Source organism: Vreelandella sp. 2A-K22 (genome assembly GCF_054065485.1).
Genome location: NZ_JBSUGC010000009.1, coordinates 114,544 through 172,087, shown reverse-complemented (window position 1 = coordinate 172,087; position 57,544 = coordinate 114,544). Strand labels below are relative to the sequence as shown.

General features: G+C 55.0%; 51 protein-coding genes and 1 pseudogene (1 of these 52 cut by a window edge). 23 read left to right on the top strand and 29 right to left on the bottom strand.

Going from position 1 to position 57,544, the window contains the following annotated elements; translation table 11 throughout:
- On the bottom strand, positions 1–395 hold the 5' portion of the coding sequence (locus tag ACW17M_RS13940; RefSeq protein WP_041158680.1) for a GNAT family N-acetyltransferase. It extends 55 nt beyond the left edge of the window; the window shows 395 of its 450 coding nt (coding positions 1–395); it begins with the start codon at positions 393–395; its stop codon lies beyond the left edge, outside the window.
- Positions 396–487: 92 nt separating this feature from the next.
- On the opposite strand from ACW17M_RS13940, the gene pdxR reads away from it, so the two are divergent.
- From pdxR to ACW17M_RS13920, 4 genes and pseudogenes are all read left to right on the top strand, one after another.
- Positions 488–1,963 (top strand): MocR-like pyridoxine biosynthesis transcription factor PdxR, encoded by a 1,476-nt coding sequence (gene pdxR / locus ACW17M_RS13935; protein WP_457547655.1) that lies wholly within the window; start codon positions 488–490, stop codon positions 1,961–1,963.
- Positions 1,964–2,161: 198 nt separating this feature from the next.
- Entirely contained in the window at positions 2,162–2,845 is a 684-nt protein-coding gene (gene pcsA / locus ACW17M_RS13930) for a phosphatidylcholine synthase (protein ID WP_342211988.1), read from the top strand.
- A gap of 14 nt (positions 2,846–2,859) precedes the next feature.
- Positions 2,860–3,422 (top strand): annotated as a pseudogene (locus ACW17M_RS13925) (DNA-3-methyladenine glycosylase I).
- A 22-nt stretch (positions 3,423–3,444) separates the two neighbouring features.
- A complete protein-coding gene (locus ACW17M_RS13920) occupies positions 3,445–3,849 on the top strand; it encodes a VOC family protein (RefSeq protein ID WP_457547654.1) in 405 nt (134 codons plus the stop codon).
- An 8-nt stretch (positions 3,850–3,857) separates the two neighbouring features.
- On the opposite strand, the gene ACW17M_RS13915 is transcribed toward ACW17M_RS13920, so the two are convergent.
- Both ACW17M_RS13915 and ACW17M_RS13910 read right to left on the bottom strand, forming a co-directional pair.
- A complete protein-coding gene (locus ACW17M_RS13915) occupies positions 3,858–4,829 on the bottom strand; it encodes a zinc-dependent alcohol dehydrogenase family protein (protein ID WP_457547653.1) in 972 nt (323 codons plus the stop codon).
- A gap of 68 nt (positions 4,830–4,897) precedes the next feature.
- Positions 4,898–6,340 carry an aminotransferase-like domain-containing protein gene (locus ACW17M_RS13910; RefSeq protein ID WP_022521748.1) on the bottom strand — a complete coding sequence of 481 codons (1,443 nt, stop codon included), beginning with the start codon at positions 6,338–6,340 and terminating at the stop codon, positions 4,898–4,900.
- Positions 6,341–6,506: 166 nt separating this feature from the next.
- On the opposite strand from ACW17M_RS13910, the gene ACW17M_RS13905 reads away from it, so the two are divergent.
- The gene (locus tag ACW17M_RS13905) at positions 6,507–6,719 is read left to right on the top strand and encodes a DUF1127 domain-containing protein (protein WP_022521747.1); all 213 of its coding nucleotides are present in this window, start codon (positions 6,507–6,509) and stop codon (positions 6,717–6,719) included.
- Positions 6,706–7,578: a PhzF family phenazine biosynthesis protein gene (locus ACW17M_RS13900; RefSeq protein WP_457547652.1), complete on the top strand. Its 873-nt coding sequence runs from the start codon at positions 6,706–6,708 to the stop codon at positions 7,576–7,578. Before ACW17M_RS13905 ends, ACW17M_RS13900 begins: the two co-directional genes overlap by 14 nt.
- 80 nt (positions 7,579–7,658) lie before the next feature.
- Here ACW17M_RS13900 and ACW17M_RS13895 read toward each other — a convergent pair whose 3' ends face one another.
- The 4 genes from ACW17M_RS13895 to ACW17M_RS13880 form a co-directional block, all read right to left on the bottom strand.
- Entirely contained in the window at positions 7,659–8,057 is a 399-nt protein-coding gene (locus ACW17M_RS13895) for an Hsp20/alpha crystallin family protein (RefSeq protein ID WP_457547651.1), read from the bottom strand.
- Between the two features lie 37 nt (positions 8,058–8,094).
- Positions 8,095–8,556, bottom strand: a complete 462-nt coding sequence (locus ACW17M_RS13890; protein ID WP_022521744.1) for an Hsp20/alpha crystallin family protein — start codon at positions 8,554–8,556, stop codon at positions 8,095–8,097.
- Between the two features lie 188 nt (positions 8,557–8,744).
- A complete protein-coding gene (locus ACW17M_RS13885; protein ID WP_082116848.1) occupies positions 8,745–9,020 on the bottom strand; it encodes a PAAR domain-containing protein in 276 nt (91 codons plus the stop codon).
- 122 nt (positions 9,021–9,142) lie between these two features.
- A complete protein-coding gene (locus ACW17M_RS13880) occupies positions 9,143–10,195 on the bottom strand; it encodes a class I fructose-bisphosphate aldolase (RefSeq protein WP_022521743.1) in 1,053 nt (350 codons plus the stop codon).
- Positions 10,196–10,450: 255 nt separating this feature from the next.
- Between ACW17M_RS13880 and ACW17M_RS13875 the strand changes: the two genes are divergently transcribed.
- From ACW17M_RS13875 to ACW17M_RS13860, 4 genes are read left to right on the top strand one after another with little or no spacing between them, the layout of a single operon-like run.
- Positions 10,451–11,509 (top strand): FecCD family ABC transporter permease, encoded by a 1,059-nt coding sequence (locus tag ACW17M_RS13875; protein WP_457547650.1) that lies wholly within the window; start codon positions 10,451–10,453, stop codon positions 11,507–11,509.
- Positions 11,506–12,303, top strand: coding sequence for an ABC transporter ATP-binding protein (locus tag ACW17M_RS13870; RefSeq protein ID WP_039857312.1), 798 nt, complete (start codon positions 11,506–11,508; stop codon positions 12,301–12,303). The genes ACW17M_RS13875 and ACW17M_RS13870 overlap by 4 nt, the downstream gene beginning before the upstream one ends.
- A gap of 23 nt (positions 12,304–12,326) precedes the next feature.
- Positions 12,327–13,472 carry an ABC transporter substrate-binding protein gene (locus ACW17M_RS13865; RefSeq protein WP_457547649.1) on the top strand — a complete coding sequence of 382 codons (1,146 nt, stop codon included), beginning with the start codon at positions 12,327–12,329 and terminating at the stop codon, positions 13,470–13,472.
- A 47-nt stretch (positions 13,473–13,519) separates the two neighbouring features.
- The gene (locus ACW17M_RS13860) at positions 13,520–15,640 is read left to right on the top strand and encodes a TonB-dependent siderophore receptor (RefSeq protein ID WP_427769507.1); all 2,121 of its coding nucleotides are present in this window, start codon (positions 13,520–13,522) and stop codon (positions 15,638–15,640) included.
- Between the two features lie 177 nt (positions 15,641–15,817).
- On the opposite strand, the gene ACW17M_RS13855 is transcribed toward ACW17M_RS13860, so the two are convergent.
- Positions 15,818–16,483 carry a LysE family translocator gene (locus ACW17M_RS13855; protein WP_457547648.1) on the bottom strand — a complete coding sequence of 222 codons (666 nt, stop codon included), beginning with the start codon at positions 16,481–16,483 and terminating at the stop codon, positions 15,818–15,820.
- 102 nt (positions 16,484–16,585) lie between these two features.
- Between ACW17M_RS13855 and ACW17M_RS13850 the strand changes: the two genes are divergently transcribed.
- A complete protein-coding gene (locus ACW17M_RS13850; protein ID WP_400670410.1) occupies positions 16,586–17,566 on the top strand; it encodes a LysR family transcriptional regulator in 981 nt (326 codons plus the stop codon).
- Between the two features lie 149 nt (positions 17,567–17,715).
- Positions 17,716–18,270 carry a TFIIB-type zinc ribbon-containing protein gene (locus ACW17M_RS13845; RefSeq protein ID WP_457547647.1) on the top strand — a complete coding sequence of 185 codons (555 nt, stop codon included), beginning with the start codon at positions 17,716–17,718 and terminating at the stop codon, positions 18,268–18,270.
- 123 nt (positions 18,271–18,393) lie between these two features.
- On the opposite strand, the gene ACW17M_RS13840 is transcribed toward ACW17M_RS13845, so the two are convergent.
- The 3 genes from ACW17M_RS13840 to ACW17M_RS13830 all read right to left on the bottom strand — a co-directional run bounded on the left by ACW17M_RS13840 (position 18,394) and on the right by ACW17M_RS13830 (position 26,067).
- Positions 18,394–23,313: a DNA repair ATPase gene (locus ACW17M_RS13840; protein ID WP_457547646.1), complete on the bottom strand. Its 4,920-nt coding sequence runs from the start codon at positions 23,311–23,313 to the stop codon at positions 18,394–18,396.
- A gap of 166 nt (positions 23,314–23,479) precedes the next feature.
- Positions 23,480–25,411, bottom strand: a complete 1,932-nt coding sequence (locus ACW17M_RS13835; RefSeq protein WP_457547645.1) for a hypothetical protein — start codon at positions 25,409–25,411, stop codon at positions 23,480–23,482.
- A gap of 23 nt (positions 25,412–25,434) precedes the next feature.
- Positions 25,435–26,067 carry a hypothetical protein gene (locus ACW17M_RS13830; RefSeq protein ID WP_457547644.1) on the bottom strand — a complete coding sequence of 211 codons (633 nt, stop codon included), beginning with the start codon at positions 26,065–26,067 and terminating at the stop codon, positions 25,435–25,437.
- Between the two features lie 564 nt (positions 26,068–26,631).
- On the opposite strand from ACW17M_RS13830, the gene ACW17M_RS13825 reads away from it, so the two are divergent.
- Positions 26,632–27,258: a LysE family translocator gene (locus ACW17M_RS13825; RefSeq protein ID WP_138799308.1), complete on the top strand. Its 627-nt coding sequence runs from the start codon at positions 26,632–26,634 to the stop codon at positions 27,256–27,258.
- On the opposite strand, the gene ACW17M_RS13820 is transcribed toward ACW17M_RS13825, so the two are convergent.
- Positions 27,241–28,203 carry a nucleoside recognition domain-containing protein gene (locus ACW17M_RS13820; protein WP_457547643.1) on the bottom strand — a complete coding sequence of 321 codons (963 nt, stop codon included), beginning with the start codon at positions 28,201–28,203 and terminating at the stop codon, positions 27,241–27,243. The genes ACW17M_RS13825 and ACW17M_RS13820 overlap by 18 nt on opposite strands.
- Positions 28,204–28,328: 125 nt before the next feature.
- Between ACW17M_RS13820 and ACW17M_RS13815 the strand changes: the two genes are divergently transcribed.
- Entirely contained in the window at positions 28,329–28,787 is a 459-nt protein-coding gene (locus ACW17M_RS13815) for an Lrp/AsnC family transcriptional regulator (protein WP_027957057.1), read from the top strand.
- Between the two features lie 7 nt (positions 28,788–28,794).
- On the opposite strand, the gene ACW17M_RS13810 is transcribed toward ACW17M_RS13815, so the two are convergent.
- From ACW17M_RS13810 to ACW17M_RS13800, 3 genes are all read right to left on the bottom strand, one after another.
- On the bottom strand, positions 28,795–29,415 hold the full coding sequence (locus ACW17M_RS13810) for a TetR/AcrR family transcriptional regulator (protein ID WP_041158696.1): 621 nt from the start codon (positions 29,413–29,415) through the stop codon (positions 28,795–28,797).
- Between the two features lie 94 nt (positions 29,416–29,509).
- Complete coding sequence (locus tag ACW17M_RS13805) at positions 29,510–31,006, bottom strand: CoA-acylating methylmalonate-semialdehyde dehydrogenase (protein WP_457547642.1); 1,497 nt, start codon at positions 31,004–31,006, stop codon at positions 29,510–29,512.
- Positions 31,007–31,052: 46 nt separating this feature from the next.
- Positions 31,053–32,426: an aminotransferase class III-fold pyridoxal phosphate-dependent enzyme gene (locus ACW17M_RS13800; protein WP_457547641.1), complete on the bottom strand. Its 1,374-nt coding sequence runs from the start codon at positions 32,424–32,426 to the stop codon at positions 31,053–31,055.
- 325 nt (positions 32,427–32,751) lie between these two features.
- Here ACW17M_RS13800 and ACW17M_RS13795 point away from each other — a divergent pair, with 325 nt between their 5' ends.
- The 5 genes from ACW17M_RS13795 to ACW17M_RS13775 are packed head-to-tail and all read left to right on the top strand — an operon-like array spanning position 32,752 to position 38,110.
- The gene (locus ACW17M_RS13795) at positions 32,752–32,994 is read left to right on the top strand and encodes a hypothetical protein (protein WP_041158699.1); all 243 of its coding nucleotides are present in this window, start codon (positions 32,752–32,754) and stop codon (positions 32,992–32,994) included.
- 15 nt (positions 32,995–33,009) lie between these two features.
- The gene (locus ACW17M_RS13790; RefSeq protein WP_457547640.1) at positions 33,010–34,533 is read left to right on the top strand and encodes a sodium:solute symporter family protein; all 1,524 of its coding nucleotides are present in this window, start codon (positions 33,010–33,012) and stop codon (positions 34,531–34,533) included.
- 11 nt (positions 34,534–34,544) lie between these two features.
- Complete coding sequence (locus tag ACW17M_RS13785) at positions 34,545–35,399, top strand: FadR/GntR family transcriptional regulator (RefSeq protein ID WP_039857328.1); 855 nt, start codon at positions 34,545–34,547, stop codon at positions 35,397–35,399.
- 18 nt (positions 35,400–35,417) lie between these two features.
- A complete protein-coding gene (locus tag ACW17M_RS13780; protein ID WP_457547639.1) occupies positions 35,418–36,707 on the top strand; it encodes a Zn-dependent hydrolase in 1,290 nt (429 codons plus the stop codon).
- Positions 36,708–36,709: 2 nt separating this feature from the next.
- On the top strand, positions 36,710–38,110 hold the full coding sequence (locus ACW17M_RS13775; protein ID WP_457547638.1) for an amidase: 1,401 nt from the start codon (positions 36,710–36,712) through the stop codon (positions 38,108–38,110).
- Positions 38,111–38,123: 13 nt separating this feature from the next.
- Here ACW17M_RS13775 and menE read toward each other — a convergent pair whose 3' ends face one another.
- The 7 genes from menE to frdA are packed head-to-tail and all read right to left on the bottom strand — an operon-like array spanning position 38,124 to position 44,709.
- Positions 38,124–39,518 (bottom strand): o-succinylbenzoate--CoA ligase, encoded by a 1,395-nt coding sequence (gene menE / locus ACW17M_RS13770; protein ID WP_457547637.1) that lies wholly within the window; start codon positions 39,516–39,518, stop codon positions 38,124–38,126.
- Positions 39,515–40,459: an o-succinylbenzoate synthase gene (menC, locus tag ACW17M_RS13765; protein ID WP_457547636.1), complete on the bottom strand. Its 945-nt coding sequence runs from the start codon at positions 40,457–40,459 to the stop codon at positions 39,515–39,517. The genes menE and menC overlap by 4 nt, the downstream gene beginning before the upstream one ends.
- Positions 40,459–41,319, bottom strand: coding sequence for a 1,4-dihydroxy-2-naphthoyl-CoA synthase (gene menB, locus ACW17M_RS13760; RefSeq protein WP_230803392.1), 861 nt, complete (start codon positions 41,317–41,319; stop codon positions 40,459–40,461). Before menB ends, menC begins: the two co-directional genes overlap by 1 nt.
- 47 nt (positions 41,320–41,366) lie before the next feature.
- Complete coding sequence (frdD, locus tag ACW17M_RS13755) at positions 41,367–41,747, bottom strand: fumarate reductase subunit FrdD (protein WP_457547635.1); 381 nt, start codon at positions 41,745–41,747, stop codon at positions 41,367–41,369.
- Positions 41,748–41,764: 17 nt separating this feature from the next.
- Positions 41,765–42,160 carry a fumarate reductase gene (locus ACW17M_RS13750; RefSeq protein WP_041158705.1) on the bottom strand — a complete coding sequence of 132 codons (396 nt, stop codon included), beginning with the start codon at positions 42,158–42,160 and terminating at the stop codon, positions 41,765–41,767.
- Positions 42,161–42,172: 12 nt separating this feature from the next.
- Positions 42,173–42,925, bottom strand: coding sequence for a succinate dehydrogenase/fumarate reductase iron-sulfur subunit (locus tag ACW17M_RS13745; protein ID WP_009285922.1), 753 nt, complete (start codon positions 42,923–42,925; stop codon positions 42,173–42,175).
- Positions 42,922–44,709, bottom strand: a complete 1,788-nt coding sequence (frdA, locus tag ACW17M_RS13740) for a fumarate reductase (quinol) flavoprotein subunit (protein ID WP_457547634.1) — start codon at positions 44,707–44,709, stop codon at positions 42,922–42,924. The genes ACW17M_RS13745 and frdA overlap by 4 nt, the downstream gene beginning before the upstream one ends.
- A 265-nt stretch (positions 44,710–44,974) precedes the next feature.
- On the opposite strand from frdA, the gene ACW17M_RS13735 reads away from it, so the two are divergent.
- A complete protein-coding gene (locus ACW17M_RS13735; RefSeq protein ID WP_457547633.1) occupies positions 44,975–46,444 on the top strand; it encodes an anion permease in 1,470 nt (489 codons plus the stop codon).
- A gap of 6 nt (positions 46,445–46,450) precedes the next feature.
- Here ACW17M_RS13735 and menH read toward each other — a convergent pair whose 3' ends face one another.
- From menH to ACW17M_RS13715, 4 genes are read right to left on the bottom strand one after another with little or no spacing between them, the layout of a single operon-like run.
- Positions 46,451–47,203 (bottom strand): 2-succinyl-6-hydroxy-2,4-cyclohexadiene-1-carboxylate synthase, encoded by a 753-nt coding sequence (menH, locus tag ACW17M_RS13730; protein ID WP_457547632.1) that lies wholly within the window; start codon positions 47,201–47,203, stop codon positions 46,451–46,453.
- Entirely contained in the window at positions 47,193–48,944 is a 1,752-nt protein-coding gene (gene menD / locus ACW17M_RS13725; protein ID WP_457547631.1) for a 2-succinyl-5-enolpyruvyl-6-hydroxy-3-cyclohexene-1-carboxylic-acid synthase, read from the bottom strand. The genes menH and menD overlap by 11 nt, the downstream gene beginning before the upstream one ends.
- Before the next feature lie 5 nt (positions 48,945–48,949).
- A complete protein-coding gene (locus tag ACW17M_RS13720) occupies positions 48,950–50,275 on the bottom strand; it encodes an isochorismate synthase (RefSeq protein WP_457547630.1) in 1,326 nt (441 codons plus the stop codon).
- 28 nt (positions 50,276–50,303) lie between these two features.
- A complete protein-coding gene (locus ACW17M_RS13715) occupies positions 50,304–50,798 on the bottom strand; it encodes a DoxX family protein (protein WP_027957070.1) in 495 nt (164 codons plus the stop codon).
- A 142-nt stretch (positions 50,799–50,940) separates the two neighbouring features.
- Here ACW17M_RS13715 and ACW17M_RS13710 point away from each other — a divergent pair, with 142 nt between their 5' ends.
- Positions 50,941–51,867, top strand: a complete 927-nt coding sequence (locus ACW17M_RS13710) for a 1,4-dihydroxy-2-naphthoate polyprenyltransferase (protein ID WP_457547629.1) — start codon at positions 50,941–50,943, stop codon at positions 51,865–51,867.
- A gap of 59 nt (positions 51,868–51,926) precedes the next feature.
- Here the strand turns inward: ACW17M_RS13710 and ACW17M_RS13705 are convergent, their stop codons facing one another.
- Complete coding sequence (locus ACW17M_RS13705; RefSeq protein ID WP_022521683.1) at positions 51,927–52,229, bottom strand: antibiotic biosynthesis monooxygenase family protein; 303 nt, start codon at positions 52,227–52,229, stop codon at positions 51,927–51,929.
- Positions 52,230–52,727: 498 nt separating this feature from the next.
- On the opposite strand from ACW17M_RS13705, the gene ACW17M_RS13700 reads away from it, so the two are divergent.
- Both ACW17M_RS13700 and ACW17M_RS13695 read left to right on the top strand, forming a co-directional pair.
- A complete protein-coding gene (locus tag ACW17M_RS13700) occupies positions 52,728–53,450 on the top strand; it encodes an AzlC family ABC transporter permease (RefSeq protein WP_457547676.1) in 723 nt (240 codons plus the stop codon).
- A 438-nt stretch (positions 53,451–53,888) separates the two neighbouring features.
- On the top strand, positions 53,889–54,686 hold the full coding sequence (locus ACW17M_RS13695) for a helix-turn-helix domain-containing protein (RefSeq protein ID WP_457547628.1): 798 nt from the start codon (positions 53,889–53,891) through the stop codon (positions 54,684–54,686).
- Positions 54,687–54,797: 111 nt separating this feature from the next.
- On the opposite strand, the gene gabT is transcribed toward ACW17M_RS13695, so the two are convergent.
- Together gabT and ACW17M_RS13685 are read right to left on the bottom strand one after the other, a co-directional pair.
- Positions 54,798–56,069 carry a 4-aminobutyrate--2-oxoglutarate transaminase gene (gene gabT / locus ACW17M_RS13690; RefSeq protein WP_457547627.1) on the bottom strand — a complete coding sequence of 424 codons (1,272 nt, stop codon included), beginning with the start codon at positions 56,067–56,069 and terminating at the stop codon, positions 54,798–54,800.
- An 11-nt stretch (positions 56,070–56,080) separates the two neighbouring features.
- Complete coding sequence (locus ACW17M_RS13685) at positions 56,081–57,532, bottom strand: NAD-dependent succinate-semialdehyde dehydrogenase (RefSeq protein WP_027957076.1); 1,452 nt, start codon at positions 57,530–57,532, stop codon at positions 56,081–56,083.
- Positions 57,533–57,544: the final 12 nt, after the last annotated feature.

Genomic DNA, 57,544 nt, shown 5'->3' with positions numbered 1-57,544 from the left:
GATTCATAAAGGTGTTGGGCGCGTTCGTTCTCTACCTGCGTCATTAATATCAATCGTGCGACGCCGTGATCATGGGCAAGCTGGGTGGCGGCTTCCATTAACGCTCTGCCCGTGCCCTTATCGCGACACTCTGGCAGCACAAAGAGATCATTGAGCGTCCAGCGGGCATTTAAGCCCACCGTGGAAACCCCAGGGTAGAGCTGCACAAAACCCGTGAGCACGCCTTCGCTATTCTCGCTAACCAGAATGAATGAATCCCCTAACCCCATGCGCTGATCTAAAAAATCACGCGCCGCCTGAATATCACTCGGTTGCTTATAAAACTGACGATAGCCATCAAGTAATGCGCTAAGAGGCTCTAAGTCATTGAGTACCGCCGAACGAACATTAACCATAACGACTGCTCCCTTTGAGTGGTGATTCAACACAGCTTGCCGTCATAGTGGTCTATGATAAAGAGCCACTTATCGCTAAATTGAGGGAACCAGTGAAAAGACGTGACGCTGCCAGCGACTGGATTGCGGAGGCGCTAGCGCTAAGGCTAACTGCGAATGAAGCAGCCACACTTGTTCAGCAGCTTTACTGCTCGCTTAAGGAGTGGATTCAACACGGTGAGCTGACGGCTGGCGATACGCTTCCCTCTTCCCGCTACTTGGCTCGCGCTTTGGGTATTAGCCGTAATACGGTGCTGGCCACCATGGATCGGCTACTGGCGGAAGGGTTACTGATTGCCCGCCAGGGAGCGGGGCTCTATGTGGCGAACCTCCCCGCGCTGTTAACCCGAGCAGAGCTTCCACCACCTTTGCCTGTTCGCTACTCAAGCCGGGGTAACAAGCTATTAACACTCAGCGGAACGTTGAGCCACGACCATCGCGCCTTTGCCCCAGGCGTCCCGGCGCTCGACCTGTTTCCCCGCGAGCAGTGGCAGCGCCTTTTACGGCGTCACTATTATCACGCGGAAATGGCATGGATGGATTATCAAACCAGCGGTGGTCTACCTGTACTCAAAGCGGCTCTTTGTGACTATCTAAGACTCTCCCGCGCGGTGCGCTGCCAACCAGAACAGATTGTGATTACCCAAGGCGCCCAGCAGGCGTTTGAACTGATTACCCAACTACTCACCGATCATGGGGATTCGGTTTGGATGGAGGAGCCGGGTTACGGTGGCGCCCAAGCCTGTTTTCTGGCGTCGGGATTAACGGTAACTCCCATCCCCGTCGATAAAGAAGGGTTAAACCCGTCACTTGCCCCTAAGAATGCGCCAGCACCTCGGCTAATTTACGTGACACCCTCCCACCAATATCCCAGCGGCGTTACCATGCCAGTCCCCAGGCGACTGGCGTTACTTGAGTATGCTTCTCGCGCTGGTAGTTGGATCATTGAAGACGATTACGACAGCGAATTTCGTTACGGCACGCCGCCGACTCCCTCTCTACAGGGTCTTGCCGAACAGGCATCGGTTATTTATGTCGGTACCTTTAGCAAAGTGCTCTATCCCGGCTTACGCTTAGGCTATTTGGTGCTGCCTGATACACTTGCCCACGACTTCAGACGTGCCCATGCCCGACTGCACCGTGAAGGTAACTATCCAGTGCAATCGGCGCTTGCTGAATTTATTACCAGCGGGCATTTTACTCGCCACATCGCCCGGATGCGGGCGGCCTATCGTCAGCGACAAGCGTGTTTACGCACGGCATTAACGCCTGCAGTGGCCGCTGGGCTTCGGCTTTCTGACGGCCATGCGGGTATGCATCTATTAGCTGAACTCGATACTATCGAGGAAGAAGAGATGCTCGTTAAGCGTGCCAGTGAAGCAGGCATTACGCTTTCTCCACTTTCCCGCTATTACCTTTCCGAGAATAAGCGTCCTGGGTTAGTGCTTGGCTATGCGGGCTCGACTGAAAGCGAACTAATGAACGCAGGTGAGTGGTTAAGTGAGGCATGGCGGCGCTTACACCATTAGTGAATGCATAGCGTGTGAAGTCCAGTATCAATCACGTCATCACAGGATAGGCTTCCGACATATTCTCTGGAAGCATTCTTGTAGTAGTGTATCTTTCTTTACAGGCTTATTTATAAATTCAATTTAAAGGGGACCCACGTTCCCAATGGGGTTAATGTGGTTCAATTACTCTCTTCGCACACAGAATCCCGCACCTCGATATGGAAGGCATGGAGCGTGCACATATTTACCGCCAGCGGCGTGCTACTCGGCACCATGGCGCTGCTCGCTCTGGTCGACAATAATCCAGTCGCCTGCCTGCTCTGGTTAGGTGCCGCGATGATGATCGATGGAATCGATGGCACCCTGGCCCGCAAGTATGAAGTGAAGGCCATACTGCCCCATTTCGATGGTTCAACACTCGATATGGTGATTGATTACCTGACCTGGGCCTTTATCCCTGCCCTTTTCATCTACTACTTTATTGAGTTGCCGCCCAATTTTGCACTGCTCTCAGTATTCATTATTCTGCTTTCATCGATGTTCTGTTTCTGCAATGTTGATATGAAAAGCCAGGATAATTACTTCGTTGGCTTTCCTGCCGCCTGGAATATCGCCGCAGCCTATTTCTATATTCTCGATTTCCCGCCTTTTATCACCTTTGCCGCTATCACCTTTCTGGCCATCCTCACCGTGACTAATATGAAATTCCTCCACCCCTTTCGGGTGCGCCAGTTCATGCCGCTCAATATCACCGTCACACTCGTATGGTGCGCATGTATAACATCGTTAGTACTCTCCAGCCCCGAGCACGCCGCCTGGGCATTATGGGGGTGGGGGATTACATCGATTTATTTCATCGGCATATGCCTGTGGCGTACTGCCCAAGAGTGGTTCAATTGATAGGTGAGCAGTTGATGGACAACGATTTTATCGCCCCCGATGGGCATCCCCGCTGCAAGTGGTGTGGCGGCGCGGCAGAGTTTCTACCCTATCACGATAATGAGTGGGGCTTCCCGGTAGACGATGATCAGCGGCTATTCGAGAAGCTCTGCTTAGAGAGCTTTCAATCGGGCTTAAGCTGGCGCACGATTCTTAATAAACGCGACAACTTTCGCGCCGCTTTTCACCGCTTCGACTTCCATCAAGTCGCCAGCTTTAATGAAGATGATGTGCAGCGTTTACTCCAAGATGCAGGCATTATTCGCCACCGCGGAAAAATCGAAGCGACCATCAACAACGCCCAACGTGCAAAGGAAATGGTTGAGCAAGAAGGCTCTTTGGCCGCTTTTTTCTGGCGCTATGAGCCGACCGAATTAGCGACACCACAGACTCAGACCACCTCGCCCGAATCCGTAGCAATGGCGAAAGAACTGAAAAAGCGCGGTTGGAAATTCTTCGGCTCAACGACCACTCGCTAAACTGCATTACACGCGAACGCGTAGAGCAGTCGCGGCAGCAGTTTCAGCGACCCGGCTAAAGCTATCTATTAGGAGCACCTCATGAAGCCGAAAATCAGTCTGATCACCCTTGGTGTACATGACCTGCAACGCGCCATCCGTTTTTATCGTGAAGGTCTGGGCCTGCCGGAGCATGAAACGGACAGCGATGAAGTCGCCTTTTTCAAAATGGAAGGGGCCTGGCTATCACTTTTCCCACGCGAAGCGCTGTCCAGAGATATCGGCATTGCTGATGATGCACCGAGCGGTTTCAGCGGTATAACGTTGGCTCATAATGTCGCCAGCCAAGCGGCCGTTGACCAAGTGCTTGAACAAGCGGTTGCCGCCGGCGCAGAGCTTATCAAGCCTGGGGAAGAGGTGTTCTGGGGTGGTTATTCCGGTTACTTTCGCGACCCAGAAGGTCATTACTGGGAAGTCGCCTACAATCCGTTTATGGATCTGACATAAAGCAGCTTTCATTGCCCAAGAGTGGACAAGTCCAGAAGCACTTTCTGGCCACTCGGGCAAAGCGCCCTCTCGACAGCTTGCCGCCAATCCTGACCTGGAAACACTTGATAACCTGGCATCGCTGACTGATCTAAAAGCCCCCAGATGGCCAAGAATTTTTGCTGCCAAGCTTCCGCGGACATCCTGGACAAAGGGTCGCGCAAATGAAACTTCCTATAGAGAGCCCTGGGTTTCGAATCCACTTGAATCGCCTGTCCCGTCAATAACCCGTAGGCGATAAACGTCGCCCCCGGTGCCATGAGTTGCAATATATTTGCCGCAACTGGCCCCCCTAAAGCGTCGAACACCACGTCAGACTTACGGGCCACACGCGAGGTCAGGGACATATCCTGAATCGATACCGGTTTAATACCGAGCTTTTCCAGCCGGACAACTCTACTCTCGGAGCGGTATATGCCGATAACCTCCCTGGCGCCGTGCTGATATGCCCACGCCCCAAGATAGTCAGCGCAATTGGAACCCGCTCCACTGAGAAGAACACGTTTTCCCTCGACAGGCCAAGTCTCAAGCATGGTCAGGGCAGCCAAGGGATTAATGTAGGCCCGTGCTGCGACCACATCAGGAATGGCATCTGGGACGGGCACTGCGAGAGCAGGATCACAATCCAAAATGGTCTGCCAAGTGCCATCACCTCGTAATGGGAGCACTCGCTTTCCGATCAGAGAGGCATACTGTCTAGGTGCCTCAATAACGCGCCCCACTCCTTCGTAGCCGGCGACCGCGGGAAGCGTTATACGGTGCGAGTAAGCACCGCTGATGGGTATCAGATCAGACGGGTTCACTGGAGCACATAACATTCTCACCCTGAGCTTGCCCTCAACCAAACGTGGAACTTCCGCGGTTTCCACGTTCAATGTTTCAAGCGGCCTTCCGAACGCGCGATAGGTTAGAGCATGACGACGCATGGGTACCTCGAACATAGCGGATGAATTTCCATGGCCTAATATGGATAAAGATAAATGCTCAAGGTTGCGGTTTAGACGTGAACTTAGATAACGCTTGTCGCATGCGTCTGAGCTTCCTCCACCATCTCGGTGGCTAGCTCACCCACGGTACGCACGGCGTTTTCGATGCTGGGTGTTAACGTGAACGCATAGTTCAGGCGTAGGCATTGACGAAACTTGCCCGAAGCTGAAAACAGCGATCCCGGCGCTACATGGATAGCATGCTGCGCTAAGCGCTGATTGAGCTTCACACAGTCCACCGCGGCGGGTAGCTCTACCCATAGCAAAAAACTGCCTTGGGGGTAGCTAATACCCGCGCCCTTGGGGAAGTAGCGCTGAATCCAACTGATCATGATATCGCGCTGACGCTGATATTGGCGGGTGGCGTAACGGACGTGGCGCTCGTAGTGCCCTTTGGCGACGAATTCCGCCACTGCCAGCTGCGGCAGCGTGGCTGAAGCACCGGTGGAGACATACTTCATATGCAGTGCCTGATCACGGTAGCGCCCTGGCGCCAGCCAGCCCACCCGTAACCCAGGCCCCACGGTTTTAGAAAAGCCACTGCACAGCATTACGCGCCCGTCGTCATCGAAGGATTTCACGGTGCGCGGTCTTGGCAGACTAAATGACAAGTCGCCGTAGATATCGTCTTCGATAATGGCTACATCGAAGCGTTGAGCAAGCTGAAACAGCGCCCGCTTGCGTGCTTCAGGCATGGTGTAACCCAGCGGGTTGTTGTAAGTGGGCGTGACCTGTATCGCGCGGATTGGCCACTGCTCTAACGCTAGCTCCAGGGCTTCCAGACTGATGCCGGTTTGTGGGTCGGTGGGTATCTCCAGCGCTTTTAAGCCGTTGGCCTTGAGTATCTGCATGGTGCCGTAAAAGCTGGGTGAGTCCACGGCCACCACATCGCCGGGCTGGGTAAGGGTGCGCAGCGCGATGGCCAGCGCCTCCTGACAGCCGGTGGTCACCATGATGTCATCCGGGTGCAGCAGGCAGCCGGAGGCGATGGCCAGCCGTGCCACCTGTTGGCGAAGCTCAGGGCTACCGTTCAACTTGTCGTAGTTGAACCCATGCAGGTCGTTACTACGATGAAGTCCAGCGAGTATCTTCGACAGCGGTCGCAGCGTCTCATAATCAAAATTCGGTATGCCGCGCCCCAAAAGCAGCCGAACGTCATCACGCTGAGTGGCGACAAGCTCCAGCACCTGATCCCATTGGGAAATATCCAGCGGGCGCTGTGCGGGTCGTGAGACCGACGGCAGCACCGATGGCACGCGGCTAGGCAGCACGAAATAGCCCGATTTTGGTCGAGACTCGATCAATGCAACGTCCATTAGTTGGCGGTAGGCCTCCTGAGCCGTCGAAATGCTAACGTCCAGCTCCTGGCACACCGCGCGAATAGACGGCAACCGATCGCCTACACGGTAAATACCGTGCTCGATACGCTCCCGCAAAATGCCAGCGACCTCTTCATAGCGTGTCATGACACTCATCCCCCTATACAGCCTGATAACGATACAGATGCCCTGACCAGCGACCATACAGAGGTATAACACGCCTTTCTGTACCCTGAAAACAGTAGATTCTATATCTGTATTCAAATGATAGCACTGAGTAATCTGGTTGGGCATATAACACGGAGGATTAGCCATGCCACGCTTCAGCCTCACCCAGCTTCGTTACCAGTTGCGCTATCAACTACAGCAGTACCATCACTACCGTCGTAGCCGACGCCACCTGCTGACATTGGATGATCGGCTACTTGATGATATCGGCATCACCCGCGAACAGGCGAGAAAAGAGGGCCGTAAACCGTTTTGGCATCATTCACTACGTGAAGGAGGAAATTGTGACAACCGCTGAGTATTACCTACTCGATGTCTTTACCGACCAGCCGTTTACCGGCAACCCATTGGCCGTCTTTCTAGAGGCTGATGGGTTGGCAGCCAGTACCATGCAGGCGCTGGCAAATGAGCTTAACCTAGCCGAAACGGTGTTTTTAAGTTCTGCCACTGAACCGAATCACTACCCGATGCGGATCTTTACGCCTACTCGTGAACTACCTTTTGCAGGCCACCCCACGGTCGGCACTGCGCATCTGCTCAGGGAACTGGATTTAGTGAACCGCGAGCAAGGTGTTGTGCTCCACCCTTCCATCGGAAAGCTAGTGGTTAAGTATGAACAAGATAGGGCAACGTTTAAGACCGCCCAACCCGCCATGATCACAGACAGCACTATTGACCGCACCACTGCCGTTGAGCTGCTGGGATTGGACATCCATCAGGTGAAGGGTGATCCGGTGATTGCCTCCTTCGGGCTCCCCTTTCATTTGATCGAACTCACTGACGTGGCAGCGTTAGAGAGCGTGTGTATTTCTACGACGGCTTGGGCAAGTGCTGTTATGTCTAGCAGTGCCGTCCAGATTTACCTGTATGTGATTGAACAACAAGGCGGGGCAGAAACGGTAGTTCACAGCCGCATGTTTTGTATGCATTCCAGCATTTGCGAAGACCCCGCTACCGGCAGCGCTGCAGCGGCCTTAACCGGCTATTTGGCATCACTGCAACCAGGCACCTTGCACTGCAAAATTCATCAGGGTGTTAAAATGGGGCGGTCCAGCGTTATCCATACCGCTGCCAATGGCGAGGTCAAGCCCGGCCTTGTGACGGTGGGCGGTAACGCAAAAGTGGTGGGCAAAGGCGAGTTTTACCTGGAACGATAGCCAACCGCCTCACAAAAAAGAGTGCCCGCTATTTAGCGGACACTCGGCTTTTCGCTCAGTTTGTACTCGGAGACCAGGCCTCAAGCCGCCTGCACTTCGATACGGCGCGTACGGTGGCTGTCTTTCTTGGGCAGCGTTAGCGTCAATACGCCGTTGACGAGAGTGGCGCTAATGGCATCACTGTCCACTTCGTGACTGAGGTTAAAACGCCGCGCAAAACGCTGGCCGCGAACCTCGGCGTGCAGCGCGCTCAGCCCTTCGGGCATATTTAGCGCTATCTCACCTTCCAAGCTCAGTACGTTGTTGTCGAGCTCTATTTTCAGCGTTTCATTAGTAACGCCAGGCATATCTGCCACCAGTTTGAGCGCATTGGACTCTTCAATGATATCCACCGCTGGCAGCAGGGTTTCTTGAGAAGGTTGCTCCTCGCCACGCTGTAAAAGCGGGGAGTGGTTGGATGAACGAACAACGTTATTCATGATTTATCCCTCCTTATGCAAGGTTAACAAACATGATTTACGCCGCCTGAACATCAATACGCCGCGGCTTGAGTTCTTCGCGTTTAGGCAACACGATCTCGAACACACCATGGGCATGGCGTGCCTCTGCCCGCTCGGCATCTAAGCCATCGGGGAGTGCAATCGCCCTTACAAACTCACCGCTGGCGCGCTCTCGGCGAAATACCGGGCGCGAGCTGCCATCCTCATTGCCACTCGTCACAGAGTCTCGCTTGCCACGTAGCGTCAGCACATTGTCTTGAATATCAATGGTCAGATCAGAGTGTGCCAACCCCGCAGCAAACACATACACACGCACGGCATCATCGCTACGCGCCACATTGATCATCGGGAAACTACCCCGCGGCACCGCACGAATATCCATCGCATTGCCATCGGGGAAGAAGCCGTCCAACAGTTGACTAAACCAGTCAAACTGCCGAGGCGAGCCGGTTTCAAAACGCTTGAGATCATCGAACATATCGAACACCTCCTACGTTAAGCAGACTGTGAGAATTGTCATAAGAGGCAGCCTCTTACGCAACCCACAGAAGCAGCCTCTACGATGTAAAAAATAGGAGCGGTCAGTCGATTTTCAAGGGTCTGGATGGCAATTTTTGAGGCTTTTTTTACGGTCGTCAGCGCCCCGATCAATGGAGGTAGACACCACTACTTACCGATAATGACCGTCCCCGATCCGGTGATGACTTCATTACCGTGGGCCCCCACACTGCTCAGGACAGCGGCTGGCTTGCCGTTGACGAATACGGTGGACGAGACTTCGTGAGTAATAGGACTGCCACAAGCAGATTTATCGTCTAACCTTGCGGCAGACAAGCTATCGTAAAAAACATCAGGCGAGCCACTGACTAGTGGGTTTGTACCGTGCCCTGGGATAGGGCACGCGGTAAGGTCAGTAATACGTGCTGCTGGCTTTCCACTCATGATATAGCTCCTTTAAACGTATGCCGTTTTAAACATCATAGGACGATTATTTAATATTAATTAATATTCATCAAGTTTGTTAGTGCTCACTTAAGGGCCTACGCTTAGCCAACTGCCAGCCATCAGGCAACCGTAATATCGGTAGAGAGATAGACATCCTGAATCGCATGCAGCAGCTCAACGCCTTCCTGCATGGGTTTCTGGAAGGCCTTACGCCCTGAGATCAAGCCCATACCACCGGCACGTTTATTGATCACCGCCGTGCGCACCGCTTCGCCGAGATCAGAATGCCCCTTGGAGCCCCCGCCGGAATTAATCAAACCCGCGCGGCCCATAAAGCAGTTGGCAACCTGGTAGCGGGCCAAATCAATGGGGTGGTCAGTGGTTAGCTCGCTGTAGACATTGTCGTGCGTATGGCCAAAGCCTACCGCACGATAGCCGCCGTTGTTCTCAGGCAGCTTCTGCTTGACGATATCGGCTTTAAGCGTCGCGGCCATGTGATTGGCTTGGCTGGTGAGGTCGGCGGAGGCGTGATAATCAGTGCCGTCCTGCTTGAAGGCTGGATTGCGTAAATAAGCCCACAAGACCGTTACCATTCCCAATTGGTGAGCGCGCTCGAAGGCCTCGCTAATCTCCATGATTTGCCGACGGCTCTCATGGGAGCCAAAGTAAATCGTCGCCCCCACCGCCACGCACCCCATGTCGTGGGCCTGGTCTACATCAGCAAATAGCGTCTGGTCGTATATCGCCGGATGGCTCAACGTTTCGTTATGGTTAAGCTTGAGCATCATCGGGATTTTGTGGGCATAACGCCGCGCCACCGATGACAACACGCCCAGCGTCGATGCCACGCCGTTACAACCACCTTCGAGTGCCAGCTCAACGATATTGGCCGGGTCGAAGTAGCGTGGGTTAGGAGCAAAAGAGGCGCCTGCCGAATGTTCAATGCCCTGATCTACCGGCAATAGGCTAAGGTAGCCAGTACCCGCCAAACGACCGTGATTAAACAAACTCTGCATATTGCGCAGCACCGCTGGGCTGCGGTCGCTATCCGCCATAACACGGTCAATAAAGTCTGGGCCCGGCAGGTGCAAGCTCTCACGGGGTACGCCCTGGCACGTGTGATTAAGCAAACTCTCGGCGTCACTGCCAAGCAAAGCGGCTATATCAGTCATGATGAGCTCCTTTATATTTGTATGTAACAAAAAGTAAGTGTATGCCAAAAACTGCTTAAATAAAGCGTATCGATTTAATAAAGCCTAGCGCTTCAATAGAGCATAGGGAAAGCACCACCGCAATCAGGTGGCGCTAGGTCTCCCGACAGTTGACAAGACTACGACTAAAAGATGAAAATACAATCAAGAATGAGTGTTAGTCGCAAATAAGACTCCTATTGTTTCCTTCGCTTCACACTTGGAATCACCTTTATAATGCCCGCCTCTTCGCCACTTATTGCGCCGTTGGCATCCAGCTATCGGCGCTTTATCGTTCTCCGTTTGCTGATTGTCGCAGGGTTAGCTATCGCTTTGGCAATCTCCCTGCTGGCTGATATCGCGAGTGGCCCTGCACATATCCCAATGGCTGATTTAATCGCGCTGTTGTTTGATGCCCATGCTCAAGGCCCGATTCAGCAGGCCATTGTCTGGGAGATCCGCATGCCTGCGGCGTTAATGGCGGTACTGGTAGGCGCCACCCTGGGCCTGGCCGGAGCGGAAATGCAAACGGTGCTGAATAACCCACTGGCTAGTCCGTTTACCCTCGGTGTGGGCGCAGCGGCCACCCTCGGCGCATCGCTGGTGATTGTCTTCAACTTTTCCCTGTTTGGCTTGAATGCCCACTACGCCACCGCCTTAATGGCATTTGTGTTTGCGGCTGCATCGATTTTGACCATCAATGCGCTGTCGCGCCTCTACGGGGCCAGCCGTGAGATTATCGTGCTGTTTGGTATTGCGCTGGTCTTTGTACTCAATGCACTGGTTGCACTTTTGCAGCTCATCGCCAGTCCCGATGCGTTACAGCAATTAGTGTTCTGGACGATGGGTAGCCTGTCCCGTGCCTCCTGGGAGACGGTGGGCATCGTGGCAGCAGTACTGGCAGTGTGCTTGCCCTTCTCACTGCGCAGCGCCTGGGCGATGACGGCACTGCGCTCGGGTGATGAACACGCGCGAAGCTTCGGCATTGCAGTTGAGCGCTTGCGGCTTATCTCCCTACTGCGCGTTAGCCTGCTCGCCGCTGCGGCGGTCGCATTTGTGGGCACTATCGGCTTTATCGGACTAGTGGGGCCTCATATGGCCCGACTGGCGCTGGGTGAAGATCACCGCTTTTACTTGCCAGGCAGCGCCCTGGCCGGGGCGCTGGTGCTTTCGCTTGCCTCTATCGCCAGTAAAACGCTGGTCGATGGGTTGGTGCTGCCCGTGGGACTGGTGACCTCCCTGGTGGGCATCCCCTTCTTTATGGCATTGATCATGATGCAGGGGCGAGCACGATGAAGGCAGGTTTTACACTCAGCAACTTCACGACCGGTTATCGCAAACGGCGCGTCTTCGACCAGCTAAGCCTGCCCACACTGCCCCCCGGTTCGCTGGTCGCGGTGCTGGGGCCCAATGCGGTGGGTAAATCGACCCTGTTAAAAGCAGTCGCTGGCCTACAGCCTTCCAGCGGGCAAATGCAGCTCAACGATATCGACCTCGCCAGCCTCAGCGGCGCAGCGCGGATGCGCCATGTGGGCTATTTGCCGCAAATGCTCCCTCAGGCCACCACGTTAGTCGCTTATGAAGCGGTGCTTAGCGCCTGCCGAGCGGTGCGCCCCGATTTAAGCCGCGCGGCGATTGAGGCATTGATTGAGCGAGTGTTCGATGCGCTGGCCATTCGACCGCTAGCCTTACGCCCGCTAAGCGAACTCTCCGGCGGTCAGCGCCAGATGGTGGGTCTGGCCCAGGCGATTGCCCGTCAACCGGCGCTGTTACTGCTGGATGAGCCCACCAGTGCGCTGGATTTGCGTTGGCAGCTGGCACTGATCGATACCGTGCGCACAGTGATTGCGGAACGGCAGTCGGTCTGCCTGATGGCTATCCACGATATCAATCTGGCCCTGCGCTTCTGCGACCAAGTGCTGCTGTTTGGCAACGGTGGTCTGCTGGCTGCCGGCGACCCTCACACGGTGATTACCCCCGACGTACTGCACGCCGCCTACGGAGTCGAGTCACGGGTCGAGCAATGCTCGTTGGGGCGGCCAATTGTGCTTAGCGATCGCGTCAGTGAGCAAACTGCGCACTCCATTTAGCGACGTCAATCCAGGATAACCCAATGCGCCACCTGGCTATCAATCTGTTGTGTTGGATCAGTCTGTTAAGCACTATCGCTTGTTGGGCAGCCGGTTCACAGGCGGGCTTTCCCAAACAACTTACCGATCTCGCCGGGCGCCAGGTAACGCTTTCAGCACCGCCATCACGGCTATTTCTTACCCAGCCGCGCCAGCTCTATGCGCTAGCCAGCTTACTGGATAACCCGACCGAACACTTGGCGGGCTGGGCCTATCCGCTGGCCGTGTTCGACCCTTCCATGGCCCAACGTTTTACTACCCAGTGGCCCGCGCTTGCCCAATTGCCTACGCTTTCACACGCGCCAACCCCCCAGCTCGATAGCGAAGCGCTACTGAATCTGGCCCCGGATCTGGTGCTGTTTGATCTCTCACGTGCCAGCAGTGTTGAAGGCTCCCCTTTGGCGCAGCTACTCGACGAGTTGGGCATTGCCTACCTGTTTATCGACTTTAACCGCCACCCGTTGGAAAACACGCCCAAAAGCCTGGCACTTTTAGGTGAGGCATTAAACGCGACGCCACGGGCCAATCGTATGATCTCTCTGATTGAACAGCGCTTGGCGCGTATCGACCAGGGTTTGGCAGAGCTGAAGTTGACAGAGCATCCCACTGAACCGCCCAGGGTACTGATCAATGTCGCCCCTGGAGTCAAAGTCGACTGCTGCCGTACCAATTTAAGAAACGGGCTGGCCGACCTGGTCGCGCGGGCAGGCGGCGAGAATATCGCCGATGCGTTAACCCCCGGCGCTTCGGCGACGCTAAGCAACGAGTGGGTGCTGAGCCACCCGCCCGACGTCGTTATCAATACCGCGGGGCAATGGGCAGCAGGAGATGGCATCAGCGTGGGACTTGGGATTAGCGATGCGGAGATTGCCCAAGGCCTGCGCTCGCTTAGCCACGAACTGCCCGGCTGGCAGCATCTCGACGCCGTTCAGCAAGGTCAGTTCTACGCGCTCTGGCACGGCTTCCACCAAGGCCCCTTTGCCATTGTGGCACTAGAACGCATTGCCCAATGGCTCTACCCCGAACGCTTCGCCGACCTCGACCCGGCCGCTACCTTCGACGCGCTGCTGCCCGCCCCACCAGCGCTAAGCCGCGAGGGACATTTCTGGGGCGCACTCAACGCGCAATAACGCTTGCTCATTCCACCCACTGACGACAAAAAGGATCTATACCGCCCATGCGCCGTTCTCGAACCATTGCACTGTTTTCGCCGCTGCTACTGCTGAACCCGCTGCCATATGCCTTCGCGCAACAAGCCAACGAGACTACTTCAGAAACAGTTTCAGAAACACTGATCGTCACTTCGGATCGCCTCACTGACGTGGCCCCGCAGAGTTATCGTGCCCAGCGTTCTAGTTTGGCCAGCAAACAGCCGGTGTCGTTTCTGGAAGAAGCCCGCACCGTAGAGACGGTCACCGCCCAGGTGATGGCCGATCATAATATCGACAGCCTCACTGAGGCGATGGCGATGGTTGCGGGGGTCACCGAAGGCAACAATATGGGGGGCACCGAGGATGGCTATATCAAACGCGGCTTTGGCAGCAACAGCGATGGTTCGACGTTGATCGACGGCATTCGCCAGCCCCGGGGCACCTTCTCCATGGCGACAGTGGATCATGTCGAAGTGCTCAAAGGGCCAGCCTCGCTCTTCCAAGGCCAGCAGGATCCTGGCGGGGTAATCAATTTGGTGACCAAACGCCCTGAGTACGAGTGGCAGCGCGAAATCAGCGCCGAAGCCACCTCCTTGGGTGGCGGCAATGCCAGCGTCGATGTCACTGGCCCGCTTGCCGATACCGGGCTTGCCTTCCGCTTTATCGTCCACCATGAAGATGAAGACTCCTTTCGAGCCTTCGGTAACAATCGACGCACTACCGTTGCCCCCTCGCTACGCTGGGAAGGCAGCGACAGTCGCGCGCAGATCTCCTATGAGTATCGCGACTACGACCTGGATCTGGATCGCGGCACGGTGATTGTCGACGGTGAGCCCGCCAAGGTACCCAATGACCGCCGTTTCGATGAACCCTGGTCGCGGGTATTTGGTCACGACGAAGCGGTCACCGCCTGGTGGGAGCAGGATATCAACGACAACTGGTCGACAAGATTGACCTACGGCTGGAACCGCCGCCAGTACAGCGATGGCCAACCGCGGGTACTGCGTGTGAATGAAGATACCGGCGCACTAACCCGCCGTGCAGACGCTAATTATGGCTTTGACCGCCGTGTGCAATACACCGCCTGGGATACCACCGGTACCGCCACTCTGGCTGACATGCGTCACGACCTGACCGTCGGGATTGATCACGAACGCCGCCGGGATTACGTGGGCGATGTGTATCGCGGCTCGGCGGTCACCGACCAGAATATTTATGATATGAGCTACGGCGGTCTTAATCTGGATAGAGATCGCCTTAACACCTCGCGAAGCAACCGCTTGGATGAGATTAATACGACCGGCGTTTATCTCAATGACCGTTGGCACTTCAACGACCGCTGGACGCTGGGGCTAGGCGGGCGCTATACCCGCTATGAGCAGTTTGGTGGCCGTGGCCGCCCCTTCGTGACCGCCACCGATATCAGCGACGATATTTTCCTGCCGTCGGTCAGCCTGCTGCATCGCCTGACTCCGGATACGTCGGTTTATGCCAGCTATAGCGAAGCCTTTGTGCCCAATGGCGCCGACAGCGATACGGGCAAGACGCTGGATCCTGAGCACAGTATGGGCAGTGAGATCGGCGTCAAACACCTATGGAACGACCAGCTCTCGTTAGCCGCTGCGCTATTTGATATCCGCAAGGAGAATGTCGCCGTCTCCGACAACGGCGTCACCCGCACGGTAGGCGAAGCGGGCTCCCGGGGTGTGGAGCTAACGGTTTCCGGCCAGTTGACCGATCAGCTTTCGCTGTTAGGCGCTTACGCCTATACCGATACCGAGGTGTTGAAAGATACCGAAGGTACCGAGGGTAACCGGCTAACCAACGCCGCACGCCACACCGCAAGCCTTTATTTGGCTCACGACCTAGCTACCGGCCCGGAACTGGGCAACTGGCGCCTGGGCGGCGGGGTTCGTTATGTGGGTGAGCGCGAAGGCGATGCCGACAATAGTTTCCAGCTAGACGCCTACACCGTCGCCGATGCGTTTATCGGCTGGGATACCCCTTGGCTGGGCGACAACCTGCACCTGCAGCTCAACGCCAAGAACCTGTTCGACACCACTTACTACCCTTCAAGCGGCGGCAGCACACGGGTAGTGGTCGGCGACCCACTGGAAGTTAGCCTGCAGGCGTCGGTGAAGTTTTGAACAGGGAATTCCCTTTATAGGCTTCAACCAAATGTGACGGCTGCCAAAGTCGGAAGAATAGTGCTTGAATACGCCCGATACAGTACATCGGGCGTTTTGAGGTGAAATAGGTGTCAATCTATTTCAGGACTAGACAGAGCTACCAGTTATTCCGTGTACAAGATTTGAGTCCCCTTCTCATTGTGAAAAAGTGAACATCATTCCTCCAATCCCCCACAACAAACGCATCGAAAAGGCGATGAGCAGCACTCCCATCACCCGCTCGAACCAGTGACCGATACGCAGAAATCGCTCGCGAACAGGCGGGCTGGTAAACACAAGGCTGACCAACACGAACCAACCGGCATTGACCAGGCACATCCAGCCGCCATAAAGCATTTGAATGCGCAATGGCGTCGAATCACTGACCACAGTCGTGAACACGGCCAGGAAAAACAGCGTCGCCTTGGGGTTGGTAGCATTAGTCAGAAACCCCAACGCGAACGACTGTCGAAAGCTCCTTGCCCCTCTCTCGGCTGCGGCATCCAGCGCCAACCCGGCTGTGTGCTTGCCTGCCTGCCGGATGAACATGATGCCGAGATATAACAGGTAGGCTCCGCCCACCAACTCGGCCGCACTCAGTAACCAGGGGGTTGTGTGCATCAACGCGCCGACCCCCAGCAAGGTATAGATCACATGTACCGAGATACCGGCACCAATGCCAACCGCCGTAGCGATGCCTAGACGCCTCCCATAGAGCACGCTCTGGCGAATCGTAACGGCGAAATCCGGCCCCGGCGCCACGACTGCAAGAAAGTGGATGGCGGCCAGGGCGAGAAATTCCGCCAGATAATCCGGTGTCATATATCCGCTCCTCTCTCATCGACTATCAATTGTATTGATAAAGAGCGGCTGCGATAATCCAGCATAAATTCAAATATTTTTTGCCTCATGAGCACAAATAAGATGGTCGCCCTGTTGGGCGAAATGGCGGTCTTCGTCAAGGTGGTCGAAACCGGCAGCTTTTCAGAAACGGCACGCCAGTTGGGCGCAACGCCCTCGGCAATCAGCCGCTCGGTTGCCCGCCTGGAGAAGGCGCTGGGTACCCGGCTGCTCCAGCGCACGACCCGCAAACTGCGGCTGAGCGAAAGCGGGCATGAGGTTCATAGACGTTGCGTCGATATGGTGAGCGCAGCGCAAGCCGTGATGGCCGTTTCCGGGCAGTTCGACCCAGAACCACAAGGTCTAATACGAGTCAGTGTACCGAAGGCGGTAGGACGTTTTGTCATCCACCCCCACATTCCTGACTTCCTGGCGCGTTATCCCAAAATCGATGTTCTGTTACAGCTCAAGGACAGCTATGTGGACTTGATCGATGATCAGGTGGATCTGGCAATCCGCATTACTGATCGCCCTTCACCAGGTCTTATGGGGCGAAAGCTCATTGACATCGACCACATGCTTTGCGCGACGCCGGACTATCTCAAGCGTCAAGGCACACCAGAGCACCCGCACGATCTGAAAGTGCACAATTGCATTTTTCTGGGCGAGGAGCCCGGTGATTCCCGCTGGAAATTCCAGCGCAACGGCAAGAACGTGAGCGTCAATGTGCATGGTCGCTATGCGGTCAATCACACTGGTGCAAGGCTGGATACGGTCTTGCAACACCTTGGCATTGGCAGCTTGCCGTACTTCACTGCTCGCCATGCGTTGCAGCAGGGACATATCGTCCAAGTACTTCCGGAATGGGAATTCAAGACCCATTATTATTGCGGCGAGGCCTGGGTGCTTTATCCACCAACTCGATATCTTCCGCCGAAACTCAGTGCTTTTATCAGTTTCATGGCCGAGCGACTGGGTCAGGAACCCACTTTGTATAAAGAGCCACCCCAGGAACTACTAGAACTATCGGCCCCTCCCTACGAATCGCCTGAAACCTCCTTTTAGTGGTCGGCGACCCACTGGAAGTTAGCCTGCAGGCATCGGTTAAGTTTTAAGTGTTAATTTCTCGGCGTGACAACTTGCTCTTAATTAGCCTTTGTGACAACTTTCGTACATGAGAAAGATATCATGGACTTAATAGCAGGAACGCGCCAATGAAATGTACCGCATGCCAGCAGGGAAACTTAGTCCCCAGCTTTATTGATGCTCTTTTCCGCAGTCATACTTGCAACAACTGCGGCGGAAATTGGATATTGATTGAAGATTACATAAGTTGGAAAGAGCGTCATCCCGAACACGTGTTTGATGACATTTGTGTTGAGAGCATTGAAGCTGGAGACACCGTAGTCGCACTGATTTGCCCAGTGACCGGCGGCATTATGAGTAAGTTTCGCATTACTAAAGATAATGCCCACCGAATCGACTATAGCGCCCGCGTTGGGGGCGTTTGGTTGAATAAAGGTGAGTGGGAAATGCTGGTTGCGGAAGGACTGGCTGGCAATTTGAACAGCATACTGACAGACGCCTGGCAAAAGCGGATACGTCAGGAAAAGACCAGTGACACCTTTGAAAATCTTTATCGCAGCAAATTTGGCGAGTCCGATTATCAAAAAGCCTGCGACGTTCGTGAGTGGCTACATAACCACGCTCAAAAATCCGATTTACGCGCTTTCTTAATGGCAGAAAATCCTTTCTCCGCTATTGATTAAGTGCTTTAGGTGGGGGCTTTTAGATAAAAAATAAGCCGCTGATTAACAGCGGCTTATTTGTTATCGACCCAGCATCATTATCGATAACAAATGATTAGCCAGGGGGCGGCAATGTAGTCGGCATCAACTCTCCCCCGACCTTACCTTCCCCCACTGCCCAACCCCTTCAGCAATTAAGCTTAACTGGCGAACCACCAAGGCACCGGTCTCTTCATTGCCTCCGGTTAGTTGCCGACGTTGGAACTCACGTTTAATCGCTTCCCAGCGCTGCTTTTCCGCTTCGCTCAAGGTGCCTCTCAACTCTTTCAGCTTGAGTAGGTTCTCTTCAGCGCCGTGGGTTAACAGCTGCGCTTCCCCGACATAGTGATCATCAATGATCGCTTCAAGCTCATCGTCGCTAAGGATCGGTGACATCTTCTCCGCCAACCGATTCATATTGCGATAGCTGCCCTGTAGGCGGAACGGCGGCTCGGTACGGTACTCGTCAGCCTGAGCACTGGAGGTGATGTACTGTTGATTAACTCGCAGCACCACTTCTCGTGCTTTAAACATATTCTTCAGCACCGCCACGATCTCTTCGCGCTCTGCGGCGCTATAGTCGTGTTCAAAGTCGGTGCTCGGCACCTCGCGGCCCATGGCGATATCAACAAAGCGGTAGAAATCGTCCATACCGCGTGTGGCCAAAGAGGCAAGCACCGTATTGGCACTCATGGCATTCTCGATGTAGGAGAGCGCAAACACCTCCTCCATGCCGTTTAATACATCGCCCAGGTTATAAACGTCGGCGCGGTTGGCCAGCATGTCAGGCACTTTGAACACGTCGCCACTTTCGGTGTAGGGGTTACCCGCCATGGCGATACAGAAACGCTTACCGCGCATATCGTAGGTCTTGGTGCGCCCATTCCAGATACCGTCTACCCGACGGCTGCCGTCGCATAGCGAGATAAACTTCTGCAAAAACTCCGGGTGAGTATGCTGAATATCATCCAGATAGAGCATGACGTTGTTGCCCATTTCAAATGCGAGGTTGAGCTTGATCAGCTCGGCCCGGGCGGTGGAGTGCGTCGCCGCGTTAGGATCCAGCGAGGTCACATCGTGGCCAAGGCTTGGGCAGTTAATCTTCATAAAGATCAGCCCCAGGCGGTTCGCCACATACTCCATCAGGGTGGTTTTACCGTAGCCGGGCGGGGAGATCATCATCAACAAACCACTATTATCCGTGCGCCGCGTATCACCTACCGTGCCCATCTGCTTGGCTAGGTTATCGCCGATAATGGGCAGGTAGCTTTCGGTAATCAGCTTGTTGCGTACAAAGGAGTTGAGTGGCTTCGGCAGGTACTCTTCGAGCCGCAACCGCTCCCGCTGCTCGCGTAGAATGAGCTGGCGACGCTCTTGTAACGCCGTCCAGTCGCGTATAACGACCTTCTCGTGATGGCGCAGTCGCTCCTGAAAGTCGTCTAGTTGAAGCGTGAGCTTTTGTTGTTCAAGACGCCCGTGCTGGCCCAGCAAACCGGTAACGGTGAAGGCTAGTTCGACATTATGGGGAGCGGTGCTTAACCGGTCAGCCGTGTTTAGCATAGCAATCGCTTCAGGCAGGTAGTGCAGCAACGCCTCTTGCTTGGCTTGCCCCGCGTGGGCCTGCAGCCAATGGGAGGTGATCACCCAGCGGGCGCCGGGGTTACCCGCCACTACGGCCAAGGCCTCTTGGAAGTGTGCGTAGTAGCCCTGCTGCTGCATGGAGGTGGTAAAGCTCTCTACCAGGCTGGCGGCGTACTGGGTGACCGGAAAAAGTTCGCCCTCTTCAGCCAACTGGCGCACCAAAAAGTCAGTGGCACTGCTTATCTGACTCACCGAGCACTTGATCTGTTGGGCCGATACAAAAGCATCAAGCTGCGGCTGCACTTCCTGAATCAAAGCCAGTAGCAGATCCTCGTTATTCATAATGCGGCACAGAATGCCTGCCGAAAGACAGCGAGCGCGAAGGTTACGGCTCGCCTCTTCATCATGAATACGGTCGGCCCAGAAGAGCATTGCCAATGCCCGGGGCAGTGGCCCAAACCCTAGCAAGCCCGCACTTTGGCGGGCTGGCCACAAGGTGCGTACGATTAACGCAGCGTCGTGGTCGTGGATGCCTTTTTCGTAGCTTTCGCGATAGCGCGGCGAGGCAAAATTGGCAATCTGACGCTGAAGCTCGCTAAAATCTTCGACATTAATGGGCTTAGCACCGGGCTTCGCCAACTCGTCCATAAAGCGATAGGCAAGATACTCGGCGCGATAGACCGCGGGGCTTTCCGAAGGCAGCAGCATACTCCAGTAGTCTTGCAGCTCGGTCAGCCGTTCATCCTCAAGCGGCTCGTAATATTGCGTGCCCGTCAGATGCAGCATGATGCGCTCTTGGCGAGGCACCAGGGTTAAGTCGAGATGCTGCTGGTTGACGCTGAAGCGGTGGCGCGGCCCCAGGCGAATAACATCACCACCGGATTCATAAATATCGGAACGGTCGCGCACGCTACGCATGGCGGCATCCTGGGAGGAGCGTTGACGCCCGGCGATATCATCCGCCTCAAGGTTACCGCCCATCTCGCGTAGCTCATTGATCATGCTACGCACTTTGCCCACCATGGCATCGGCTGCGAAGAAGCTATGCAGCTCTTCCAGGGTTTCAAAGCGTTCCGTGCGCCGCTCCACATTGGCCAAGATTCGCTGACTGGCATCGGTTAGTGTAGAGACGCGCCGTTGACGCTCATCCTGCAGCTGCTGGCGGCGTGCTTCGATACTTTCGTGGGCGCTTTCACGCTGTTCAAGAATGGTGGTTAAAAATTCATCAAATTCGCCGAACTGACTCTCCAGCTCCTGGAGTTGGTCGAGGATACGCGTCATCAGCTGGTCGCAGTCATCGGGCTCCCGCAGCGCACCCACGCCATTAGCCAGGCTCTGCTCAAACAGGCGAATCTGGGCTGCAAACTGTGCCTGAGCCTCTGCGCTCCCCTGCTCTCTTAAACGGATCTCCGCTTCGGAACGCTGCTGATTAATCGAGGCGTAGATGCTGGAGATATTCTCGGTAATCCGCGTTTGCTCAATAGCATCGCCGCCAGACATCGACGATAGCAGCCCTTGGATCATATCCAGACCCACCGTCAACTCGCGGTAACGCCCTACGCACTCCGCCAACTGCTGGCGATTCTCTGCCTCACCCACCTGCTCTCTCAACGTCGCCAGGGTTTCCCGGTAGCCATCTAGCGCTTCTGGCTGAGCAAGAAAGCTAAAGGTCTGCTGGGTCAGCGACTGTTCCGCTTTATCCAGCGCTTGCTCTAACGTTTGCAGGCGCCCTTCATCCAGGTAACGGCGCTCGCGCAGCGCCATCAGTCGGCCACGATGGTCGCGTAAGTGTTTCAGGTAGGTAACGAATAGGTCGGGGGTTTTCCAACTACTGGGCTTGAGCTCCCGCAGCAGCGCCGCCTGCTGTTTCTCAACCTCGTCTAGCGCCTGAGCAGTCTGGGCACGAATCGCCTGGACTTTCTCATACTCATCGAGCATCAGTTCAGCGGTGTGCTTTAGCTGCTCAAGGGCGGCGTGAATGGTTTTAAAGTCAGCTTCACCAATCCAGTGGAACTGGTTCAGCGTGCGGTCGACCCGACGAATAATGGCGTTAAAGTGACGCTCGGACGCCTGCTGCTCGTTAGCGAGCTGCACAATGCTATTGAGCTCGGCAATACCGCGCACCAGGTCAGGATTGCCGATTCGACCTAGTGGCGTGTCGTTGCGCACCGCGTCCTGGGCATGGAAGCGCTCCGACATAAAGGGCGTTGCCCACACCTGGATGGGGTGTACCAGCGTTGGCTCATCTTCGGCATAAAAAATCGCCAGATGGCCGTTTTCAAGTATTGCCGCCCCATGCCCCACCATAGGAGTATCGACCTGCTTGCGGATCAGGTTATAACGGTAAAGCACCACCTGCCCTGTTTGCGGCGCGTAGAAGATATACAGAACATCTTCGCCGTTTGGCGAGCGTACCATGCGCTTGAAGCGCAGATCTTCCTCGGGCACTTCGTAGGTGGTCAACTCCCCGGTATTTAAGTAGTAGCCTGAAGGGAAAATCAGGCCGTGGTTTTCCGGCAGTTCAACCACCGAGCCCGCCATGGCATCGACACGTTTAACGTGTTGTTCAGCGCGATTGAAAAGGTAGTAACGCCACTGCTGCTCATTAAAAGGCAGGATACGAACAAGTACGACGGCACCAAGATCGGCGTATTCAAAGCTGGCATCGTCCAGCGACTGGGAGTCAGACTCCACCGGGTCGGCAAATACCCCCTCGCCGCTGCTGGTGTTGTTCTCGATCTTGAAGGTAATGTTACCGCGCAGGTTATCAACGAAGACCGTATCAAGGATATTCAGATGGGGCGCACGGCCTTGCTCTTGCATATCCCGGCCTGCTGTCTGCCAGGGGAAAGCAAAGCGGTCAGGAAAGATCAGGTCACGCTCACCACGATTATCGATATAGCGGCTCACCTCGCCGCTCGCGGCTAATTCCCAGCGGAAGACACGCAGGTCGCTAAGTTTTTCACCAATTTGAAAAGCGATCAGCAGTTTGTTGTTCAGGGTGACCAGTTGAACCAGCGTAGCGTGACTGTAGTATTTCTGTAGTTCTTTGAAATCCTGAACAAAGCGGCTCTCGGTGAGGAAGCTATCCGCCATCGGCGCTTCGCTTAACTCAAGCCCCTCTTCATCATCTTTGAGGTGATAAAGCGCAAAGATATCGCTCGCCTCAAGCTCTTTGCGCAACCCCAATTGCACGTTAAAGCCAAACAGGATTTGCTCGCCAATACGCACCATATCGCGGGCAATGGCGTTATTTTCGGTACGTACCCGGGCCCTGCCCAACAGCGCCATACTACTGCTACCAAAAACATCAGCGCGAGCTTCGTTCAGCTTACCGATCGAAGCGCCCAGTTCGCCGCCCTGGGTTCTCAAGCGCCGCTGAATCGTCTCGAATGCGGTGCTTTCTCTGACGATGTTTTCAACCGAAGAGTGCTCCTTCGACATAGTATTCATCCTGAAAAGTGCTCACTAGAAATAGCAAAGACCGCAATTGGCTGACAGTTGCGGTCTTAGGCTTTCACGAAAACTGCCTGGATAGTTCACCGGCCGCTTGGCGCGACACTACCGGCAAAAGTAAGGCGGCTCTCCCCATAGTGAGCCGCCCTGTCCTTTAGGCAGTTTCAGAGGATTTGCCAGAACTCATGGCACGATTCGCTAAGCCCGCCAGAGTGGCTTGCAACGCTGGCGACTTATCGAGCACTCCTTGAACCGCTTTACCGTAGCCTAGGCCGGCGGTGAGCTTTTCAAACACATCGCTGTCGCCTCCAATCAGTTCAAACTTGGCATTGTGCATCGCGGCAGCCATTACCTTGCCATTTTCGAGCATACCGATGCGCTGGGCTTCGATTTGCGCCATGACTTCTTTCTTGTGCACTTCCAGGTTCATGCGGAACTCTTCGAAGTGGCGAGCCTCTTCGGACATATTGTCGTAAGCGCGCAGCTTCTCGACCAAACCATTCGCTTCGGCTTTGGCCATTGCTTCCCGGGCCTGCGCTTTCGCGGTGCCCAGTTTTTCCTCGCCCATGGCCTCGGCTTCAAGGCGCTGTTCAAGAATACGCACTTCCGCTAGTCCGGCATCTTCATCAGCTTTCGCATTGGCCGTTTTAACCTCGGCAAGGGCAAAGCCTTCGCTGCGCTGGGCGTGAGCACGCGCTTCCAGCACTTGCGCTTCGGCCAGCCCGTCTGCGGCGGCAAGCGCTTGGTGACCGCGTGCCTGCTTCTCTTCTGCGGCGGATTTCTTCTCTGCCGCATCTAGATCGGCTTGGGCGCGAATAACCGCTTCCTCCGCTTCCAGCTTGGAGCGCTCGAACACTGCTTCCGCGGCGCGCACCTCTTTGAGCTTGCGCTCTTCCGCTTCGGCTTGAGCAGCGGTCAAGCGAGTGACCTTCTGGCGCTCCGCCTCGGCGCGGTTGCGCACATCGTTAATATTCTCTTCTTCTTCCGCCACGCTGCGTTCAACCGCAATACGCTGGCTGGTAATGTCGGCAATCTCTTTGCGCTCTTCTTCCAGCGCTTTTTCCATACCGATTCGTTCAATTTCTACCGCACGTTCACGGGTCACATCCTCAAGCTCTTTCGCCTGACGAATGCGCACCTCTTCGATCTGGACGGCACGCTCACGGGCCTTGGTGGCCATTTCGATCTGGCGCTGCTTGTTCTCTTCAGCAATCGCTAGCTCTTCGTCGGTTTTAATCCGCGCGGCTTCGCTTTTCGCACGTTCTTGCTGTAGCACCTGCTCGGCTTCGGACTGCTCACGAGACTGCAAGCTTTCGATTTCACGACGCTGACGCGCCTCGGCATCGGCCTGAGTTCGCTCAAGCTCTAATGCAGCCTCGCGAGCCGATACATTCTTGCGCTGAATTTCCAGCTCTTGGTCGCGCTCCAGACGGTTGGTCTCAACATTGTGCCGGGCGGTAATCTCGGTGATGCATTTGATACCTTCTGAATCCAGGATGTTGTTCGGATCCAGCGAGCTTTTCGGCGTTTGCTCTAAATAATCAATGGCAACGTCTTCGAGAATGTAGCCATTAAGATCCTGGCCAATGGTCTCAACAATGGCGTCGCGGAACTGCTGGCGCTCTTCGAAGAGCTGCATGAAGTCCATCTTTTTACCGACGGTCTTCAATGCTTCGCTGAACTTGGCGTTAAATAACTCATTAACGGCATCGCGATCGGAGGCGCGGCCTACGCCAACGGATTTAGCAACGCGCAAGACGTCTTCGGCAGTGGCATTGACGCGTAGGTAGAATGCTACGCTAATGTCGGCACGCAAATTATCGCGGCAAATCAGCCCCTCTTTCCCGGTACGATTGAGCTCCAGGGTGATCACCGATACCTTCATGGTTTCGGAACGGTGAACAACGGGCAGCACCATAGCCCCGGTAAAGTAAACCTTGGGCGTTGCGGAAAGGTCATTGACGATTAATGCCTGGCCTTGATCTATTTTTCGATAAAAGGCTTTAAACAGTGCCAGTATTGCAAGCAGTGCAATAACAATCACACTGACACTAACCAGTAGTGGCATGATCCACGACAAATCCATCTTTATCTCCTGCACCAAGGCAATTAATCGGCTAAGCCGGCTTCAAAATCTTTTTCAGATACCACCCAGTACGCATCTTCAGTCAACAGGTACTGAATAATGATGGCGCGCTCACCGCGCACCAGCGCTGAGTCGCTTCGCACTTGCAAAATAAGATGGTCACCATCTATATGCGCATCGGCGCGGCCTTTCTCTTTTGTCACCTCTGCCGAACGAACCGTGCATTGCTTACCTGTCAAACGCTGTTCAATAGGCAGGTGCTGAGCGGGGCGAAAAAGGGGCCGCATAGGGCGAATCAGCAAGGACGTGATGATAGTGGCGACAACAAACCCTAATATCAGCACGACGCCATTAAACACCCACAGCAAAAGGCCTGGGTTTAGGTGTGTTCCTAACAACAGCATTGCGAAATAGCTAAACAGCCAGCCGGTTAATGCCAGCAGCGTAATCACTAGCGGCAGGGGAACGCCGTGCAAGCCCAGCGTTGCCAGTAAACCACCCAGCGCCAGCGAACCGCCTTCGCCAACATCACCCTCGACTACGTCGCTATCGACCAATCCCGATAGCGAAACTAACCAGTAAAGAACGGCGACACTTAGCAGTACTGTAAAGATGACGGTAGGAAAGCTGGTAATAATCGAAATAAATAAAGGCATGCGCCTGAAACCCAGTAAGGCTAAACACAAGCGCCATCAATACTGAATGCCGCCATGAGGGATCGCCCTTTTTCATCTTGTTGAGAAAGGGCTCTTCTATAAAAAGTCGTATTAAGTCGATGCCATTTATTGCTTAGGACTTTAACCCTGATAGCAACGCCGGGAAAAACTACAGCATCTCCTAGCAAAATCAATTCAGTCATCGATTTTTAAGAGATATCTTACAAACCCAATAGCGAATGTCTTACAAAATCCGGTATTTTGGGCAGAATTGCCTAAGATCGCTGACCGCCCTTTTGGTCGCCAGCAAAGTTTAGCTGTCACAGTACGCACGCACACTGAACGGGGAGTCTCTGTCAAAAGAGATATTAGAGGCTTGCTGAGAGTTTGAGTCGCCGACCCGACCACTTCCTGACCCGGAAACCGAAAGGACAAGTCCTATATTGCGCGAAACACATTCATTTTATTCGCCACACCTTAAATACGCTTTTTAGTCGTCTACACGGGTGTTATCCATTAGGATTAATGCGATGAGTCACTTCAACCCCGTCAGGAGATGCGCCCATGCTGCTTTCCACTTGGTTGCTTTTTGTTGCCGTGGCACTAGTCAGCATTGCCAGCCCCGGGCCCGCTTTTCTAGTCGCGGTGCGCAATGGCATGGCAGGAGGAGCCAAACGCGTGGCGCTTTCGTCGCTGGGCAATATCACTGGCCTACTCATACTGGCCAGTGCAGCAGTCTTGGGGCTGGGGGTGGTGTTGAACGCCTCGGAAGTGCTGTTCAACCTGCTTAAACTGGGCGGCGCAGCCTACTTGATCTACCTGGGCATTCGTCAGTGGCGCAGCAACACCTCCCTTGCGGTCTCAACCAGCCCGGCAAAACCCACTCCCAGATGGCGCACTGTCAGTGAAGGCATACTGGTCGCCATGAGCAACCCTAAGGCGATCCTGTTCTTCACTGCCCTTTTTCCACAGTTTTTGGATACGCAGCGCGCCTTGCTTCCTCAGTTCTCCATCATGGTAGGTACCTTCATGGCACTCTCCTTTGTCACCTTGATGACCTACGGCACCCTTGCCAAGCATCTTGCCCGCTGGCTGAGCAGTCGCTCGCGGGTGACATGGGTCAATCGCCTGATGGGCAGTGCTTTTATCGGATTGGGCCTATCCATTTTACGCTTACGGCAGCCGGTGTAGCGCCCTATTGATTGTGGTTGCGGGCCAACGGGCAATCATAGCGGTGACAATAACGGCAAAGAGTAGCCGTGCCCATAAAATGCCCGCTATATCGGCCCCCAGCATCAAGATCAGCAGCGTGTCTTCTATAACGCTATGGCAGAGGCCGAGAAAGCACAGTGCAAGCGTGCTATCACGCTTGCTAAGCACCCCGTTCTGCACATCCCGAATCAGCAGCCCCGCGCCGTAGCTTAATCCCAACGTAAAACCAATCACCGTTACATTCGCTGCCGAACGGCCAATGCCTAATAGCTTGAGTAGCGGTAGCAAACCAAGATGAATCCAGCGCTCCAGGCCGAGCTTTTTCAGAAGTTTTAGGAGCACAATCAGCGCTAAAATAATCACAAAGATAAGCGCTAGCGTTTCAAGCTGTGCAATAGCCCAACTGCTTAGCGTTGGCGCTGTCGACAAGCTTGGTTGCCATACCAATGCTACTGGCGCTTGCAACAAACCAAAATACGAATAGAAGCAGTGCAAGAGCCAAGCAAGCAGCAAAGCCCCACCTACGCGCAGGACTAACGTAGCCCACCAAGGTACGCCAGCGCGCTTGGCAACGGCCCCTTCAACAGGAATTGAGTGCCCTACCAGCATTAATGCACCCAGCACTGTCACTTGCTCGACACTCAAGTGCATATCACCAGCTACTTGGAGAAATACCGCAATGGCGGTGTACAAGTTGGTAAAGAGCGCCGCCGCCCACACAACGCCCAACTGCTCGGGCAAACCGAGTATGCTCATTAAGGGAGCTAATACCGTTCCCAGCCAGCCGATAACACCCAAGAGCTCTAATGCTTTGACGATAAGCAATGCTGGAATCAGGATTTTGAGCAGCGTCAGGTACACGCGCAACGCGTCTTGTAATAGGTGAGTTACCCAAGCCCATAGATGATGAATTTTTATCTGCATCAAGCCCCCGTTGCCATCATTTGAACAACGGTTATGATAATGGGGCTGGCGCAGAATATTCTTTTCAATTCCGCACTAACAATCACTATTCGTTCTTTATGAGCGCAGAAAGGACATTTTATTTCATGGACGCCATTGATCGACGAATCCTTGACCAACTTCAGCGTAACTCCAGCCTGACCAACCAAGCGCTAGCGGACGAGATAGGGCTTTCACCCTCTGCCTGTTTAAAGCGCGTTAATCGATTACGCGACGCTGGAATCATTGAGCAGCAGGTAGCACTACTCAATCCTGACGCCTTGGGGCAGTGCTTGCACATGGTGGTAGAAGTCACCATGGAGCGGGATAACAAATCACTCTACCAGCGTTTTTTAACAACAGCGCTGAGCGCCCCTGAAGTGAAGCAGTGCTATCAGGTAACCGGAGAGTGTGATTTTGTATTGATCGTGACAGTCGCTGATTTAGATGAGTACGACAGCTTTTGTGATCGCGTGCTCTATGGCGACGACAACCTGCGCAAGTTCCGCACGCTACTGTCGCGTAAGCGGCATAAGTTTGATACGTCTGTGCAGCTCAGTCGTTGAATGCTGCTCACGCCGTCAATCCAATCCCGCGCAAAATCACCGAGGTCACCGACTGCACGGCCTTTTCGAACTGTAAGTCGTCCAGCGGTTGGTCGTCGTTGAGCAGGTAGATTTGGTAGTCGAAATCCGCGTAGTGCTGGGTAGATGCCCAAATCATATAGAGCAGGTAGGAAGGCTCGACAGGGTTGATTTGACCTGACTCGACCCACTCGCGAATTTTCGACTCCTTAAGCTTGGCCCATTCGTAAAGGTTGTCGCGCAGGCGCTCCTTAAGAATCGGCGCGCCCTGCATGACTTCGGCCGCCCAAACTTTCGAGCCGTGGGCGCGGTTGCGGGAGTGGTTCATCTTGGCGCGAATATAGGTGGAAAGCACGACACGAGGATCATCGTAGAGCTCGAAGCAGAGCGCGTCCTGTTTCCACACCTCGAGAAGCTCTAACAGAACATCTTGATACAGCGCTTTTTTGGTCGAGAAGTAGTAGTGCACATTGGACTTGGGGATCTCTGCCAGTTGTGCGATTTCGCCCATGGAAGCACCTGCATAGCCCTTTTCGGCAAACAACTGCTCTGCCGCCTGGAGAATCTTTTTTACGTTGGTTTGCCGAATTTCGTCCTGGGTTCTCGCCACGCTGTTCTCGTCCCTATACGTCTGAAGTACGCACCAAAAAAAGCACCATCGCAGGGCGACGGTGCTGAGAAGATGTCCTAGTTACTCTAAGACGTCAACTTTGATTGTTGGGGAACGAGAACTCGGCCCGGGTGGCCTCGCTCACCGACGGCCAACGCTGGGAGACCGCTTTGCGGCGAGTATAGAAGCGCACCGAGTCCGGCCCGTAGGCGTGAAGATCCCCAAACAGCGAGCGCTTCCAACCACCAAAGCTGTGGTACGCCACGGGCACCGGGAGCGGCACATTCACGCCCACCATGCCAACCTCGATACCGTCGGTAAAGCGGCGGGCAGCTTCGCCATCGCGAGTAAACAGGCAAGTGCCGTTGCCATACTCGTGGTCGTTGATCAGGTGCATGGCGTCATCCAGGCTACCCACGCGCACCACGCAAAGCACCGGCCCAAAGATCTCTTCCTGGTAGATGCGCATTTCGGCGGTGACGTTATCGAACAAGCAGCCGCCCACGAAATAGCCCTCTTCATAGCCTGAGACTTGAAGGTCGCGACCATCGGCCACCAGTGTCGCGCCAGCCTTTACGCCATCTTCGATGTAGCCGAGGACTTTATCCCGGTGCTCAGCGGTCACCAGCGGCCCCATATCCAGATCCCGCTTGGTGCCAGGGCCAACTTTTAGTTGAGCGATTTTAGGAAGTAGGGTTTCAACCAAGCGGTCTGCGGTCTCATCGCCCACGCATACCGCTACCGAGATCGCCATGCAGCGCTCCCCGCAGCTACCATAGGCCGCACCCATCAGCGTGTTGGCAGCGTTTTCCAGGTCGGCATCCGGCAGCACCACGGCGTGGTTCTTCGCCCCACCTAACGCCTGAACGCGCTTACCCGCGGCGGAACCACGAGAGTAGATCGCCTCAGCCACTGGCGTTGAGCCGACAAAGGAAATGGCTTTAACAGCCTTGGCATCCAGCAGCGTTTCCACCGCTTCGCGACCGCCGTGGATTACATTCATTACACCTTTGGGTAGCCCCGCTTCTTGAAGCAATTCGGCTACTGCCATGGCCGCCGAAGGGTCTTTCTCCGAAGGCTTCAATATAAACGTATTACCGCAGGCAATCGCCATGGGGTACATCCACAGCGGTACCATGGCGGGGAAGTTAAACGGGGTAATGCCCGCCACCACACCCAATGGCTGGAAGTTTGACCAGGCATCAATGCCTGGCCCTACATTGTGGGAATACTCTCCTTTGAGCAGCTCTGGCACCCCACAGGCGTACTCGACGTTCTCAATGCCGCGCTTGAGTTCGCCCATGGCGTCTTCGGGAGTTTTGCCGTGCTCTTCACTGACCAGCTGTACCAAGCGGTTAGCGTTCTCTTCAAGCAATTGCTTAAAGCGGTACATCACCTGGGCGCGCTTAGCGGGCGGCGTATCGCGCCAGGCGGGAAACGCCTCTTGGGCGGCGGTAATGGCGCGCTCTACATCGGCGGCATTGGCATCCGCCACTTGGCGAATCACTTTGCCTGTGGAGGGGTTGGTGACATCCAGCGTACGCTTACTTTCAACTAACTCGCCGTTAATCAGGTGGGAAACAACACTCATATTTAAACTCTCTGAAATTTAGGTCAGTCGGTTATGCCAGCGAATCTTAGGCTAACGCATCCAGGGTGGTGGCCACGGCGTCGAACAGCCGCTCTAGCTCGGCCTCGGTGGTGCCAAAGGGAGGGCCAAACTGCAGCGTGTCGCCGCCGTAACGCACGTAGAAGCCTGCTTCCCAGAGCGCCATGTGAGCATCGCGGGGACGGATCGTTGGGTCGCCTTCCCGGGGCGTTAGCTGAATGGCACCAGCTAGGCCGTAGTTACGAATATCGACAACGTGATTGCGGCCTTTCAAGGCGTGTAGCTTCTGCTCAAAGGTAGGTGCGATGGCGCTGACCTGAGCAGGGAAGTTTTCACGCTCCATCATCTCAAGCGCCGCCAGACCCGCCGCACAGGCCACCGGATGGGCGCTGTAGGTGTAGCCATGAGGAAACTCAACGGCATGTTGGGGGCCACCGGCGTGCATAAAGGTATCGAAAATCTCGCTGGACGCGATCACCGCGCCCATGGGAATTGCGCCGTTAGTGATCTGCTTCGCCACGTTCATGATATCCGGCGTGACACCAAAGGCTTCCGCACCGGTGGTTGCTCCACTACGCCCAAAGGCGGTAATCACTTCGTCAAAAATCAGCAGGATGTCGTGGGCAGTGCAGATCTCACGCAGCCGATCCAGGTAACCTTTCGGCGGAACGATCACCCCCGCCGAGCCGGACATCGGCTCAACAATCACCGCAGCAATGGTGGAAGCATCATGTAGGGCGATTTGATCGAGCAATGCATCGGCAAGCTCGGCACCGGTTTCCGCTTGGCCACGGGTGAAGGCGTGACCCGCTTGAAGGGTGTGCGGCAGGTGGGTTACATCCATCAACTGACCGTAGTGTTTGCGATTGCCACCGATCCCACCCAGGCTGGTGCCGCCAATGTTTACCCCGTGGTAGCCCTTGGCGCGGCCAATCATGCGCGTTTTCTCTGGCTTACCTTTTAGCCGCCAATAAGCCTTGGCCATTTTGACCGAGGTATCTGCGGCTTCTGACCCCGAATTGGTGAAAAACACATGATCCAGTCCGGCTGGCGTAAGGCTGGCCACCTTTTCCGCCAGTTTAAACGCCAACGGATGGCCAATTTGAAAGCCAGGCGCAAAGTCGAGGCTACCTAGCTGCGCCGCTACGGTTTTTTGAATCTCTTCACGGTTGTGGCCCGCGCCGCAGGTCCATAGCCCGGAAAGTGAATCGAACAGCTTACGACCCTGGTCATCAATGTAGTAGCGCCCTTCCGCACCGGTGATCACACGCGGGTTGGCATGGAAGTCGCGGTTGGCACTAAACGGCATCCAGTAGTTCTGATTAAGTGCCGTTTTAGAAGACACCTCCTCCATAGAAGAGCTCGATGCTTCAGGCTTCGTTTTGCTTTTTATTCCAAACATGCTGTCCAGCTCCATCGCTATAAGACTTGGTCTCAGCATGCGCCAGCAAACACGTTTATAAAATTATGCTTTTCTTTTGTTCACGTTAGAGAATCTATACGTAACAAGGCATCTTGACGTGCTTCTTGAACTTGACGCCGGTTAAAAAAGCACCTAATCATTATATTTATACGAATAAATACAACAAATCCATGGAGCACGCCCAGCCAGTACTTGGCACCGATAACGTTGCTTCCAAGAAGCTCGCTGTTGGTGGCTGCGTACTGAAAATACCGCTCACAAACTCAATATAAACAATTCACTATGGACATAGGGCAAACTCGCTATGAAGTATTTAACTCCCCTCAAGCTGTCGATTTACAGCGTCATGCTTTTCAGTTTCTTTATGCTGGAAAGCCCCGTCATTATGCTGGCTAACCGGATAGAGCCCCTGTTGATGGGTATCCCTTTCCTGTTGGTGTGGAACTTGTTTTGGTGGTTTGTGCTAACGGCGCTTTTTTTGGTGGCCTATTTCACCAACTGGGGCAGCCCAACATCGACACCGGAAAGCGCCACTAAACAACACTAAGACGGGGGATTAAACATGACCGGCAGTCTATTAATTATTGCGGCATTTATGATTATCCCCTTGATGGTGGGGGTTCTATCAGCACGCCAATCGCAAGAAACCAGTGAAGACTTTTTTGTTCAAGGTCGCGCCATGGGCAGTATTGCGGTATTTTTCACCGTGGCGGCGACATGGTGGAGTGCGTTTGCGTTCCTCGGCTCTAATGCCACCTTCTATACCAATGGGCCGGTATTTCTGACCGCGTTAGCCTGGAACCTGCTATTTGGCTTTATGTATTACTGGATTGGTAAACGGGTTTGGTATTTAGGCAAACGATTTAACTATTTAACGCCCTCAGACTTAATAGGCGACTTTTATAATAGCGAGGCGCTGCGCATCACCGTTGCGGCAATTACGCTAATTTTTACCGTGCCTTATTTACAGATTCAACTAACCGGGGGCGCTTACTTAATTGAAGTGGCCTCCGGTGGGTTGATTCCTTTCTGGCTCGCCGCGCTGCTGTTCTACTTCATTATTATTATCTACGTATGGATTGGCGGCATTCGTGCTATCGCCTGGACCGACGTAATTTATGGAGCTCTGCTGTTCTTCGGCATGATGTACGCAGGCTACTATATTTCCACCCAAGTAGGCGGTCCAGCAGCGCTATTTAGCCAGCTTCAGCAAACATCTCCTGAACACCTCACCATGCCAGGGCCTAACGGCACCATGGGATACCCCATGTGGTTCTCGCTGTTCGCCATTACGGCTATTGGTGCTTTTATGGGCCCACAAATCTGGTTACGCATGTACTCGGTCAAACATGGCAAGCTGTTCAACTTAATGCCCTTTTTACTTGGCTTAGCCGCCTTTGCCTATGTGGGTTCGGTACTCTCTGGCTACTCCGGCGTGCTGCTTGAGCCCAATGTAGAAAATCCCGATCAAATTCTGCCCATCATGCTGATGGAGTATGCCCCTTACCTGCTTGCCTCGCTGATTATGGCGGCGGGCGCGTCTGCAGCCATGTCTACAGCGAATTCGCAGATTCATGCGGTTTCCACCGTAGTGACGATGGATATCTATAAGCGCTATGTGAACCGTGAAGCAAGCCAAGCACGGATCGTTTATATCGGTCGTTTATCGTTAGTAGGCTTCTCTCTGGCAGCTTATATCATGGCGCTAACCGTTCCCGGTGTGTTGGTGACTATCGGCATTGCTGCGCTGGCAGGTACCGCACAACTGGTTATTCCTACCATTGGCGCTATCACCTGGAAAAAAGCCCACCCCACTGCGGCTCTCGCTGGGCTTTGGGCCGGTGTTGCCTGTGTACTACTGATGACCTTTGGCCCGCTAAGCGCCCCCTTTGGTTACCACGCGGGTATTTGGGGACTGTTGCTGAACACTGTGCTGTTTGTGGGCCTAAGCCATGGGCTGCATCGTCGTGATACGGCGGTAGTAGAACGCTTTACCCAGGCACGCTACGACTATGATGCCGAGTACCACCCCGAACGCTTGCCTGCATACACCCAAGAAACGACCAGCGCCGCTAACTACAAATAAGGAGTGGGTTGATGACTCAATCCCCTGTTTCAAAGACAGTTTCAACCACTGGTTCAGCCGCTAAGCGCCGGCCCAAGCTTGCAGAACTGATTAGCGATGATATCAAGCGCTGGATTGCCGCCGAGTCATTAGGGGAAGGTGATCGGCTGCCGAACGAAAAAGCGCTGATGGAGCTTTACGGTAGCGCCAAGGCCACTGTGCGCGAAGCGCTCAAGATCCTTGAGGTTGAGGGGCTGATCACCTTAAAAACCGGGCCTAAAGGGGGCGCGGTGATTAATCAGCCAGGCATGGAACCCGCCAGCCGTATGCTGCGTAACTTTCTGCATTTCCAGCAACTGGATGGCAAGCAAGTTTACCAGTTGCGCAAACTGTTGGAAGTAGAGCTGGCGGCATCAGTGGTGGGAAAGCTCACCGAGCACGACTTCCAGCAGTTGGAAGCCAATATGTCGGCCTGTGCCTGTTGCGCGAGCGATGCAGAGGATCACCGACACCAGCGCTTTTTGGAGCTCGAATTTCACCAACTGCTGGCCCGCGTCTGCCCCAACCCTTTGCTCGCGTTTATGTGCCAGTTTTTAAACGACATGCTGCGCGACTTGGTGGTGATCAAAAAAGCCTACGTTCCCGAACGCAAGCAGTTCGATCACGCCAATCAGGACTACCACCGCCAGTTGGTGGAAGCCTACCGCGCTGAAGATATCCAGCGTGTGCGTCAGGTAATGGCCGAACATATGGCCGATGCCGAGCACCATATGAGCGCGCTGGAAGCGGAAATGGCCGCGCAAATGCTGATCAGCAATGATTCTCCCAATATTCAGAACCATCGCTCCAAGCTACATGATTTACCAACGGAAAACCTGTCCGTTTAACCTTGCGAGGATACTGAGATGAACACCTACGTTTCGCCAACACCTGATATCACCAGCCTACGTACAGACAGTGACCGCCTCTGGGAAGCATTAATGGAGATGGCCAAGCTGGGCGCCACCCCTAAAGGCGGCGTTAATCGTCAGGCGCTTACCGATCTAGAACGTAAGGGGCGTGATCTATTTATCCAGTGGTGCAGAGCCGAGGGCTGCACGATACGGATTGATAATATCGGCAATATTTTTGCCCGCCGTGAAGGCAGCGACCCCAACGCTAAAGCGGTAATGGCAGGCAGCCACTTGGATAGCCAGCCTACCGGCGGCAAGTACGACGGCTGCTTCGGCGTACTCTCCGGCCTGGAAGTGATTCGCACCCTTAACCAGCACAACATCACCACCCAATCCCCTATCGAAGTCGTGGCCTGGACTAACGAGGAGGGCTGCCGTTTTCCGCCCTGCATGATGGGCTCTGGCGTATTCACCGGCGAGCTGGCGTTTGACGCCATGATGGCGCGCGCCGACGCCGATGGCGTCACGGTAAGCGATGCCCTGGACGCCATTCACTACCGCGGAAGCGATAATGTCTCGCCAAGCGAGATCAAGGCCTACTTTGAACCACACATCGAGCAGGGCCCGATTTTAGAAGATACCGATACCACCATAGGCGTGGTTATCGGTGGGCTTGGACAGAAGTGGTTTGATTTAACCCTGACAGGGCTTGAAGCCCACGCTGGCCCTACACCGATGAACCTACGTCGGGATGCCATGATGGGCGCAGCCGAAGTCACCCAAGCGCTCAACCGTATCGCCTTTGATCATCAGCCCCACGGGCGTGGCACAGTGGGCTGTATGACGCTGCACCCCGGTTCGCGTAACGTGATTCCCGGTCAGGCCAAAATGACCCTGGATATGCGCCACTGGGAGCCTGAAGCGCTTGAGACAATGGGTCAGGCAGTCGCCGCCGCTGTTGAAGAGATTTGCCAGCGCCATGGCCTTGAATACCACCTGGAACCCACTGCCAATTTCGCCCCTGAATACTTCGACAAAGCGTGCGTGGACGCAGTACGCCAAAGTACAGAGCACCTCGAACTTTCCCATATGGATATCATTAGCGGTGCAGGCCACGATGCGATGTTTGTCGGCCGTGTTGCTCCCGCCGCGATGATCTTTATTCCCTGCAAGGATGGCATCAGTCACAACGAGATCGAAAGTGCGACACCAGAGCATGTCCACGCAGGCTGCAATGTGTTGCTCCACGCCATGCTGAATGCCGCTGGCATCGTCAGCAGCGTTGGCGGAACAGGGGAGTAACGATGGCCGAGACGTTTGAAACACTCACGGCAGTCGACGCATTGGCGCGCTTTGGCGAGGGTTCTCTCTCGCCAGAAACTCTGATTGATGACTGCTTGGCACGGATTACCCGCGATAACCCCAAGGTAAATGCGTTTACCTGTGTGAACGAGGTAGAAGCCCGGCGTTTGGCAGCAGAATCTGCACAGTGCTGGCAGGCAGGTACGCCGCTTGGCCCGCTGGACGGAATACCTGTCACCATCAAGGATTTAACCTTAACCAAAGACCTGCCTACACGGCTGGGCTCGACAACCACGTCACCGGATGGCCCTTGGGAGGTGGATGCACCGATCAGCCGCCATCTACGCAACGCCGGGGCTATCGTGATCGGCAAGACTACCTCGCCGGAGTTTGGCTGGAAAGGCGTCACCGATAACCCGCTACACGGCATTACCCGCAACCCCTGGAATATCCAACTAACGCCAGGAGGATCATCAGGCGGTGCAGGGGCTGCCGCTGCACTTAACCTTGGTATGCTTCACCAGGGCAGCGACGCGGGGGGCTCTATTCGCATCCCATGCAGCTTCACCGGTACCTTTGGTATTAAACCCACCTTTGGCTGGGTGCCTCAGTGGCCCGCCAGCACCATGAGTACGCTTTCTCATTTAGGCCCTATGACCCGCACCGCCGCTGACAGCGCGCTTATGCTTAGCGTGATAGCGCAGCCGGATGTGCGGGATGGCTATTCCGGCAACCCACTTGGGCCGGACTGGCTAACGCCACCCCCTGTTGACCTACGCGGCTGGCGCATCGCCTTTAGCGCTGACTTTGGCTATGTAGAAGTAGCCCCGGATATTGCGCAGCGGGTTGAGGAAGCCGTGGCCCATTTAGAAGCATTGGGCGCGACGGTAGATCGAATTGACCCTGGCTTTAGTGATCCGCTTAAGACGTTTAATACGCTCTGGTTTGCGGGCGCCACCCAAGCGCTCGAAAAACTCAACGAACAACAGCAGGCAGCACTCGACCCTGGGTTTCTGGATATCGCACGGCGCGGGCAGGATGTATCGCTTTCCGCCTACCTCGCCGCCCGGCGTGAGCGCAGCGAATTAACGGCGCAGATGGCGGAGTTTCATCAGCGCTATGATTTGCTGGTCACGCCTACGATGCCCATTGCGCCCTTTGCCGCGGGCCACAACGTGCCACCGGGCGAGCGCTATAAAGACTGGATGGACTGGACGCCGTTTAGCTATCCCTTCAACCTTACCCAACAGCCCGCCGCATCACTGCCTTGCGGGCTGGATAACCAGGGGCTGCCGGTAGGCTTGCACCTTGTAGCAGACAAATATCAAGACCTTAAGGTATTACATGCTGCCCAACTGCTGGAGCGCTACTTGCCGCCACTGACACCACCAGGAATAGCATAACCACACTAGCTGGCTACTTATAAACCAACTGTTTTCGCGCCAGCTCAGCAAACTGTTTACGGGAGGGTTTAAAGCCCACCCCTAGCGGCCAGGCCAGCCAGGTATCGGGTACCATAAAGCCAGGCAGTGCTTCGCGAACCCAGGTGTTTAGCGCCTGCTCTTGGACGGCCTCACCGTGCCAATCGATAAACGCCACCGGGCGCTCGCCCCACTCGGGGTGGGGCACTGCTACAACCAACGCCTGGGCGATGTGGGGGTGGTCGACCAACCGCTGTTCGATGCTTTCTGGCTGGATATTCTCGCCACCGGAGATAAAGCCATTATCGAGCCGCCCTTCCACCACCAGCGCGCCTTCCGCATTGAAGTGGCCCTTGTCGCGGGTGGCAAACCAGCCTTCGTCGTTGAGGGCTGGATCAATCTCGCCCTTATTCAAATAACCGCAAAACAAGGTTTCGCCGCGTACCTGTATCTCACCCTCAACCACCCTCACTTCACGGCTTGGCAGCGGCCTACCGACAACGCCCGGCGAGGTGGGTATGCCGGTGCAAACTTGGCTGGCCATCTCGGATAGCCCATAGCTAACCTTCGGCGTCAGCCCCAAGGAGGTCATCTTTGCCACCAGCGGCGCGGGAATGGCCGCGCCGCCCAGTAGCAGCTCGCGCAGTTGCGTGCGCGGGGGCGTAAAGCCCGCTTTCAGCAGTCGCCACAGCTGAGTAGGCACCAGTGAAAGGTGGGTGATTGACTGCTGTTCAAGGCGCGCGGGAAGCGTTTGCGGATCGTCATCGAGAATCACCCGCCCACCAGCAAGAAAAACGCGGAACGGAATAGCGTAGCCACCGATATGAAACAGTGGCAGCGACAACAGCCAGCCACTGTTTTGATCAACGGGAATAAACGACGCCGAACCGCGGGCGGAGGCTAAATGATTGGCCACACGATGCAGCACCGCCTTGGGCGTACCGCTGGAGCCGGAGGTAAAAATCGTGTTGCACAGCTGATTGCCATTGAGCGCTGGCGGCTCACCTGAGCCAGCTTCCGCCAGGAAATCGAGGGTAATCGGCGTGAGCTGTGAGGAGTAATCAGTGTCGCTTTCCGTTTGGCAAACGCGGCCAGCCTGCAAGCGCTCAGCTAAATTGAGCTGCTGAGCAATAGGGAACGCTGGGTTAAGCGGGCAGAAAACAACCCCGGCCCGCAGGCAGGCCCACGCGAGCAGCAAGGACTCAAGCGAGCCTTTTGCAGGAACCACTAGCCGATCACCTGGCACAAAGCCTTTCCGAGCCAGTTGCTGCGCTAGAGACGCTACGCGGCGATTAAGCGTTTGATAACTTAGCTTTACCGAGCCTGCCTCTATGGCGATATGCTCAGGGGTCTCGTTAGCCCAGTAGTAAATGGGGCAGGTATCTATCACGCTAAATTTTCCATTTTAGAGAGGCAGAGCAGGTTTTCTGTCATCACTAAACCAGCAGCGTCAGTAACGCGCCTGGTGAGCCAATGGCCCGTATCCAGTCCCGGCGGCTCATGGGGCGCCCACTCGCTGGCCAGCCGACTCAACAGCCTAAGACCCAGATCGGACTCAAAGCTGGAGGAAATCACCACGCGAAGATTGCTCGCCCGTGCCCGTTGAACGAGTGCCTCGCAGGCGCTTAGCGAGCCGACCAGCGTGGGTTTGATTACTAGGGCTTTAAGCTGCGGGTGATAGCTCCACTCATCCCTGCGCGATAGCGTTTCATCCAGGGCAACGGCCACCCCCGTGGCTTCTGCAACGGCGATAGTGTCAGCAAAGCCAGCGCAGGGCTCTTCCAGGTAGTCGATTTGTTCTAGGGGTAGGCGCTCACTGAAGCGCTGGGCTTCTTCCCGCGTCCAGCCGCCGTTGGCATCCAAAATCAGCTTGGTCGTCGGCAGCCAGGCGGCAAGCTGCTCGATCAGCGCCAGCTCCTCTTCCATGGCGTAGCGCGCCACCTTTAGCTTAAGCCGAGACGGTGGCGACGCTTGCCAATCGGCGGTTGGAAGAGACTGGATCAGCGCGGTAGGTGAGCCCTGGAGCAGTGGATAGGGCGGTAAAGGCGCAGGAAGATTGAGCGGCCAAGAGCGTTGGGCGCAGTCGAGCCCAAACTGCACCGATGGCAGCATTGGGGAGACTATTTCACCTCGGCTCAAAGCAGCCAAACAGGCCAAACTTTCAGCTTCAGCTTCCGCCAGGGTTTCCGTTGAGAAGCCAGGTAGCGGGGCAATCTCACCCCACTGTCCGTTAATGGAAACTAACAGCCCTTCTCTGTTCGCCAACCGCTCTCTTTTAAACATTAGCGGCTGACGGAACGGGAGGGAGTAGCGGTAGAGCGCCAGCTGCATTAAGGGTTACGCGGGTAGCGGGAGAAATCTGGGCGGCGCTTTTCATTAAAGGCGTTACGACCCTCCTGTCCCTCTTCGGTCATGTAGTAGAGCATGGTGGCATTGCCCGCCAGCTCCTGCAGCCCGGCCTGGCCGTCGCAGTCAGCATTGAGCGCAGCTTTTAGGCAGCGCAGCGCCATGGGGCTGTGCTGTAGCATTTCCCGGCACCAGCGCACGCTCTCTTTTTCAAGCCTCTCCAGCGGCACCACGTGATTGACCAGCCCCATTTCCAGCGCTTGGGCGGCGCTATATTGACGGCACAGAAACCAGATCTCCCGGGCCTTTTTCTGGCCCACAATGCGCGCCATATACGAGGCGCCGTAGCCGCCATCAAAAGAGCCTACTTTGGGGCCCGTTTGGCCAAAAATCGCGTTGTCGGCGGCAATGGTCAGATCGCACATTAGATGCAGCACATGGCCGCCGCCAATGGCGTAGCCCGCCACCATCGCCACTACCGGTTTAGGGCAGGTACGAATATCGCGTTGGAAATCGAGTACGTTGAGGTGGTGGGTGCCCTCTTCATCCTGGTAGCCGCCATAGTCACCGCGAATGCGCTGGTCACCGCCGGAACAGAACGCTTTGTCGCCTGAGCCAGTGAGCAGAATGGCGCCTATAGAGCTGTCGTGGCGGGCGCGATTCAGCGCTTGGGCCATTTCACTAACCGTCAGCGGGCGAAAGGCGTTGCGCACCTCGGGCCGGTTGATAGTGATTCGCGCAATGCCATCGGCAGTGGTGTGGTACAAAATATCCTGATAGCCATCGGAGCGATCCTGCCACTCTACCGGCGCATAGAGTTCCGTTTCAGTGAGTCCTTTGATCATGCCTGTCTCTTCTTATCTGTTAGGGCGAAATGCTTACAGCGAGCCGTTTAACCCAGCATGCCTGTGACGACTAGACCCAGCGCCACAATGCTTAACAGCGCAGCACCACCGTACATTAGCTTTTTATTGAGTATGTCATTGCCCACGCTGATATCAAACATCCCATGGCGTAGGCGGTGGGCGGCATGAAAAAGCGGCAAGCAAACTACCGCCCCCACAAACAGAAAGCCCGGTACGCTGAACAGCAGTGCCGATGCCCGCTCATAGCTCAGCGCCTCGGCAGGCAGCAGGCCAAGGGGCAGTAGAACGGCGATAAAGAGAATCACAGCAGGTAGAACGACGGCAAAACAGACGCCACCCGCGCTAAACAGCCCCCACCAGAGCGGCTCATCAAAGGCTTGTTTATGCTGAGTGTTGTGTTTATTCATGGCTAGTTTTTCCATAATTACGCCCTCCCGAATAGCCAGATAAACAGCAGTGCGACCGCCACTACCCCTGCCCACTGACCAGCAACAATGGCCTGATCAGGCAAGCTATGCCCGGCGATACGCAGCGGCATTACCCGTGGGAACAGCACAAAGAAGGTGGCGGCGTGAAACAGGCTGGCGGCCAGCGCTAGAAGATTCAGCACTAATACGATGGGGGAGCCCATAAAGGCGATCCACCCCTGCCAGCTTTCTGCCCCTTGAAGAAGAGCAACCATACCGGCGAGTAAGCAGAGCGTGAAAAACACCAGCGGCAGCACAGTGGCTTCGCGCAGCATGTAGAGTTTAAAAAAGCGGTGTTTCAGCCACCAGTTGCGTTTCAGTGGCGGCAGGCGTTGCGATGATGATTTATCCATGACGTTCCTCCCCTACCCTTTAAACAGCGCAATGAGTGTGTGTTTGGCCGCTTCGACCTTGCCCTGATTGACCGCAGCGGCGGGGTCAACGTGTTTGGGGCATACCTTGGAGCAGAAGCCCACAAAGGTGCAGCTCCAAACGCCTTCGTGGCGGTTAAGTTCGGCCATGCGCTGCTTCTTGCCGTGGTCGCGGCTATCCAGATTGTAGCGGTGGGCCAGCGTTAGCGCCGCCGGGCCAAGGAACTCAGGATTCAAGCCAAACTGCGGGCAGGCCGAGTAGCAGAGGCCACAATTAATGCAGTTAGCGAACTGCTTATAGCGGGCGAGCTGCTCAGGGGACTGCTGATAGGTTTCCGGCGCCTGGGGGTCATACGGTTTTACCGGGTTGTCATCAATCAGGTAGGGCTTAACCGCGGCCAGGTGCTCAAGGAATATCTCCATATCCACCACCAAATCCCGCTGCACCGGGAAGTGGGATAGCGGCTCGATGCGGATCTCGCCTTCATAATCGCGCAGGAAGGTTTTGCAGCCGAGCTTGGGAATGCCATTCACCATGACCCCGCAGGAGCCGCAAATCGCCATCCGGCACGACCAGCGGTAGCTCAGCGTGCTATCGAGCTGTTCTTTAATGTGGTTGAGGGCATCCAGCAAAGAGGTGCTGTCGTCCACCGGCAGTTCGTACTGCTGCCAGTAGGACTCAGCCGAACTGTCTGGCAAATAGCGTTTAACGCTGATTTGTTTGGTGCTGATCTGCTGGGTGTTCATGCCTTGCCCCCCTTGCCCGCATCGCCATAAGCCCGCTCCGCCGGGGCGGAAAACCGCACATCGACATCCTGCCAGTGTAGCTCGGCATGGGCATCGCCTTGATAAAACACTTGGCTGTGCTTGAGGTAGTTAACGTCGTCGCGTTTCTGCATACCTTCATCCAGGCGCTGATGGGCACCACGGGATTCACGACGTTCAAGCGCCCCTAAGCAAGAGGCTTCGGCAATATCCAGGCCACACTCCAATTCAAGACATTCCAGTAGCTCGGTATTGAATATCTTGCTGGTATCATTAACGCGAACCTTATTAAAGCGCTCACGTAGCTGACGCATGGTACCCAGCGAATGGCGCATGCCCTCTTCAGTGCGGTAAATACCGCAGCCACTCTCCATGGCTTGCACCATGGCGTGCTTGAGTGCTACCCAATTCTCTGCCCCCTCGGTTCCGTCACAGAGCCGCAACAGCTTGGCTTGTTGGCGATCGCCCTGGGCTTCCAGCAAGCGCTCATCAGCCCACTCGGTTTTGGCCGCTCGCTGGCTCGCTTGTTCACCGGCTAAGCGGCCAAATACCAGCAGCTCGGTCAGCGAGTTGGAGCCCAGGCGGTTGGCACCGTGCAAACCAACTGAAGCACACTCCCCGGCGGCGTAAAGCCCGGCAATGGAGGTTTCGCACTGAGGGTCGGTCTCAATCCCACCCATGGTGTAGTGAACCGCCGGGCGAATGGGAATGGGGTCTTTCACCGGATCAACATTGATATAGGATTTAGCCAGTTCACAGATAAACGGCAGGCGCTCCAAAATGTACTTTTCACCCAAGTGGCGTAGGTCAAGATAAACAACGTCGCTGTCGCCAAACTTTCCGGTGCGGCCCGCCTGCTGCTCTTGCCAGAAGGCCTGGGAGAGTTTGTCCCGTGGTCCCAGCTCCATGTATTTGTTTTCCGGCTTGCCCAACGGGGTTTCTGGGCCCAGGCCGTAATCCTGCAGATAGCGGTAGCCCTCTTTATTGAGCAGAATGCCGCCTTCGCCCCGGCACGCTTCGGTAATCAAAATGCCAGAACCGGGCAGGCCGGTGGGGTGGTACTGGACAAACTCCATATCCCGCAACGCCACACCGTGACGATAGGCCATCGCCATGCCGTCGCCGGTGACAATTCCCGCGTTGGTATTGAAGCGGAACAAGCGCCCTGCGCCGCCGGTAGCGAGAATCACCGCTTTAGCGCGCAGCAGGGTCAGTTCACCGGTAGCGATCTGCAGGGCTATAACGCCAATAACCGCACCTTCGTGTACCGCCAGATCGAGCACAAAGAACTCATCAAAACGCTCAATCTCTGGGTACTTCAGCGAGGTCTGAAACAGGGTGTGGAGCATATGAAAGCCGGTTTTGTCGGCCGCAAACCAGGTGCGTGCGGTTTTCATGCCCCCGAAGCGGCGCACCTGCACTTGGCCATCGCCTTTACGGCTCCAGGGGCAGCCCCAGCGCTCCATCTGCACCAATTCTTGATAAGCGTGATGAACAAAGTAGTCGACGACGCCCTGCTCAACCAGCCAGTCACCGCCTGACACCGTGTCGTCGAAATGCGCTTGGTGGGAATCTTCGGCACTGGTGACGGCGGCAGCGCCACCTTCAGCCGCCACGGTATGGGAACGCATGGGGTAAACCTTGGACATCAGCGCTATGCGCTGGGGAGTGCCCTGCTCTTTGGCCTGCTCGGCAGCCCCGATAGCAGCGCGTAAGCCTGCACCACCCCCACCAACAATGACGATATCAAAATCTCGCTGTTGCATGAAAAGCCCCTTCATTAGCCAAGTCAAAGGTGGTACTGGCGGCAATCTGCGCTGCCGTCTTGTCTATTCGAACTTACCATACAAGGGGAAGGCCCTGTTCATTAGTCCAAAGGACTATTGATGTACATCAAGAAAGGGAGGAATCGAGCTAGCATCACTTTTACCCTAGTGCTGCACCGCCTACTCTTCAAATCACTCACTGCCGGGCAGACCACTGCCCACCAAGCAAAAAGAGCACACTACCAACACTGAAGAGAGGTGCCGCATGACGACCGATGCTCAACCCTCACCGCGATGGAAACTGTTAGCGCCGCTAGCAGTTGCTATCATCGTCGCGCTGATACCCACTCCCCTGGGGCTTGCGCCTCATGCGTGGTACTTTTTCGCCATTTTCCTCGGCTGTGTGGTTGGCCTTATTCTTGAACCATTGCCGGGCGCAGTGGTGGGCCTGGTCGGCGTTACCCTGGTGGCACTACTTTCCCGGTGGGTGCTGTTCTCTCCGGAGCAACTGGCGACTGACGGATTCAGTGCTGCTAACCAAGCATTCTCATGGGCGGTGTCGGGCTTTACCAATTCCACCGTATGGCTGATTTTCGGCGCATTTATGTTTGCCTTGGGGTATGAAAAAACCGGACTCGGCAGGCGAATATCGCTTTGGCTGGTCAAGGCAATGGGAAAACGTACGTTGACTCTTGGCTACGCGGTGATGATTGCCGATGGCATTCTGGCGCCGTTTACGCCCTCGAACACCGCACGTAGCGCAGGCACGATCTACCCCGTGATTCGCAACCTGCCGCCGCTTTACGATTCGCACCCCAATGACCCCAGCATGAAGCGCATGGGCAGCTTTTTGATGTGGACCGCGCTGGCTTCCACCTGTGTGACCAGTTCGCTATTTTTGACCGCTCTGGCGCCCAATCTATTGGCGATCGCGCTAACCGAGAGCGCGACAGGTATTCATATCAACTGGGGGCAGTGGTTTATGGCAGTAGCACCTGTCGGCATTCTGCTGCTCCTGCTGGTGCCGCTGCTGAGCTACTGGCTATGCGCGCCCGAAGTGAAAGCGGGGAATGAAATCTCCGACTGGGCGGGGCAAGAGTTAACCAAGCTGGGAGCACTGACCCGCCATGAAATAATGCTGGTCATTATGGTGGTCACCGCCCTGCTGCTATGGATTTTTGCGGGCGATATTATCTCTGGGTCGCTGGTAGGCTTGGTGGTGATCTGCGGCATGCTGTTAACCGGCATTGTGACCTGGAGCGATATTCTCGATAACCGAGCAGCCTGGAATACCTTTGTATGGTTTGCCACCCTGGTGGCACTAGCGGGCGGGCTCAGCCAAGTCGGCTTCGTTAACTGGTTTGGCAATGTGGTTGGCGGGCAAATAAGCCACTTCAACCCCCTAATGGCCATGGTGGCGCTGGTGGTCATTTTCTATCTACTGCACTACTTCTTTGCCAGTGTTACTGCCCACGTTACCGCCTTGCTACCGGTGATTCTGGCAGCGGCATCAGGCATTGTCGGTCTGGATATGCAGATGTTTGTTCTGCTACTGCTACCCACACTTGGCTTTATGGGCATTCTGACCCCCTACGGCACAGGGCCAAGCCCGGTTTACTACGGCAGCGGCTACCTGCCCAGCGCGCTATTTTGGCGCCTAGGGGCGATCTTCGGGCTGCTATTTCTGGTAATTTGGCTGGTGGTCGGCCTGCCCTGGTTAATGGTGATCAGCTGATAAACATTAGCCTAGCGTGCGATACCAGGCATTGAGCTGCTGAGCAATCATCTCAGGTTGCTCAGCATGAAGATTGTGGCCCCCTTCCAGCGTGATATGGCGCAGGCGCGGGGCCATTGTTGCCAGATGAGACGCCAGAGTGTGGAACTTGATGTCCCGCTGCCCCGAAAAGTACCCCACCGGTAGCGAGGTGCTTTCCAGCCACTGCCAAAGCGTAGGCTGTTGACCCAAGGAAGTTGATTGCAGCATGCTGGCAATAGCTGGCCCATGATTCGCTAGCCGACGTTGAATCTGCCGACCGCGCTGAACCTCGGTTAAGTCGGCGAACACCGGCTGCTGGTACCAGTCGGCAAGTACGTTTTCCAATGGTTCCTGCTCGAAGCGTGTTGCCCAGTGCTCATCGTGCGCAATTCGGGCAGAGCGCTCACTGGCGGGCAGCCCTGGGTGGGCACTCTCCAGCCAGAGTGCTTCCAGCCCCGGTGGCTGACGGCTGGCATGGTACAGCGCCAAGCGCCCGCCCAGGGAGTAACCCAGTAGGCAGTAATGGCGAACACCGTGAGTTATCAGTGTATCGCCAAGCCAGCGGTGAAAGGCCTCAAAAGAGCCTACCTGCACGTGGTGATTCTGGCCGTGGCCGGGTAAATCCAGCGCGAGGGAGTTGATGCCTTCCAAGTCAGCGATGACCTCACCCCAGTCCTGAGCATCGCCCAACAGACCGTGGAGCATTACCAGAGTCGGCGCCTGAGGTTTACTGCTCACGCGGCTCCCCTCGAATCGCTGCGCCAAGATGCTTGAGATCATTGGCCACCTGCTGATGGGGCACGTTAATCTCAATCAACGTAACGCCCGCCTGCAAAGCCTGAGTGTAGGCCGCCATAAAGGCATCCAGTGACTCTGGCGCGAAGTAGCCAAGCCCAAACATCTTCGCCGCATGCTCGAAGTGCAAGCCGTGGGGCTGGCGATAATAGCGCTCCAGCAGATCGTCTTCTTTAGGCACCGGCAGCATATGGAAAATACTGCCACCATCGTTATTGAGGATAACCACCACCAGAGGCTGCGTGGCCTGCTTTAACAGCGCCAAGCTGTTGAGATCATGCAGTGCGCTGGTATCCCCCAGCACAATAGTAGTCGGCTCTGAGCATGTGCAACTGAGGCCGTAAGCCGTGGCAATAAGACCATCAATACCGGAAGACCCGCGATTGGCAAATACCCGTACCGGCGTTTGGCGATGCGTACCCAGCATATTCATTAGCCGCGCGGGCAGGCTATTGCCTATAAACAACTGCCCTTCAGCCAACTGCGCTAAAAGGTGACAAACACCCAACTCTGAGAATGCTGTACAGCGCTCTTCCACAAGCTGACTAGTGCGTCGTTGGAGGCTGGCCAGCTGATGGCAGGGAGGTTGTTCAGGTATCGTTGGCAAAGCGGCTATAAAGTCGGCGGGCGAGCATATCAAACGGCGCTTAACACAGTAGTCGGGATCCAACCGCTGGGGCAGCGGATCAACCAACCAGGCATCCTGCCACGGTTGTTGGGCAATAAATTGCGTTAGCCGTTTCGAAATTAACCGACCACCAAACTGCAGCAGTACCTCGGCTTTGGCGAGTTCAGCGCAGAAACGCTCATCATTCAGCGCTAGATCAAAGTGAATCAGATTTTGAGGGTCAAAATGAATTTGGCTCTGTATGTCGGCCAGTAGCGGCCAACCCAACTGCTTGGATAGCTCAACAATCTGCTGCGCCTGCTGGGAGTCATCAACCCTGCCAACCACAATCAGGCCACGCTGCTGGGCAAACGTTACCCACTCGTTGTTGAGCGCTGGAACCGCAGTACTGAATGACCAATCACTCCACGGTTTTGAAGTCGTCAGCCAGTCCCTTAGCGGGGCGAGATAATCACCGGTATCCACCAGGCAGTTGCCGGGGTAAAGCGGTTCGCGATAACGGCAATTAATGTGAATCGGCCCGGGCATACGGCGTTGCTGATCAACAGCTTGATCAACAGTACTGAGTAGAAACGCTGCTTTTATCTCAGCATCCGGCGGCGGCAGGTCGTGGTGAACAATGGTGTGGCGGGAGAATATATCCCGCTGATCAATCGCCTGATTGCTGCCGTTACCCAGCAGTTCAATAGGGCGGTCGGCAGAGAGCACAATAAGCGGGACGCCGAGTAAATTTGCTTCCACCACCGTCGGGTAAAGGTTGGCCACGGCAGTGCCTGAGGTAGTGATAATAACGACCGGGCGCTGACTGCCCCGGGCAATGCCCAGCGCCATAAACCCCAGTCCACGCTCGTCAAAATGGCAGTGGCAGCGCAGCCCGGCATGCTCGCTGGCGGACATAGTCAAAGGCGATGAACGGGAGCCTGGCGCCAGGACTACATCGCGCACGCCTAAGCGGTAGAGTTCCTCCAGTATTAGTGCCGCCCATATATGATTAAAGGTGGCGTACTCTTCCATAAAACCACTCTTCACAAAACCGTCCGATGTCAGTGCTGTCATCTACGTTATCCCATCCCAAGCAGCGACATAATGTCAGCAATTTTCGTATCCAGTTCGTGCCACTCCTCGTCTGGCTGGGAGCCTGCCACAATGCCTGCACCGGCATAAAGACGAATCGCTTCTGGGCCGATATGGGCGCAGCGAATGGCCACCGACAGATCGCTGCTGGTGTGACTAATTCGCCCGAAAACGCCCGCATACCAACCGCGTCGATGGCGCTCATGTTGGCGAATAAATGCCAGCGCCGACTCGCGGGGAACGCCGCCTACCGCCGGGGTAGGCGGCAGCACTGCTAGCAACTGCTGGTCGGTGACGTCTCGGTGCAACTCGGCGTGAATCAGACGACGGATATGCTGCACCGAGCGCAGCTTAACAATATGCGCCTCGCCCATGTCCACTTGAGAAGAGAGCGACTCAAGCTGGGTCAAAAGCTGCTGATAGACACACTGGTTTTCCAGACTGTTTTTCTTATCGGCAAGCAGTTCATCGGCAAGCGCTTGATCTTGCTGGGCATCCCGCCCACGGCGAGTGGTACCCGCCAGCGCCTCGGTCATTAAATGCCGTCCTTCACGCTTGTAGAGCCGTTCCGGCGGGCAGCCGATAAAGGCTTCATGGGGAGTAAATTGGACGCCAAAGTGAAAACAGTCGGCGGCACCGGCCTGCCAGCGTGCTAGCAGCGCCCAAGGGCTGGGCGTTTCAGGTGTGGTTAGGCACGTCTCCCGTGAGAGCACCACCTTGGGTGTGTGACTCAGGTGATCAGGATGGGTGACCTGCTCTACCGACGCCGCCCACTCTTTCTGCACAGGATGGTCTTCACGCTGATAAACATGAGGCAGCCAACAAGGCAGCCGTTGCTCCTCTTCCAGCGCAGCCAAACAGGCACGAGCCTGGGCTATCTCGGCCTCTGGGCAGCAATCATCAAAGCGCAGATTGAGTGATAACATCACCCCCGCTTGCTGGCGCCTAAGCTCTATACGCGGCAGCAAAAAGTGGCAGCCCGGAAAGTGCTCCCACCCTGGCGTACCGGGGTCGAAGGCCATGCCCCCGAAGTAGTCCGGCTGCTCGCCACCACTATCGGCCAGTGTGGCAAGGTCGGCCTGCAGCGCGGCTAGCGAATCAAACGCCCTAACAACCCCTAGCGCAGCATACTCAACGGCGCCAGCATCACGGGATTGCCAATAGAGACGGGGATAAACGCTTTGCACGTTTAACCACCCCATCAGGTTACCGACCTGACAGGGCGTATTTAGGCGCATAAACCCTTTTTTATCCGTATGACGAAGCGCATCAAGCTGATGTTTGAGTGCTTCAATAGGGTGTGTAACGTGCATAATTCGCCTGTTAGACCCGCGTTTTCAATTAACTACCAGCGTACTTCAAGCCTAGCTTTTTTTTCATATAGGGCAGCACCCACCGATCGCCACCCAACCGCCCCGCATTGGCACCCGCCACCAGCAACAAGAAAGTCAGCGCAATCATCCATGGATTAGTGGACACCGTGCCTGCCATCAAAAACGACATGTTCATCACGATGGCGAAAAATGCAGCAAACGAGGTCAGCACACCAACGATCAAACCCAGGCCAACTAACACTTCTCCCAGCGGTATAATGAAATTAATGACATCCGCATTGGGCAACGCAAAATTCTCTAGAAAGGCGACATAATTAGGGTAAACCGCGCTTCCCTCGCGCATCACAGGGTTGGCGACAGCATTGCTTAAGAAGCCCTCGGCGTTAAAGCCACCGGTCATTTTACCGATGCCTAAGGTTAGCCAGGTGATGCCTAAATAGAGCCGTAGCAGTAACCAAACTACCGCCATATATTTGTTATGTCTAAATAAGTCGCCAATCATCGCGTAAACTCCTGGTGTAGGGTGACCAGCAGTGTGGGGGAAGACAGCGCCGCTAGTTTTGATATGGGTCTACTTTTTAGCACTTAATCATACATTGCCGAATGTTTATTAAATGAAAACGGTCAACAGGAATATCAACGGAATGGATCAAAATAGTAAGTGCCGCCACTACCAAGCCTGGGTATTAGCTGCTCGCCCCCGAACGCTACCGCTAGCCTGTGCTTCCATTCTGCTGGGCAGTGGGCTAGCCGCGAGTGTGGATGCTCTGAATATGGCAGTACTTGTACTTGCCCTGCTGACCGCTATTGCGCTTCAAGTGCTGTCTAATTTAGCCAACGACTACGGTGATGCCGCATCGGGTGCCGATGACGAACAGCGTATAGGGCCTGCAAGAGCGGTCTCTTCAGGTTTGCTTACCCCGGAAAAAATGCGCACGGGAATGATCATTGCGGCCACGGTTGCCGCGTTACTGGGGCTATTATTGCTGGTCGCCGCGTTTGGAAATCAGTGGGGGCAAATCCTCATCTTCATTCTCTTAGGGGCTGCGGCCCTGTTGGCAGCAGTGACCTATACCGTTGGTCTAGGTGGCCCCCCTTATGGCTACCGAGGGTTTGGGGACATTGCGGTCTTTATGTTTTTTGGTCTGCTTGGCGTATTGGGCACCTACTATCTACATGTACAGCAACTAGGCTGGCTGCCGTTTTTACCTGCTGCCGCCTGCGGTTTGCTGGCAACCGCCGTGCTCAATGTGAATAACGTGCGCGATATCGAAAGCGATGCGCGTAACGGCAAGATCACCGTGGCGGTGCGCCTTGGCCGCACTAAGGCGATTCGCTACCACTGGGCGCTGCTGGGATTGGCGCTGCTCCTTACCTTGAACTATTTAGTTGCGCTGCCGGTGTCGTGGGTGGGATGGAGCTGCCTGCTGGTGGTCAAGCCACTGACTGACGCAGCCAGAACGTTAAGCCATACCCGTGATGGCGAGATGCTAACCAATATGCTGAAGAAAACGGCCATTTCAACGCTGCTTTATAGCGTACTGCTCTCTATTGGCTTGGCATTGTTTTAAAGCCCCCAAAGCGGGGCAACCACCCCGCTGACAACCTGCTTCGTTTAGCCGTACACGCCTTACAGCACCACCTCATAACCTTCAAACTTTGGTGGGCCAAGATAAATACCTTCGGGTGACTTGGCATTGGCATGGGCCTTCCGGAACGCATCTGACTTAGTCCAGGCGCGGAAGGCTTCTTCCGACTCCCACACGCTGTGGGAGATAAACACGGTGTGATCTTCCTGGCTTTCACCCTGCAGCATCTTGAACTGTTTAAAGCCCGGCACTTCATCCAAGTGAGAGTCGCGGTTACGCCACACCTCTAAAAAATCCTCTTCGCGGCCTGGGGCAATCCGAAAACGGTTCATCGCGATATACATCGTTACTCTCCTACTAGTTTGTTCCTGCAGAGTTGATCCTGCTGGATTGATTACGCAAACGCTACCTTGATGGTAACGTCATGGCATAGTGACGAATAGCTCTCAACCGTCAGGTATCAGTATTATTAATGGCTAAGGCACCTATCCAGGTCGTTTGGTTCAAACGCGAGTACGCATTCATGATCACGCGCCGTTTGCTAACGCAGCCGCGGCGGGCCCCACGTTGCCCGTATTCGCCATTGAACCCGACCAAAGAAGCCAGCCAAGTGATTGTGGATAAACTCGCCAGCCAGCGATGCCCAAGCCAACGCACGAAAACAAAATATTGAAAAACCATAACGGCTAGACTCACTCCGCTCTCAACAAACCTGCACGATCTTACAATACGCTTATCAACTTTTCTCATACGCTTCCAGCATAGCAGCTAGCTTCAATGTTCTGCTGTAAGCCCATTAGCCATAACTAAAAAATTCACATTTTGGGAAAAAGTGATTGGCAATGATGAATAAATATTTAAACACCAAAAAAGTGCTCTCTGCTTCAAATACAGCAGAGTATCGGGTTCTGCTTCCGCTGCTATTGACGGCCATCTTTGCAATAGCACCTGTTAGCATGCTATTCGGCTTTACTGCTTACAAAGCAGACTGGAGCATTGTCGAAATTTTTCTCGTAAGCCTACTAGGCTTTTCTGGGAGCGGGCAGTTTGCCGCTCTACCTCTCTCTGAGTCTGGGGCCAGTTTTTTAACTATTGCTTTCGTTACCACTATGATCAATAGCCGATATTTTGCAATTTCGCTTTCATGCTCAAAAAAATTACCAAAAAACAAGCTGCTTAAGGTTTTTGCGTCCCATGCACTCGGCGACGAAGCGTACGCTATTGAGCAGGGACATAACCAAAGAGCCATGCTGATAATTCGCTTCACCATTTTCGGGTGCTGGATACTATTCGGGGTAACAGGTGGTATTGTAGCAGGGCTTTTTCCCAACCTTTTACCTGATGGGATTAATGCCAGCATACCTGCAAGCTTAGTGCTTCTTTTTCTTGCCATCTCGTATCTTAAAAATCGACCCTATAAAAGTGGCTTGATCACTGTTCCAAAGGCAATGCTAGGCTTTATCATAAGCGGATTTCTCTACTACACCCTTGGTGCTGTCTACTTTTGGATCCCATCTGTAGTTTTATTATCCGCTACCTATTATCTATTAAAGAGCAGGGACTGAGGGCATAATATGATGAATAATTTCTGGGTGATTATGGCTCTTTTATTAACAAGCCTCATGGTAAGAGTCCTGCCCTCTTTGATCATTGTCAACTTCGGAGAAAAGACTCAGAATCTGATCGATGAAGTACTACCTAGCTCTATTTTCATTTGCTTCATTACTTACATTGTGATGCCAGAAGTAACTAACGGGCTATCTCTATCCTTTTTGGCTTTTATTTCAGTAGTCATACTAGCCATCATATTAAAATTCGGTTTGATTTTTACCACATTCATCGCTACTACTTTATATTACGTATTGAGCTGAGAAGCTTGTAACATGAAAGTCTTTCAAAGGCAGAGTACATTGATTGCCAAAACGGCCAATCCGCTTTGCTTATCCACATATTCCGTTGCATGATTGCCCTGTCTTCAGCCAACAGCAGACAACTTACCGCCTATGCTAAATTCTTTTTTCAATACGCAGATAGAAAGATTCGAAGCCTTTTTCTCTGGCGTTGCTTTCGAACCTCACCGGCACGATACGTATGCTGTTGGCAGAACGCTGGCAGGGGTGCATTGTTTCAATTACCGAGGTGAAAAAAGGACTAGCTTGCCGGGCAATACCATTGTGATTCATCCAGATGAACTCCACGATGGTGAGGCGGGTACGAACGAAGGCTTCCACTACCGCATCATGTATATTGAACCACGCGTGCTTCAAACTGTGCTTGGTGGTCGCCCTTTACCCTATATAAAGGATGGCATTAGCACAGACTCTCGACTTTATGCCGCCACAGAATTCCTCATGAATGATTTAGATACGGCTCATGAGCAACTTGAAGAGGAAGACATCCTTTTTGAGCTAGCCAACGTTCTTGCTGCTGTGGCAGGACATAAAAGAGGAAGGGTGGCATATGACTATAGCGCTGCAGAAAAGGCTAGAGAATATATCCACTATTCGTTGGATTCTCAGATTACACTGGATGACTTAGCATTAGTAAGCGGCCGCGAAAAATGGAGTTTATCAAGAGACTTCAGGGCACTATACGGAACAAGCCCATACCGCTATCTAACTATGCGGCGCCTTGCGTGCGTAAAACACTATTTGACCCAGGGCTATTCGTTGTCGTACGCCTCGATGTTAGCTGGTTTCAATGACCAGAGTCACATGACAAACCACTTTAAGAAAGCCTTCGGTCTTACCCCCACTCAGTGGTTGTCTAGGTTTATGAAAGACTATAGGGTCAAAGGCTAAGCACACGGCAACTCAAAAACATTCAAGTTTCCTCTATGAAGCACAAAACCCGCCAATCGCCAACAGCTTTCGCTGTTGACGATGGCGGGTTAGATGACGCTAAGACAGGTATTAGCTAAGCGCTTCCAGAGACTGCTCAATAATGCTGAGCCCTTCTTCCAACACCGCGGAAGAGACGGTTAGCGGCACCAGAATGCGGATGCTGTTGCCGTAGAAGCCGCAGGAGAGAAGGATCAAGCCTTTCTCGCGGGCTTTGGCACAGAGCGCACCGGTGAGCGCTGTATCGGGTTTTCCTTCGCTATCGAGCAATTCAAACGCTGCCATGGCGCCTAGCTGGCGGCCGTGGGCAACGGCAGCAAAGCGCGCTTCCCATGCCGCGAAACGCTCGGCGAGCATTTTGCCCATCTGCTCGCTGCGCTCAAGAATATTCTCCTCTTCGATCACCTCAATCACCGCCAGCGCTGCCGCGCAGGAGAGCGGATTGCCGCTGTAGGTGCCACCTAGGGAGTTGGGGCCGGAGGCATCCATTACCTTGGCGCTACCTACTACTGCAGAAAGCGGCATGCCGTTAGCGAGGCTCTTGGCAGTGGTCAGAATATCCGCTTCGATGCCGCTATGTTCGAGAGCAAACAGCTTGCCGGTGCGGGCAAAGCCCGACTGCACTTCGTCGGCGATCAGCAGAATGCCGTGCTCGTCGCACAATGCGCGCAGCGCTTTCAGGTAGTCCGGTGAGGCGATGTAGAACCCGCCTTCGCCCTGTACCGGCTCAATCACGATGGCCGCCGTGCGGTGGGGGGCGATATCGGTTTTGAACAGCGTGCGAATGGCGTCAAGCGAAGCTTCTTCGCTAATACCGTGCAGCGGGTTGGGGAACGGTGCGCGGAACACGTCGCCCGGCATCGGGCCGAAGTCGTTCTTGTACGGTAGCACCTTGCCGGTCATGGCCAGGGTCATCATGGTGCGTCCGTGGAAAGCGCCGTCGAAGGTAATAATGCCGGTGCGGCCAGTGGCAGCGCGGGCAATCTTCACGGCGTTTTCCAGCGCTTCGGCACCGGTGTTGACCAGCATCGCTTTGCGCTCAGGGCCGCGCACCGGGCTTAGTTCGCAGAGCTTTTGGCACAGCTGCACATAGGGCGCGTAGGAAATGACCGCGGCGCTGGTGTGCATAACTTTCTTGAGCTGCGCTTCAACGGCGGCGACGATTTTCGGGTGGCGGTGGCCCAAGTTCAGCACACCAATACCGCCCGCGAAGTCGATCCAGCGGTTGCCGTCGGCATCCCACAGCTCAGCATTTTCAGCGCGCTCGGCAAACTGGGTTGTCGGCGTGGCAGCACCGTTAGCCACGTAGCGGTTTTTCAGGTCGTTCAATTCTTGGTTAGTCATCATAGCTTTCCTTATAAACCGCCAACGCAGACATATTTAAGTTCAGTAAATTCATCAAGACCGTGGTGGGAGCCTTCGCGACCCAACCCGGACTCTTTAACGCCGCCAAACGGCGCCAACTCGGTGGAGATCAACCCTTCATTCACACCGACCATGCCGTACTCCAGCTGCTCCATGGTGCGCCAGATGCGGCGGTAATCCGTAGCGTAGAAGTAAGCCGCCAGGCCAAAGGGTGTATCGTTGGCCATGGCAATGGCTTCTTCATCGCGCTGGAAGCGAAACACCGGCGCGACCGGGCCGAAGGTCTCTTCGTCGGCCACGGCCATCTTGGTGGTCACATCCGCCAGCACCGTGGGAGTGAAGAAGCGCTCGCCTGCGGCGTGAGGCTTACCACCGCAGAGCAGCCGAGCACCCTGGTTCACTGCGTCGTCCACATGGCGCTGCACTTTATCTACCGCTGCTTGGTTAATCAGCGGGCCGATAATGCTGCCATCCGCCAGGCCATCGCCAACCTTCAGTGCGTTCACTCGCTCGGTGAGCTTGCTGACAAACGTATCGTAAATGCCGTCCTGCACCAGGAAGCGATTGGTGCATACGCAGGTTTGCCCAGCGTTGCGGAATTTGGAGGCGATTGCGCCATCAACAGCGGCATCTACATCGGCGTCGTCAAACACGATAAACGGCGCGTTGCCCCCCAGCTCCATGGCGGCCTTCTTCACTGTACTGGCGCACTGGGCAAGCAAGTGCTTACCCACCGGGGTGGAGCCGGTAAACGAGACTTTGCGCACCCGTGAATCCGTGGTGAGCACCTCACCCACCGCTGCCGGTTTTGAGGCAGTAATCACGTTAATGGTGCCTGCAGGCAGGCCCGCTTCCAGCGCCAGGTAAGCGGCGGCAAGCGCGGTGAGCGGCGTGGCTTCGGCGGGCTTGATCACCACGGTGCAGCCCGCCGCCAGGGCCGGGGCGCACTTGCGGGTAATCATCGCCAGCGGGAAGTTCCATGGGGTAATTGCCGCCACCACACCTACCGGCTCGCGCAGAACCAATAAGCGTTTGTCCGCGCCATGACTTGGTAGGGTTTCTCCTGCCATACGCTTGGCTTCTTCGGCGAAGAACTCGATAAACGACGCACCGTAGGTGACTTCGCCTTTGGCTTCCGTCAGCGGCTTGCCCTGCTCCAGGGTCATCAGACGGGCCAGGTCGTCGGCGTGTTCGTTAATAAGCTCAAACCAGCGCCGTAGCAGTGCCGAGCGCTGCTTGACCGGTGTGGCCCGCCAGGCAGCGCCAGCGTTGTAGGCGGCGGCCACGGCGTCACGGGTATCATCGGCGCCCATATCCGCCACCCGGGCAATGGTTTCACCGGTGGCGGGGTTATCCACCGCAAAGGTTTGTTGACCTGTACGCCACTCGCCACCCACCAGGGCTGGAACCGCATCGTGCAACCACTGTTCGATAAAGCTCATACGTTGCTCCTA

Coding starts and splice junctions, on each gene's coding strand:
- ACW17M_RS13920 (WP_457547654.1), top strand. CDS start 3,445: ATGAAGCCGAAAATCAGTCTGATCACCCTTGGTGTACATGACCTGCAA.
- ACW17M_RS13915 (WP_457547653.1), bottom strand. CDS start 4,829: ATGTTCGAGGTACCCATGCGTCGTCATGCTCTAACCTATCGCGCGTTC.
- ACW17M_RS13910 (WP_022521748.1), bottom strand. CDS start 6,340: ATGACACGCTATGAAGAGGTCGCTGGCATTTTGCGGGAGCGTATCGAG.
- ACW17M_RS13905 (WP_022521747.1), top strand. CDS start 6,507: ATGCCACGCTTCAGCCTCACCCAGCTTCGTTACCAGTTGCGCTATCAA.
- ACW17M_RS13895 (WP_457547651.1), bottom strand. CDS start 8,057: ATGAATAACGTTGTTCGTTCATCCAACCACTCCCCGCTTTTACAGCGT.
- ACW17M_RS13890 (WP_022521744.1), bottom strand. CDS start 8,556: ATGTTCGATGATCTCAAGCGTTTTGAAACCGGCTCGCCTCGGCAGTTT.
- ACW17M_RS13885 (WP_082116848.1), bottom strand. CDS start 9,020: ATGAGTGGAAAGCCAGCAGCACGTATTACTGACCTTACCGCGTGCCCT.
- ACW17M_RS13880 (WP_022521743.1), bottom strand. CDS start 10,195: ATGACTGATATAGCCGCTTTGCTTGGCAGTGACGCCGAGAGTTTGCTT.
- ACW17M_RS13875 (WP_457547650.1), top strand. CDS start 10,451: ATGCCCGCCTCTTCGCCACTTATTGCGCCGTTGGCATCCAGCTATCGG.
- ACW17M_RS13870 (WP_039857312.1), top strand. CDS start 11,506: ATGAAGGCAGGTTTTACACTCAGCAACTTCACGACCGGTTATCGCAAA.
- ACW17M_RS13865 (WP_457547649.1), top strand. CDS start 12,327: ATGCGCCACCTGGCTATCAATCTGTTGTGTTGGATCAGTCTGTTAAGC.
- ACW17M_RS13860 (WP_427769507.1), top strand. CDS start 13,520: ATGCGCCGTTCTCGAACCATTGCACTGTTTTCGCCGCTGCTACTGCTG.
- ACW17M_RS13855 (WP_457547648.1), bottom strand. CDS start 16,483: ATGACACCGGATTATCTGGCGGAATTTCTCGCCCTGGCCGCCATCCAC.
- ACW17M_RS13850 (WP_400670410.1), top strand. CDS start 16,586: ATGGTCGCCCTGTTGGGCGAAATGGCGGTCTTCGTCAAGGTGGTCGAA.
- ACW17M_RS13845 (WP_457547647.1), top strand. CDS start 17,716: ATGAAATGTACCGCATGCCAGCAGGGAAACTTAGTCCCCAGCTTTATT.
- ACW17M_RS13840 (WP_457547646.1), bottom strand. CDS start 23,313: ATGTCGAAGGAGCACTCTTCGGTTGAAAACATCGTCAGAGAAAGCACC.
- ACW17M_RS13835 (WP_457547645.1), bottom strand. CDS start 25,411: ATGGATTTGTCGTGGATCATGCCACTACTGGTTAGTGTCAGTGTGATT.
- ACW17M_RS13830 (WP_457547644.1), bottom strand. CDS start 26,067: ATGCCTTTATTTATTTCGATTATTACCAGCTTTCCTACCGTCATCTTT.
- ACW17M_RS13825 (WP_138799308.1), top strand. CDS start 26,632: ATGCTGCTTTCCACTTGGTTGCTTTTTGTTGCCGTGGCACTAGTCAGC.
- ACW17M_RS13820 (WP_457547643.1), bottom strand. CDS start 28,203: ATGCAGATAAAAATTCATCATCTATGGGCTTGGGTAACTCACCTATTA.
- ACW17M_RS13815 (WP_027957057.1), top strand. CDS start 28,329: ATGGACGCCATTGATCGACGAATCCTTGACCAACTTCAGCGTAACTCC.
- ACW17M_RS13805 (WP_457547642.1), bottom strand. CDS start 31,006: ATGAGTGTTGTTTCCCACCTGATTAACGGCGAGTTAGTTGAAAGTAAG.
- ACW17M_RS13800 (WP_457547641.1), bottom strand. CDS start 32,426: ATGTTTGGAATAAAAAGCAAAACGAAGCCTGAAGCATCGAGCTCTTCT.
- ACW17M_RS13795 (WP_041158699.1), top strand. CDS start 32,752: ATGAAGTATTTAACTCCCCTCAAGCTGTCGATTTACAGCGTCATGCTT.
- ACW17M_RS13790 (WP_457547640.1), top strand. CDS start 33,010: ATGACCGGCAGTCTATTAATTATTGCGGCATTTATGATTATCCCCTTG.
- ACW17M_RS13785 (WP_039857328.1), top strand. CDS start 34,545: ATGACTCAATCCCCTGTTTCAAAGACAGTTTCAACCACTGGTTCAGCC.
- ACW17M_RS13780 (WP_457547639.1), top strand. CDS start 35,418: ATGAACACCTACGTTTCGCCAACACCTGATATCACCAGCCTACGTACA.
- ACW17M_RS13775 (WP_457547638.1), top strand. CDS start 36,710: ATGGCCGAGACGTTTGAAACACTCACGGCAGTCGACGCATTGGCGCGC.
- menC (WP_457547636.1), bottom strand. CDS start 40,459: ATGCAGCTGGCGCTCTACCGCTACTCCCTCCCGTTCCGTCAGCCGCTA.
- menB (WP_230803392.1), bottom strand. CDS start 41,319: ATGATCAAAGGACTCACTGAAACGGAACTCTATGCGCCGGTAGAGTGG.
- frdD (WP_457547635.1), bottom strand. CDS start 41,747: ATGAATAAACACAACACTCAGCATAAACAAGCCTTTGATGAGCCGCTC.
- ACW17M_RS13750 (WP_041158705.1), bottom strand. CDS start 42,160: ATGGATAAATCATCATCGCAACGCCTGCCGCCACTGAAACGCAACTGG.
- ACW17M_RS13745 (WP_009285922.1), bottom strand. CDS start 42,925: ATGAACACCCAGCAGATCAGCACCAAACAAATCAGCGTTAAACGCTAT.
- frdA (WP_457547634.1), bottom strand. CDS start 44,709: ATGCAACAGCGAGATTTTGATATCGTCATTGTTGGTGGGGGTGGTGCA.
- ACW17M_RS13735 (WP_457547633.1), top strand. CDS start 44,975: ATGACGACCGATGCTCAACCCTCACCGCGATGGAAACTGTTAGCGCCG.
- menD (WP_457547631.1), bottom strand. CDS start 48,944: ATGACAGCACTGACATCGGACGGTTTTGTGAAGAGTGGTTTTATGGAA.
- ACW17M_RS13720 (WP_457547630.1), bottom strand. CDS start 50,275: ATGCACGTTACACACCCTATTGAAGCACTCAAACATCAGCTTGATGCG.
- ACW17M_RS13715 (WP_027957070.1), bottom strand. CDS start 50,798: ATGATTGGCGACTTATTTAGACATAACAAATATATGGCGGTAGTTTGG.
- ACW17M_RS13710 (WP_457547629.1), top strand. CDS start 50,941: ATGGATCAAAATAGTAAGTGCCGCCACTACCAAGCCTGGGTATTAGCT.
- ACW17M_RS13705 (WP_022521683.1), bottom strand. CDS start 52,229: ATGTATATCGCGATGAACCGTTTTCGGATTGCCCCAGGCCGCGAAGAG.
- ACW17M_RS13700 (WP_457547676.1), top strand. CDS start 52,728: ATGATGAATAAATATTTAAACACCAAAAAAGTGCTCTCTGCTTCAAAT.
- ACW17M_RS13695 (WP_457547628.1), top strand. CDS start 53,889: ATGCTAAATTCTTTTTTCAATACGCAGATAGAAAGATTCGAAGCCTTT.
- gabT (WP_457547627.1), bottom strand. CDS start 56,069: ATGACTAACCAAGAATTGAACGACCTGAAAAACCGCTACGTGGCTAAC.
- ACW17M_RS13685 (WP_027957076.1), bottom strand. CDS start 57,532: ATGAGCTTTATCGAACAGTGGTTGCACGATGCGGTTCCAGCCCTGGTG.